Source organism: Pseudomonas sp. PDM05 (genome assembly GCF_014851685.1).
Lineage (GTDB): Bacteria > Pseudomonadota > Gammaproteobacteria > Pseudomonadales > Pseudomonadaceae > Aquipseudomonas.
Map to the genome: position 1 here is coordinate 1 of NZ_JACVAC010000010.1, position 57,671 is coordinate 57,671.

Here is a 57,671-nt window from a genome sequence, read left to right on the forward strand (position 1 = left end):
TCAACTTCCTCAGCGCTTCGATGAACTGAAGCAACCTGCTGCCGAAAACTGCGTAACTCATTGTTTACCAAAGAGTTTTCCGTTTCGACTGCGCCGGAAGTGGGGCGAATTATAGACAGTTACAATTCGCCGTCAACACTTAATTACAGGTTTATTCGGATTTGAGCGTAATACGCGCAAATGCCTTCTTCCCAGCCTGGCAGACATGGGTAGCGCCCAGCTCGTATATAAAGGTGCGATCAACAACTTCACCATCTATACGCACGCCGCCCGAACCCAACAGATCACGCGCAACCGCCGAGTTCTTCACCAAGCCCGCCTTATTAAGTACGGCCGCAATCGGCATGGCCTGCGCAGCAGACAGCTCAACTTCCGGCAGATCATCCGGCAGCTCGCCATCCTTCATGCGGTTGCCAGCGCCACGATGAGCGCTGGCCGCAGCCTCCTCACCATGGAAGCGCGCAACAATCTCTTCCGCCAGCTTGATCTTCACATCACGCGGGTTGGCACCTGCCTCGACATCAGCACGCAACGCATTGATCTCATCCATCGAACGGAAGCTCAACAGCTCGAAGTAACGCCACATCAGGGCATCCGGAATCGAAACAAGCTTGCCGTACATCACGCCCGGCGCTTCCTGGATACCGACATAGTTACCCAGCGACTTGGACATCTTCTTGACGCCATCCAAGCCCTCCAGCAACGGCATGGTCAGAATGCACTGAGCTTCCTGCCCATAGGCACGCTGCAGCTCACGCCCCATCAGCAGGTTGAACTTCTGATCCGTGCCACCCAACTCAACGTCCGCACGCAACGCCACCGAGTCATAGCCCTGAACCAGCGGATAGAGGAACTCATGAATAGCGATTGGCTGATTGGTTGAATAGCGCTTATCGAAGTCGTCACGCTCAAGCATGCGTGCCACGGTGTACTGGGAAGTCAGGCGAATAAAATCCGCCGGCCCCATTTGATCCATCCACGTGGAGTTGAACGCCACTTCAGTCTTGGCCGGATCAAGAATCTTGAACACCTGAGTCTTGTAGGTCTCGGCATTGTCGAGCACTTGCTCGCGAGTCAACGGTGGACGCGTCGCGCTCTTGCCGCTCGGATCACCGATCATCCCGGTGAAGTCACCTATAAGGAAGATCACCTGGTGCCCCAGCTCCTGGAACTGGCGCAGCTTATTAATAAGCACGGTGTGACCCAGGTGCAGATCCGGCGCAGTCGGATCAAAGCCGGCTTTAATACGCAGGGGCTGGCCACGCTTGAGCTTTTCAATCAGCTCAGCCTCAACCAACAGTTCTTCCGCACCACGTTTTATCAGCGCTAGCTGCTCTTCAACCGACTTCATAACAGACCCGCAAGGCTCAGATTCAAAAGGGAACCAACCATACAAGATCAGGGACTAATTACAAGTTTTGCCCTGCGCACGGACACCGTTCAGCAAGCCCAGCGTTCGCGAGCTTGCGCCACAGATGATTTGGTTATATTTTATACAGTTATTTCATCTTCATCATGTCATTCATCTTTTCCATTTCATCTTCAAAGTCAAAATTACTTATGACCACTGAACCGTCTAAAGCGCCTCCGCTTTACCCGAAGACCCACCTGCTCGCAGCAAGTGGTATCGCCGCCCTTCTCAGCCTGGCACTCCTGGTATTCCCTTCCAGTGACGTAGAAGCCAAACGAACATCCCTGAGCCTTGACCTGGAAAGCCCAGTTGAACAACTGACACAAGATCAAGACGCTTCCGACGCACAACAAGCCACAAATGCGCCAAGCGAATCGCCGTTCGCCCAGATAGAAAGCGCTCCAGAAGACACCCAGCAAGCCGCCCAGGGTCAACCCGCGCCTGCTGCAGCCACCGCCAAGAACCCTCAGCACCGCGAAGTGATCGTGGCCAAGGGCGACACGCTATCTACGCTGTTCGAGAAGGTCGGCCTGCCTGCTGCCACGGTAAATGACGTGCTCGCCAGCGATAAGCAAGCCAAGCAGTTCACCCAACTCAAGCACGGACAAAAACTGGAGTTCGAACTCACGCCCGACGGCCAGTTGAACAACCTGCACAGCAGCGTCAGCGACCTCGAAAGCATTACCCTGACCAAGGGCGCCAAAGGCTTCGCCTTCAACCGCATCACGACCAAACCGATAATGCGTTCGGCCTACGCACACGGCGTGATCAACAGTTCCTTGTCGCAATCGGCCGCCCGCGCCGGTCTGTCCCACAGCATGACCATGGACATGGCCAGCGTGTTTGGCTATGACATTGACTTCGCACAGGACATCCGCCAAGGCGACGAATTCGACGTCATTTACGAACAAAAGGTCGCCAACGGCAAAGTGGTAGGCACCGGCAGCATCCTCTCCGCACGCTTCACCAACCGCGGCAAGACTTACACCGCCGTGCGCTACACCAACAAACAAGGCAACAGCAGCTACTACACCGCCGACGGCAACAGCATGCGCAAGGCCTTCATCCGCACACCCGTGGACTTCGCTCGCATTAGCTCGCGTTTCTCCATGGGCCGCAAGCATCCAATTCTGAACAAAATCCGCGCCCACAAAGGCGTCGACTACGCCGCCCCTCGCGGCACACCGATCAAGGCAGCGGGTGACGGCAAAGTGCTGCTGGCCGGGCGTCGTGGCGGTTATGGCAACACCGTGATCATTCAGCACGGCAACACCTACCGTACGCTCTACGGTCACATGCAGGGCTTTGCCAAAGGCGTGCAGACCGGCGGCACCGTGAAACAAGGCCAGGTCATTGGCTACATCGGCACCACTGGCCTGTCTACCGGCCCGCACTTGCACTATGAATTCCAGGTCAACGGCGTACACGTCGACCCGCTGGGCCAGAAGCTGCCGATGGCCGATCCGATCGCCAAGGCTGAGCGCGCGCGCTTCATGCAGCAAAGCCAGCCGCTGATGGCGCGCATGGACCAGGAGCGCTCCACGCTACTGGCTTCGGCGAAGCGCTAAGGTATGTCGCTCTATATAGGAGTGATGTCCGGAACCAGCCTCGACGGCCTGGACATAGCCCTCATCAAACAAGACTCGGCGATCGCACTGGTCGCCAGCCACTACATCCCCATGCCCGACGCCCTGCGCACCGAGCTGCTCGGACTGTGCGCCAGCGGCCCGGACGAGATCGCACGCTCGGCCATTGCCCAGCAACACTGGGTTACGCTTGCCGCTCAAGGCATTCACGCCTTGCTCGACCAGCAAAACCTCAAGCCCCAGGATATTCGCGCGATTGGCAGCCACGGCCAGACCATCCGCCACGAGCCTGCACGGGGCTTTACGGTGCAGATCGGCAACCCTGCCCTGCTCACCGAGCTGACAGGTATTACCGTGGTCAGCGACTTCCGTAGCCGCGACGTCGCCGCCGGCGGCCAAGGCGCACCGCTGGTTCCAGCCTTTCACGAAGCACTGTTTGGTGAACGCACCGGCAATAACGCGGTGTTGAATGTGGGAGGTTTCAGCAACCTCAGCCTGATCGAAACCGGCAAGCCGGTAGCCGGCTTCGACTGCGGCCCAGGCAATGTGCTGCTCGATGCGTGGATTCATCAACAACGCGGCAAACACTTCGACCTTGATGGCCAATGGGCAGCCAGCGGCAGTATCGTGCCCCAGCTCCTCAACGCCTTGCTCAGCGACCCCTTCTTCTTGACCAAGGGCCCTAAAAGCACCGGCCGCGAAGTGTTCAACCTGGGATGGCTGCAACAACACCTCTCCCGCTTGCCTGTATTCGAGCAGCAGGACGTTCAGGCCACCCTACTGGAACTGACCGCCCTGACCATCGTGGAGTCTCTGCAAACCGCCCAACCCCAGACCGAAACCTTGCTGGTCTGTGGCGGTGGCGCACATAACTCGACATTGATGAATCGTCTGGCGACGCTACTGCCCTCCACTCAGGTCAGCAGTACAGCCACCCACGGCGTAGACCCTGACTGGGTAGAAGCGATGGCCTTCGCCTGGCTGGCCCACTGCTGCCTGGAGGGAATCGCCGCCAACCGCCCCAGCGTTACCGGAGCACGCGGGCTTCGCGTATTGGGCGCGATCTATCCAGCCTGAACCCCGCACAGCAAAACGCCGCTTGGCCGATTAAAGCCAAGCGGCGTTTTTGTATCCGCTATCGATCAGATCGAGAACGAAGACCCGCAACCACAGGTAGTCGTGGCATTAGGGTTCTTGATCACAAAACGCGAACCCTCCAGACCTTCCTGATAATCCACCTCGGCGCCTGCCAGGTACTGGAAGCTCATCGGGTCCACGACCAGGCTCACGCCCTCGCGTTCGACGATGGTGTCGTCATCGGCTACATCTTCATCGAAGGTAAAACCGTACTGAAACCCTGAACAACCGCCGCCCGTAACAAACACGCGCAGCTTCAAGCGATCATTACCCTCTTCATCGACCAGGCTCTTCACCTTGTGCGCAGCACCGTGGGTGAATTGCAAAGCCGTGGGGGTGAAGGATTCGACGCTCATGCTGATAATCTCCCGGCGTACCGCCGCCATATGCGTAATGGCGGGCATTATCCGCTTCTCCTAGAAAAGCGGTCAACTATTGTTACGGTATATCAATCTGCGCTGGCGCCATTAAAAACACAAAAGGCCCGATCAACGGGCCTTTTGCACATCCAGTCAGCGGCCTTAAGGCAGCATGCCTGCGTGGGACAAGCCCAACTTCTCATCCAGGCCGAAGAGGATGTTCATGTTCTGCACCGCCTGGCCCGACGCGCCCTTGACCAGGTTATCGATCACCGACAGCACCACGACCAGGTCGCCATCCTGCGGACGATGCACGGCGATACGGCACACGTTGGCGCCACGCACACTGCGGGTTTCCGGGTGGCTGCCGGCAGGCATCACATCGACGAACGGTTCGTTGGCATAACGTATTTCAAACAGTGCCTGCAGATCTACCGAACGATCGACCACGGTCGCGTACAACGTGGAGTGAATGCCACGGATCATCGGCGTCAGGTGCGGCACAAACGTCAGGCCCACCTCCTTGCCGGCGGCGCGACGCAGCCCCTGGCGGATTTCCGGCAAGTGACGATGCCCTTTTACCGCATAGGCCTTCATGCTTTCCGACGTCTCGGAGTACAGCGAGCCTACGGCAGCACCACGACCGGCACCGCTGACGCCCGACTTGCAGTCCGCGATCAAACGCGATGCATCCGCCAGCCCGGCTTCCAGCAATGGCAGGAAACCCAGTTGTGTCGCGGTCGGATAGCAACCGGGCACGGCAATCAGGCGGGCTTGCTTGATCTGCTCACGATTGACTTCCGGCAGACCGTAGACAGCCTCCTCAAGCAACTCCGGCGCACCGTGCGGCTGGCCGTACCACTTGGCCCACTCATCGGCATCTTGCAGGCGGAAGTCCGCAGACAGGTCGATCACCTTGGTGCCGGCCGCCAGCAGCTCACCGGCCAGCGCATGAGCAACACCGTGCGGGGTCGCGAAGAACACCACATCGCAGGCGCCCAGGGTCTTGATGTCCGGCACGCTGAACGCCAGGCCATCGTAGTGGCCTCGCAGGTTCGGGTACATATCGGCCACGGCCAGCCCAGCCTCGGATCGGGAAGTGATGACCACCACCTCTGCTTGCGGATGCTGAGCCAACAGACGCAGCAATTCGACACCGGTGTAACCCGTGCCGCCGACGATACCGACCTTGACCATAAACCTGCCCTCAACGAACCCACTGGAAAGCCGACGATAATAGGGGCCGTATCGTCCTGCGACAACCGCCAACGTGACGTACGGGCGCATCAGCCACTACTATCTTCGCTACCGTGAACCTGGGAATAACTAAAAATGCTTTATCTATGGGTCAAAGCCTTCCACATCATCAGCATCGTCTGCTGGTTTGCCGGGCTGTTCTACCTGCCACGCCTGTTCGTGTACCACGCCCAAAGCGAAGACACCGTCAGCCAGGAACGCTTCAGCCTCATGGAGCGCAAGCTGTATCGCGGCATCATGGGCCCGGCGATGCTTGCCGCGCTGATTTTCGGCGGCTGGCTGATCTACCTGAACCCGAGCATCTTTCACTCGGGCGGCTGGATCCACGCCAAGCTGACCCTTGTCGTGCTGCTTATCGGCTACCACCACATGTGCGGCGCGCAGGTGAAACGCTTTGCCCGTGGCGAAAACACCCGCAGCCATGTCTTTTATCGCTGGTTCAATGAAGTCCCGGTTCTGCTATTGCTGGCTATCGTAATTTTGGTCGTGGTCAAACCGTTCTAACTTCAATCACACGGGGTCAATCCAATGTCGCTGCCCGCTCTGCTTGAACAACGTCTGCGCCTGCCGGTGGTGGTCGCGCCGATGTTTCTGATTTCCAACCCGCAACTGGTGCTGGCCTGCTGCCGTAATGGTGTCGTCGGGAGTTTCCCGGCACTCAACCAGCGCGAAAGCAGTGGTTTCAAAGCCTGGCTGGAAGAAATCGAAGCGGGCCTGGCGCAGTTGGACAACCCCGCGCCATATGCCGTGAACCTGATCGTGCACAACAGCAACCCGCGACTGGAGGCCGACCTGGCGATCTGCGTCGAGCACAAGGTGCCAATCGTCATCACCAGCCTTGGCGCGGTGAAGGAACTGGTCGACGCCGTGCACAGCTATGGCGGCCTGGTGTTCCACGACGTCACCACCCGGCGCCATGCCGAGAAAGCCGCTGAAGCCGGTGTGGATGGCCTGATCGCCGTGGCCGCAGGCGCCGGCGGCCATGCCGGTACCTGGAGCCCGTTCGCGCTGATCGCCGAGATTCGTCAGTTCTTCGACAAGACCCTGCTGCTGGCCGGCTGCCTCAACCACGGGCACGAGATCCTCGCGGCCCAGTTACTGGGGGCTGACCTGGCGTATTTCGGCACCCGCTTTATCGGCACCACCGAAAGCCACGCCCCGGATGCTTATAAAGAGATGCTGCTCACATCGCGCGCCGCCGACATCGTGCACACTCCTGCAGTCTCCGGCGTGCCCGCCAGCTTTATGCGCCAGAGCCTGGAAAACGCCGGTTTCGACCTCGCTGCGCTGCAAGGCAAGGGTGAAGTCAACTTCGGCTCCAAGCTCAAGCCGTTGAGCGACGAAGCCAAGGCCTGGAAGACCGTATGGTCGGCCGGCCAAGGCGTTGGTGAGATCAAAGATTTACCCAGCGTCGATGAACTGGTTGCGCGCCTGGATGCCGAATACCGCAAGGCGCACGAACAGGCGGTACAATTGCGCTGGCCACGCTGAACCAACCGCAAGGCCTGCCGCTTGGGCAGGCCTGCATTACCTCACAGATAAAGTGACAAGGAAGCCCGCATGAGCGACAACCGTTTCAAGATTGTGTTTGATGGAGCCTTGCTCCCGGGGGTCGAAAGCGCCACTGCCAAACTCAACCTGGCCGAGCTGTTCAAGAGTGAAGTCGACGCCATCGAAAAACTCTTCACCGGCCGCCCGGTCGCGCTGAAACGCGACCTGTCCCGCCCCGATGCCGAAACCTACCTCAATGCGCTGAAAAACGCCGGGGTCGACGCACGCATCGAAACCGAGCAACCCATAGCGTTCAACCTTGCCGAAACACACGAAACCGGTTCCGGCCCCTCCGCCGCCGCATCCCCTTACGCGCCGCCCCGCGCCGCTGTGGGTGACGACTTGCCGGAATTCTCCACCCTGAAGGTGTTCACCATCCACGGGCGTATCGGTCGCCTGCGCTACCTGGCATGGACGCTGGTGTTGACCGTCGCGATGCTGGTCGCCTCGGGCATCATCGCCACTGCCGGCTTTGCCGTGGCAACCGCCTCGCCGACGGCAGGCATGATTCTCGGCATCCTGCTGGGTTTTGCGTTGTTCGTCGCACTGCTGTGGGTCAGCGTGCAAATCGCCGTGCAGCGCCTGCATGACCTGGGCTGGTCCGGTTGGTTGTGGTTCCTCAACCTGGTGCCGCTGGTGAACAGCGTCTTCCCGATCCTGCTGCTGGTATTGCCAGGCAATGCAGGCGCCAACCAATACGGCGCGCCACCACCGCGCAACTCCACCGCGGTAAAGGTCCTGGCCACCCTATGGCTGGCGTTTATCCCGGTAATGCTGGCGATTGTGGTGACCCTGGGTATGAACGGTTACCTGAACCAACTTGAAGCCAACGTCGACAGCAGCTACGAAAACAGCTCCATCACCTCCGATGCCGACACCGACCAGAGCGTGATCGTTGATGAAGACGAAGCGCAAAGTGCTGACGAAGCGGCCGAACCTGTAGACTCTCCAGAACAGTGAAGAAACGCCCGCCGCCTGTGATGCCTCTGTCACAGGCTCGGCGGCGTTGCGATGGAGAAAGGCATGACCCGTTACGCTCTGATCACCGGTGCTTCCAGCGGCATCGGCCTGGCTTTGGCCGAAGCCTTGGCCCGTCGCGGCCGCAGCTTGATTCTGGTGGCCCGCCAGCGTGATCAGTTGGAAAGCATTGCACTGGAATTGACCCAACGTTTCGGTGTGGAGGTGCTGTTTCGAGCCTGCGACCTGGGCGAACCGCTGCGTTTGTCCGGGTTCCTGCTGGAGCTGGAAGAAGGCGAACGGCAGATCGACCTGCTGGTCAACTGCGCCGGCATCGGTACCAGCGGCCCCTTCCTGGCCCAGGACTGGATGACCGAACAGGACCTGATCGAAGTCAACATCCTCGCCCTCACCCGTATGTGTCACGCCCTTGGCAACGCCATGGCGCTGCACGGCGGCGGGCAGATTCTCAACGTTGCCTCGGTGGCCGCGTTTCAGCCCGGCCCATGGATGAGCAGCTACTACGCCAGCAAGGCCTACGTGCTGCACTTCTCAGAAGGTTTGCGTGAAGAGTTGAAGACCTGCGGCATCAAGGTCTCGGTACTCTGCCCCGGCCCGACGCGCACCGCGTTCTTCGGCACTGCGCAAATGGATACCGCCAAGCTCGACCGCAGCGAAAAACTGATGAGCCCGGAAGAAGTGGCACTCTTCACCGTACGTGCCCTCGACAAGAACAAAGCCATCATCATTCCCGGCCGACGCAACCGCTGGCTCGCCTTCAGCCCGCGTTTCAGCCCACGCTGGCTGACTCGCAAGATTGCCGGCGCGATCAACAAGGCCTATTGCCCGCGTTGATTGCCTGAGTACACTCACCCTGCCTACTCATAATGGAGAAACAGCTGTGGATACTCTGTTCACCAAGATCATCAACAGAGAAATACCGGCCGACATCATCTACGAAGATGACCAGGTCCTGGCCTTCAAGGACATCCACCCGGCAGCACCCGTGCACTTCCTGGTCATCCCGAAGAAGCACATCGCGACCCTCAACGACCTGACCGAAGAAGACAAGGCCCTGGCCGGCCATATCTTGTTCACCGCCCAGCGCCTGGCACTGGAGCAGGGCTGCGAGGAAGGTTTCCGCGTGGTGATGAACTGCAACCCGAAAGGCGGGCAGACCGTTTATCACATCCATATGCATGTGCTCGGTCAACGCCAGATGAACTGGCCGCCGGGCTGATCAGCCCCTCAGCAACGGTCGTGCGCCCCAGGCCGCGACCCCATGGGCTTGACGCAGCGCAAACGCTTCCCCCTCTCTTGCGGTAAACTGGCCGCCGAGATTCTTCCCGGAGGTCAGCATGACTACCCAACGTCACTACTCGCCGATTGACCGTCTGTTGTTGCAAGCCGACATGGCCATGCGCACGCTGTTGCCGTTCAGCGGCCAGCCGTATCGCCCCTCGCCTGCCATCGTGCAGCCCGACGCACAGATGAGCGAGACCGACACCCGCCACGTCGCGGGCCTGATGCGCATCAATCATACCGGCGAAGTCTGTGCCCAAGCGCTGTACCAGGGCCAGGCGCTGACCGCCAAGCTGCCGCAAGTACGCGCGGCCATGGAACATGCGGCCGAGGAAGAAATCGACCACCTGGCCTGGTGCGAGCAGCGCATTCGGCAGTTGGGCAGCCACCCGAGCGTGCTCAACCCGCTGTTCTACGGTTTGTCATTCGGCATCGGCGCCGCCGCCGGCCTGATCAGCGACAAGGTAAGCCTGGGTTTTGTCGCCGCCACCGAACATCAAGTGTGCAAACACCTGGACGAGCACCTTGAGCAATTGCCGGCCGAGGACGAAAAGTCCCGGGCGATTCTCGAGCAAATGCGCATCGACGAGGAACACCACGCAGAAAGCGCACTGGACGCCGGCGGTTTCCGCTTCCCGGCGCCGGTACGATTTGGCATGAGCCTACTGGCCAAGGTCATGACCAAAAGCACGTACCGAATCTGAATACATCAAATCCAATCCACAAAAAAGGGCGCTTTCTAAGCGCCCTTTCTTTTTGCCGGAACGTGCGATCAACCCAGCTCGATAATCTCGTAGTCATGGGTGATGGCCACACCGGCCGCGCCGAGCATGATCGACGCCGAGCAGTACTTCTCGGCCGACAGCTCGATGGCACGCTTGACCTGGGCTTCCTTCAACGCCCGCCCCTTCACCACAAAATGCATGTGGATCTTGGTAAACACCTTGGGATCTTCAGTGGCGCGCTCGGCTTCCAGGAAGGCTTCGCAGCTTTCCACGGCCTGCCGGGACTTCTTCAGGATGCTGACCACGTCGAAATTACTGCAACCGCCTACACCAAGCAGGAGCATTTCCATCGGGCGTACGCCCAGGTTACGGCCACCGGCTTCCGGCGGGCCGTCCATGACCACGACATGGCCACTGCCCGACTCACCGAGGAACATGGCTTCGCCCGCCCATTGGATGCGTGCCTTCATCGCCCAGACTCCACTGCTAAAAAAGGGTCGCCAGCTTAGCACAGGGCCCGCCGCCGACTGCGTTTCGCATCAAAGCGATCAATAGCAGGGTTTGCCGAGAAAATTGGCTAATCGAGTCAGAATGTGTCTGGTAAGCTGGCGCCAAATGGATGGCGTATTGCTAGTATTTATACAACGTGTATCAATGCCGATACCCACACAAATACAAAAACTCCGACCCCTTGCGCTGTCTTTTCGGGATACAAACATGGTTGCTCTTACGCCCATACCCAAGATCAAGAATCTCGACAAGCTACTGATGCACTGCCAACGTCGGCGTTATCCGGCCAAACACAACATTATCTGCGCCGGCGAACGTTCCGAGACACTGTTCTTCATCATCAAGGGCTCGGTCACCATCCTGATCGAAGACGAAGACGGCCGCGAGATGATCATCGCCTACCTCAACACCGGCGATTTCTTTGGTGAGCTGGGGCTGTTCGAGCAAGCAGGCAAGGAACAGGAACGCAGTGCGTGGGTGCGCGCCAAGGTCGAGTGCGAAGTGGCCGAGATCAGCTACGCCAAGTTTCGCGAGTTGGCCCAGCAAGACCCGGACATTCTCTACGCCCTGAGTGGCCAGATCGCCCAGCGCCTGCGGGACACGACACGCAAGGTCGGCGACCTCGCCTTCTTTGATGTGACCGGCCGCGTAGCCCGCTGCCTGCTGGAGTTGTGCAAGCAGCCCGACGCCATGACCCACCCCGATGGCATGCAGATCAAGATCACACGCCAGGAAATCGGGCGCATTGTCGGTTGTTCACGGGAGATGGTCGGCCGCGTGCTCAAGGATCTCGAAGAACGCAACCTGGTGCACGTCAAAGGCAAGACGATGGTGGTGTTCGGTACACGTTAAAGCGCCAGGAAGCCTGCCAGCATCTGACGATACAACGTGTCCAGGCGGCTGATTGCATCCGGCGCAGGGAAAGCTTCGTGCAAGGCGATATGACTCTCGGCGCGAACCCGCTGTTCCAGCCCGCATGCCGCATTGAAGCGGTTGACCGCCGCGATCAGCTCTTCGCGATCGCCGTCCAGCAACAACGCACCGTGCACCAACCCCACCGGGCGCCCACCGCTTTGGCGCCAGCGTTGGGCCGTGCCGACCATTTTGCGGCCGTTGAGATTGACGTTGTAGCGACCGTCGCAGAACGCGCCATCGATTTCGCCGACAGACGCATCGCCACCCAGCTCGATCAGCAAATCGCAGATTGGCTGGCACAACCGCAAATAGCCGGTTTCGATGCGATTCTGATCGCCTTCACTGCGCGGTGGCGCATAGACCAGGGCGATGTTGACCGTGGCGCTCGACTGCGGCACCGGCTCGCCACCGGTTTCGCGCAGCAACACCGGCCAATCGGCGGCGGCCGAGACCTGGCTGGCGGTTTCGAATGCAGGCAAACGACTCAGCCGACGCGGCATTACCAAGGCTTGATCGCTGGGCTGCCAGAACAGCAGGCCGTATTCCTGGTCGCCTGCGCAAACAGCCGCCAAAAGGTCCTGCTCGGCGGCAAGGCCAGCCTCAACAGTCATCGAAACTGGCTTAACCATCAAACACCTATCTTTCTGAACAAACACAAAACCCAATGTGGGAGCGGGCTTGCCCGCGAAGACGGTGTGTCAGTCACCTATCCATCGACTGACCAATCGCTATCGCAGGCAAGCCCGCTCCCACACAAGCCCGCTGCCACAGTTTGATCGCATTTCAAATCAGTCGAGGGTCGAACCACTGACCGCCACGCCACGCTCCGGGAAGAACAGGCGCTGCAACTCCGCGCCCGGGTTCTCGGCACGCATGAACGTCTCGCCGACCAGGAACGAATACACCCCACTGATTTCCATCAGTTCCACATCGGCACGGTTGACGATGCCACTCTCGGTAATCACCAGGCGGTCACGCGGGATCCGCGGCAACAGGTCGAGGGTGTTTTCCAGGCTCACTTCGAAGGTGTGCAGGTTGCGGTTGTTGACGCCAACCAGCGGTGTATCCAGGGTTTTCAGTGCGCGCTCCAGCTCATCGCCGTCGTGCACTTCCACCAGCACATCCAGGCCGACACTTTTGGCCACGGCCGCCAACTCGGCCATCTTCACGTCATCCAGGGCGGAGACGATCAGCAGCACACAATCGGCGCCCAGGGCACGGGCTTCAACGATCTGGTACGGGTCGACCATGAAATCCTTGCGGATCACCGGCAACTTGCACGCGGCGCGGGCTTGTTGCAAGAACAGGTCGGAACCCTGGAAATAGTCGATATCAGTCAGGACGGACAGGCACGTCGCGCCGCCCTTCTCATAACTGACGGCAATTTCCGACGGCACAAAATTCTCGCGGATCACGCCTTTGCTTGGCGAGGCTTTCTTGACCTCGGCGATCACCGCCGGCTGCTTGAGCTTGGCCTGGGCGATCAAGGCGTTGGCGAAACCACGCGGGGCATCGGCAAGCCTGGCCTGGCTTTCCAGCTCGGCAAGGCTGACGCGGGCGCGGCGCTCGGCGACTTCTTCGGCTTTGCGGGCGAGGATCTTTTCCAGAACGGTTGGCACACTCATCCTTCATTCTCCATCTTGAATACCGCGGTGAATGCTCCCAGCTCTTCGAGCTTTTCGCGAGCCAGACCGGTGTGCAGCGCATCGTGGGCCAAGGCGACACCTTCCTTAAGACTATAGGCGTGGTCGGCTGCATAAAGTGCCGCGCCAGCATTCAGAACAATCATCTCCGCAGCTTTTTGCCCGTTCTCGGTCTTGCGCCGCCCCAGGGCATCACGAATCAATTCCAGGGACGCCGCCGGGCTTTCCACCGCCAGGCCGTGCAGGCTCTGGCTCTTCATGCCCAGGTCTTCAGGTTCGACCCAATACTCCGTGATCTGGTCGTTCTTCAGCTCCGCGACAAAGGTCGGTGCCGCCAGGCTGAATTCGTCCAGGCCATCCTTGGAGTGCACCACCAGCACATGTTTGCTGCCCAGGCGCTGCAACACTTCGGCCAAAGGCCGGCACAGCGCCTGGCTGAACACGCCAACCACCTGGTGTTTCACACCGGCCGGATTCGTAAGCGGGCCGAGCATGTTGAACAGGGTACGCAGGCCGAGGTCTTTGCGCGGGCCGGCGGCGTGTTTCATTGCGCTGTGGTGGGTCTGGGCAAACATGAAGCCGATGCCGACGTTATCGATGCAACGCGCCACTTGCACCGGCGTCAGGTTCAGGTAGATCCCGGCCGCTTCCAGCAGATCGGCGCTGCCGCTCTTGCCGGACACCGCACGGTTACCGTGTTTGGCCACTGTGCAACCCGCCGCGGCGACCACAAAAGAAGATGCCGTCGACACGTTGAAGATGTTCGCACCGTCACCGCCAGTGCCGACCACATCCACCACGCCATCCAGGGTCTTGAGCTCAACCTTGTCCGCCAGCTCGCGCATCACCGACACGGCGCCGACGATCTCGTCGATGCTCTCGCTCTTCATGCGCATCGCCATCATGAACGCGCCGATCTGCGCATCGGTGCATTGACCGGTCATGATCTCGCGCATCACATCGCTCATTTCAGCGGTGCTCAGGTCCAGGTGGCCGACGATACGGCTCAGGGCAGTCTTGATATCCATGGAAAGTCCTTAGCGCGTGCCGCCGCTCTGCTTGAGAAAATTGGCGAACAGCTCGTAGCCCTGCTCGGTCAGGATCGATTCAGGGTGAAATTGCACCCCTTCGACATTCAGTGTCTTGTGACGCAGGCCCATGATCTCGTCGACCGAGCCGTCTTCCAACTGGGTCCAGGCGGTCAGTTCCAGGCATTCGGGCAAGGTTTCGCGCTTGACCACCAGGGAGTGGTAACGGGTCACCGTCACCGGCAGATTCAGGCCGTGGAACACGCCCACATTGTTGTGGAACACCGGGCTGGTCTTGCCGTGCATGACCTGGCGCGCGCGCACCACGTCACCGCCAAAGGCCTGGCCGATGGACTGGTGGCCCAGGCACACGCCCAGGATCGGCAATTTACCGGCGAAGTACTTGATCGCTTCGAGGGAGATGCCCGCTTCGGTCGGCGTGCACGGCCCTGGCGAGACCACAATGCGCTCTGGGTTCAGCGCGGCGATTTCGGCCACAGTCATTTCATCGTTGCGCACCACCTTGACCTCGGCACCGAGTTCGCCCAGGTACTGCACAACGTTGTAGGTAAAGGAGTCGTAGTTATCAATCATCAGCAACATGGGGGAAACCTCAGGAATTGGGGGTCTGTTCAGCCAGCGCAACGGCGCGGAACATCGCGCGGCGCTTGTTCAGGGTTTCTTCCCATTCGAGGGCCGGCACCGAGTCGGCGACAATCCCGCCACCGGCCTGCACGTGCAGCTCCCCGTCCTTGATCACCGCAGTGCGGATTGCAATCGCAGTGTCCATGTTACCGTTCCAGGCGAAATAACCCACGGCACCGCCGTAGACACCACGCTTGACCGGCTCCAGCTCGTCGATGATTTCCATCGCACGGATCTTCGGCGCGCCCGACAAGGTGCCCGCCGGCAGAATCGCACGCAGTGCGTCCATCGCGGTCAGGCCGGCCTTCAGCTCGCCGGTGACGTTGGACACGATGTGCATCACGTTGGAATACCGCTCGATGACCATCTTCTCGGTGAGCTTCACCGAACCGATTTCCGAGACGCGCCCGGTATCGTTGCGGCCCAGGTCGATCAGCATCAGGTGCTCGGCGATTTCCTTGTCGTCGCTGAGCAGGTCTTGTTCCAGCGCCACATCCTCTTCTTCGGTCGCGCCACGTGGGCGGGTGCCGGCAATCGGGCGCACGGTGATCAGGTTGTCTTCGACGCGCACCAGCACTTCCGGCGAGCTGCCCACCACGTGGAAGTCGCCAAAATTGAAGAAGTACATGTACGGCGTCGGGTTGAAGCAGCGCAGCGCGCGGTACAGATCGATCGGCGCGGCCTTGAAGTCGATGGACATGCGCTGCGACGGCACAACCTGCATGCAGTCACCGGCGAGGATGTATTCCTTGATGGTATCGACGGCGCGCTCGTAGTCATCCTGGGTAAAGCTGGAGCGGAACACCGGGTCGGCCGCCGGCGGACGGCTGAGGTCCAGGCCGCGACGCGGAGTGATCGGCTGGCGCAGTTTTTCCAGCAAGGCTTCGAGGCTGGCCTGGCCTTGTTCGAATGCGTCCGCCTGGGACGGATCGGCGAGCACGATTGCGTGCATCTTGCCGGCCAGGTTGTCGAACACGACGACCGCGTCGGAAACCATCAGCAGAATGTCCGGCACGCCCAGCGGGTCCGGGTTCGGGCATTTGCCCAAGCGCTTTTCCACATAACGCACGCAGTCATAACCGAAGTAACCCACCAGGCCGCCGTTGAAACGCGGCAGCCCCGGGATGGTCGGCACGTTGTAGCGCGCCTTGAAGGTTTCGACGAAGGCCAACGGGTCTTCTACGTCGTGGCTTTCGATCTCGACGCCATCATGGGTGATGCTCACGTGATGATCGTGAACACGCATGACGGTGCGGCACGGCAGGCCGATGATCGAATAACGGCCCCATTTCTCGCCGCCCTGCACCGATTCCAGCAGATAGGAATTGGGCTCGTCGGCCAGTTTCAGGTAGATCGACAGCGGCGTGTCGAAGTCGGCCAGGGTTTCGCAGGCCAGGGGGATACGGTTATAGCCGGCAGCGGCCAAACGCAGGAATTCTTCGCGGATCATGTGTGCCTCGTGGCGTGAGGGTCTAACGGTCAGGTATGCAAACGTGCCGCGTAGCGCGGCCGGGATCAGTCAGGCGCGCCAACGCCAGCGGGCCAGGGCCTTGATGACTTTCATCCAGAGTTTGCGAGTGACCACCACGATGGGATTTCCAGAAGGGGACGGATCGGTGTCGGGCAACGTTATCTCAGCGCCCGCTCCCAAGCAACCGGGGATTAGCAGTCGCAGGTCATCAATCACCAGCGACGGCGACTCTTCGGCGATGGGGCGGCCGTGGTTATAGCCGTAGCTCAAGGCCACGCACTGCACGCCAGCGGCCTTTGCGGCCAGCACGTCACTGCGCGAGTCACCGACAAACAGCGACTGCGAGGCAGGAATATTGGCCATTTTCATCACGAAAAACAGCGCCGCCGGGTCGGGTTTCTTCTGCGGCAAGGTATCGCCGCCGATGATCCAGCGGAAATAGCGGCCGATTTTCATCTGGTCCAACAGCGGCGCGACGAACCGCTCCGGTTTGTTGGTGATCAGGGCCATTTCCACGCCCTGCTTGCTCAACCACTTGAGGGTGTCACGTACGCCGGGGTAGACCACGGTCAGTTCGTGGCCGTCTTCATAGGCGGTGTTGAACAGTTCCAGCGCGTGCTCGGCCTCGACCTCATCGACCCCCTCGGCATCGATGTTATTGGCCAAGGCCCGGCGTACCAGCATCTGCACGCCGTTACCGACCCACATGCGTACCGCCTCGATCCCCGCCGGCTTGCGCCCCAGTTTGAGCAGCATGTTGTCCACCGCCGCCGCCAGGTCTGGCACCGAGTCGATCAGGGTGCCGTCCAGATCAAACATCACCAGCCGGGGCAGTTTGCCGGGAAACAGCTGCTCAAAGCCGCTCATGGACGCGCCAGCGCCAGTTCGGCGCGCATCTTGTCGATGACGTCCTGATAGTTCGGCGCGTTGAAGATCGCCGAGCCGGCCACAAAGGTGTCGGCGCCGGCGGCGGCGATTTCGCGGATGTTGTTGACGTTGACCCCACCGTCGATTTCCAGGCGGATGTCACGGCCGGACGCGTCGATCAGCGCGCGGGCTTCGCGCAGCTTGTCGAGGGTGCCGGGGATGAACTTCTGCCCGCCGAAGCCTGGGTTGACGCTCATCAGCAAGACCATGTCGACCTTGTCCATCACGTACTTGAGCACGTCCAGCGGCGTCGCCGGGTTGAACACCAGGCCCGCCTTGCAGCCGCCCTCGCGGATCAGCTGCAGGCTGCGGTCGACGTGTTGCGTGGCTTCCGGGTGGAAGGTGATGTAGGTCGCACCGGCTTCGATGAAGTCGCCGACGATGCGGTCCACCGGGCTGACCATCAGGTGCGCGTCGATCGGCGCAGTGACGCCGTACTTGCGCAGCGCCGCGCAGACCATCGGACCGATGGTCAGGTTGGGCACGTAGTGGTTGTCCATGACATCGAAGTGCACGAAGTCGGCACCGGCGGCCAGCACGTTGTCCACTTCCTCACCCAGGCGGGCGAAATCGGCGGAGAGAATCGATGGAGCAATTACGAAGGGCTGCATGACGCACCTTTTCTGAGCTAAATCACGATGGCGCGCATTGTATACCGCATGCTTTGCCACGCGCACCGTGACCTGTCTCAACGGCTAGTAGGCAGCCCGGTAGATTTTCTCGATGTCGGCCGCGCTGAGCTTGCGCGGATTGTTGCGCATCAGCCGCTCAATGCCCGCCGCTTCGGTGGCCATGGCCGGGATGGCGTCCTCGGGCACCCCGAAGCTGCGCAGGCCCGCCGGGATCTCGACTGCGGCACACAGTCGCGTCATCGCCTCGACAGCGCTATCGGCCGCATCGACGGCGCTCAGCCCCGTGACATTCACGCCCATGGCCTGGGCAATCTCCTGCATGCGCTCCACGCATGCCAGCTTGTTCCAGTGCATCACATACGGCAGCAACAGCGCATTGCTCACCCCATGGGCAATATTGAACCGCCCGCCCAACGGGTACGCCAGCGCATGCACCGCGCCCACGCCGGCATTACCAAAGGCCATGCCGGCCATCAGGCTGGCGGTGGCCATGTCATCCCGGGCCTGCAAGTTGGCCGGGTTGGCGTAAGCCTTGGGCAACGCGTTGGCGATCAGCTTGATTGCGCCAATCGCCAGCGCATCGGTGATCGGCGAGGCATTCAGCGACAGGTACGACTCGATGGCATGCACCAGCGCATCCACGCCACTGGCGGCAGTCACGCTACGCGGGCAGGTGAGGGTCATTTGCGGGCTGATCAGCGCGACATCCGGCAACAGATAGTCGCTGACGATGCCTTTTTTCAGTTGCGCGACCTTGTCGGAAAGGATCGCCACGTTGGTCACTTCCGAACCAGTGCCGGCCGTGGTCGGAATCGCGATCAGCGGCGGCCCCTTGCGCGGCACCTGGTCGACACCGAACAAATCCGCCAGCGCGCCGTGGTAACCGGCATAGGCGGCTACGCTTTTGGCAATGTCGATGGCACTGCCGCCGCCCAGGCCGATCAGCCCGTCATGCCCGCCTTCGCGGTAGGCGCGCATGCAGTCTTCGACGATGGCGATTTCCGGGTCGGGCAGTACGCGGTCGAATATTTCGTAACTGCGCTCGCCCAGGTGTTCGAGCGCCAGCGCCACGGTGCCGGACTTGACCAACGCAGCGTCGGTGACAATCAGCGGGTTATCCACATCCAGGCGCGTGAGTTCAAACGCCAGTTGTTCGATGGCGCCAGCGCCGGTGAGCAGTTTGTGGGCGATCTTGAATGAGGAAGTACTCATGTGCGCGGCCTCTTATTCGGAAATGGGCTGGCACAAGCGTAGCTGAGGGAAATAGGTTGTCAGCCATTCAGCAACTGAATGCAGAGGTAATTCAAAGTGGGCACGGTCGATGTGGGAGCTGGCTTGCCTGCGATAGCGGTGTGTCAGCAGCAGATAAGCAAGCTGGCCCACCGCTATCGCAGGCAAGCCAGCTCCCACAGTTGATCCGGTTTCGGTAAGTTAGACCTGTGCGGTACGCAGTTTTTCGCTGCGGCCGCGCAGCCATTCCAATGTCAGCAACAGCAGTACCGAGAAGGCAATCAACAACGTCGCGGCAGCAGCAATCGTCGGGCTGAGGTTCTCGCGGATACCGCTGAACATCTGGCGCGGCAACGTCGCCTGCTCAGGCCCGGCCAGAAACAGCGTCACCACCACCTCATCAAACGACGTCGCAAAGGCAAACAACGCCCCGGAAATCACCCCCGGTGCAATCAGCGGCAAGGTCACCCGACGGAACGCGGTCAAAGGCGAAGCGCCCAGGCTCGCCGCCGCCCGCACCAGGTTATGGTTGAAGCCCTGCAACGTCGCCGACACGGTGATGATCACAAACGGCACGCCCAGTACCGCATGCACCACGATCAGCGAGAAAAAGCTGTTACCCAGGCCCAGCGGCGCAAAGAACAGGTAACTGGCCACGCCGATGATCACCACTGGCACCACCATCGGCGAAATCACCAGGGCCATCACCAGCGCCTTGCCGGGGAAATTGCCACGGGTCAGGCCAATCGCAGCCAGGGTACCGAACACCATCGCCAACACCGTGGCCGCTGGGGCGACGATGATGCTGTTTTTCAGCGCACGCATCCATTCGGCCGAGCCGAAGAAGTCCTGATACCAATGCAGCGAAAACCCCTGCAACGGATACACCAGGAAACTGCCGCTGTTGAACGACAGCGGGATGATCACCAATACCGGCAATATCAGGAACAACAGGATCAAGCCGCAGAGGATCCGCAAGCTGTAGAACCAAACCCGCTCAACGGGCGACATATAAGGGCTCAGCATCACAAGGTCTCCTTAGCTCAGGCGCAGGCGGCTGGCGCCCACCAGCCGGTTGTAGATCAGGTACAGCAACACGGTGGCCAGCAGCAGCAAGCCGCCCAGTGCCGTGGCCATGCCCCAGTTGATGCTGGTGTTGGTGTAGAAGGCCACGAAGTAGCTGACCATCTGGTCGTTCGGGCTGCCCAGCAGTGCCGGGGTGATGTAGTAACCAATCGCCAGGATGAACACCAACAGGCAACCGGCGCCCACACCGGCGTAGGTCTGCGGGAAGTACACGCGCCAGAAACTGGTGAACGGGTGGCAGCCCAGGGAGATCGCCGCACGCATGTAGGTGGGCGAGATGCCCTTCATCACGCTGTAGATCGGCAGGATCATGAACGGCAGCAGGATGTGCACCATGGAGATGTAGACCCCGGTGCGGTTGAAGACCAGCTCCAGCGGTTTATCGATCAGGCCCATGCTCATCAGTGCGCTGTTGATCAGGCCACCGGATTGCAGCAACACGATCCACGCCGCCACCCGCACCAGGATCGAGGTCCAGAACGGCAGCAGCACCAGGATCATCAACAGGTTGCTTTTACGCGCCGGCAGGTTGGCCAGCAGGTAGGCCAGGGGATAGGCCAGCAGCAGGCAGATGGCGGTGATCACCAGGCCCATCCAGAAGGTACGGGCGAAGATGTCCAGGTAGATCGCCTGGTCCGGTGTGGCCGGGGCGATTTCACCGAGGTCGTCGATACGGTGATCGACGGCCGCCAGCAGGTAGAACGGCGTCAGGCTGCTGGTGTTGCGCCGGATCGCCTGCCAGTACGCCGGGTCGCCCCAGCGTTCATCGAGGCTTTCCAGCGCTTGCTTATAAGAGGCCGGCGCTTCGGTAAACGGCAGCGCACGGGCGGTTTTGGTCAGCAGGCTGCGATAGCCGGCCAGTTCCATGTTCAAGCGCTTGGACAGGTCGCCCAAGGTCTGGTTTTTGCGGGCTTCGCCCAGGTCCTCACTGAGGGCCTGATACACCGGCTCGCCCGGCAGGCCACGCCCGTCCCAGGCCGTCACAGCCACCACGGTACGCGGCAAGCCGCCCACCACTTCCGGGTTGCCGACGCTCTTGAACAGCAGCGCAACGATTGGCACCAGGAACACCAGCAGCAAAAACAGCACCAGCGGCGCAATCAAGGCCTGGGCCTTCCAGCGATTGACCCGCTCGGCATGCGCCAGACGCTGCTTGAGGGTGGGGCTGTTGACCTCGTTAGAGGGAACGGCGATGGCCATGGCTAACTCCGGAAAATCTGAAAATGAATGCAATCTACTGAACACAGCAGATCCCATGTGGGAGCGGGCTTGCTCGCGAAGGCGGTGGATCAGCTTGCACATGTGGCGGCTGATCTACCGCCTTCGCGAGCAAGCCCGCTCCCACACAAGCCCACTACACATGGATTTAGCGGTGTTGCTGATTACTTGGCAGCCCACGAGTTGAAACGCTGCTCCAACTGCTCGCCGTTATCCGCCCAGAAGCTCACATCGATCTGCACCTGGTTGGCGATGTTTTCCGGGGTGGTCGGCATGTCCTTGAGGATGTCCTTGGCCAGCAACGGTACGGCTTGGGTGTTGGCGGGGCCGTAGGCGATGTTTTCCGAGTAGGTCTTCTGCTGCTGCGGCTGTACCGAGAAGGCGATGAATTTCTTCGCCGCTTCGGCACGGTCCTTGGCCAGGCCTTTAGGAATGGCCCATGCGTCGAAATCGTAGATACCGCCGTTCCATACCACTTTCAGGTTGCTTTCTTTCTGCACGGCGGCGATGCGGCCGTTGTAGGCCGAGCTCATCACCACGTCACCCGAGGCGAGGTACTGCGGCGGTTGCGCGCCAGCTTCCCACCACTGGATCGACGGCTTGAGTTCGTCGAGTTTCTTGAACGCGCGGTCCTGGCCATCTTTGCCGGCCAGTACTTTGTAGACGTCCTTCGGCGCAACGCCATCGGCCATCAGCGCGAATTCCAGGGTGTACTTGGCGCCCTTGCGCAGGCCGCGCTTGCCCGGGAATTTCTTCACGTCCCAGAAATCCGCCCAGCTGGTAGGCGCGCTGGCCAGTTTGTCGGCGTTGTAGGCCAACACCGTGGACCACACGAAGAAGCCCACTCCGCATGGCTGGATCGCGCCTTTAACGTAATCGGCAGTGTTGCCGAACAGTTTCTGGTCCAACGGCTCGAACATGTCTTCGTCACAGCCACGGGACAGCTCCGGCGACTCCACTTCCACCAGGTCCCAGGACACGCTCTTGGTGTCGACCATGGCCTTGACCTTGGCCATTTCACCGTTGTACTCGCCAGCGACGATCTTGCCGTTGCCCGCGCTTTCCCACGGGGCATAGAAGGCCTTGACCTGGGCGGCCTTGTTCGCGCCACCGAAGGACACGACAGTCAGGTCCGGGCCGGCCATGGCCTGGGTCGCACCGATCAGGCCCAGGGCCAGGGCGGAAAATTTCAGGGTTCTCAACATTGTTGTTCTCTCCACGTGCAGGGTTGGTGAAGCCATGGGGGCGATTAATTCGCCTCTAGAAGTGGGTCGAGTGCGCGAACGTGCTCGACTTGCCAGCCAATCGGAACCACGTCGCCGACTGCCAGGGCCGGGTCCAGCTCGGCAATCGGTTGTTTCACAAAAAAATCGGCCTTGCCGCAGACTTCCAGGCGCACACGCACGTGGTCGCCCAGGTAGATGAATTCCGCCACCCGCCCCGAGAAGCGGTTGACGCAACTTTCGCTGGAACCATTGAGGCTGACGCGCTCCGGGCGCACCGACAGGGTCACCGGGCCACCGACCTGGCCGACGTTGACCGCCAGTGCCTCGACCTTCTCACCGCGCGCCAGCTCGACCACGCAGCGCTCGCCGGAGTGGCTGTGCAGGCGGCCATTGAGGCGGTTGTTTTCGCCGATGAAGTTGGCGACGAAGGTGTTCTTCGGCTCTTCATAAAGTGTGCGCGGTGGGGCGATCTGCTGGATCTCGCCCTGGTGGAACACCGCCACACGGTCGGACATGGTCAAGGCTTCGCCCTGGTCATGGGTCACGTACACCACGGTCACGCCGAGGCGCTGGTGCAGGTGCTTGATCTCCATCTGCATGTGTTCGCGCAGTTGCTTGTCGAGGGCGCCGAGGGGTTCATCCATCAGCACCAATTGCGGTTCGAACACCAAGGCGCGGGCCAGGGCCACACGCTGCTGCTGGCCGCCGGACAATTGCGCCGGGTAGCGCTGGGCGAAGGCGTCGAGCTGGACCATGCTCAGCACACGTTTGACCCGCTCGCTGATGTCGGTCTTGCTCAGGCCGCGCACCGACAGCGGGAACGCCAGGTTCTCGGCGACGGTCATGTGCGGGAACAGCGCGTAGTTCTGGAACACCATGCCGATGTCGCGCTTGTGCGGCGGCACATTGTTGATGGCGCGCCCGGCCAGCTGGATTTCGCCGGCGGTCGGCGTTTCAAAGCCGGCAAGCATCATCAGGCTGGTGGTCTTGCCCGAACCGGAAGGCCCGAGCAGGGTGAGGAACTCGCCCTTGCGAATCTCCAGGTTGAGGTCTTTGACGATCAGGTTCTCGCCGTCGTAGCTCTTCTGCACGCCACGAAAGCTGACCAGGACCTCATTTGAATCCACCTCGCTCATACCCGCACCTTTGTATTTTGGACTGCTGTGGCACAAGCGTAGTCCAGGCGCGAGGCCCCGGAAATCGGGGGCCGGGAGAGAATTGCATCAGCCGGATGGAAGGTTGGGGGTAGGGATTGCCCTACACGGATGGCGCGCACGGGACAGTGCCGGCGCAAGGGGTGAGCCGCAAGCGGCAAGAATAGGTGCGCCGAGATTTTTGGGGTGTCGTTATTGGGTATGTCGTCAGAGGAGCTTGTGTTCCATGGCGTACTTCACCAGTTCGGCCAGGGAGGTGATATTGAGTTTTTGCATCAAGCGCGCCTTGTGGGTGCTGATGGTCTTGCTGCTCAACGCCAGTTGCTGGGCGATGTCGTTGACGTTGGCGCCCTGGGCCAGGCGTTCGAACACCGAGAACTCGCGCTCCGACAGCAACGAATGCAGCGGCCGCGCATCGGTCAGGCCGACCTCGAAGACCATGCGGTCGGCCAGGTCCGGGTCGATATAACGCCCGCCTGCCGCGACCTTGCGAATTGCCGTGAGCAACAGCGCCGGATCGCTGTCCTTGGTGGCGTAACCGGCGGCACCGACCTTCAACGCACGGGCGGCCATTTGCGCCTCATCGTGCATCGACAACACCAGGATCGCCGGCGGGTTGTTCAATGCACGGATCCGCGCAATCGCCTCCAGGCCGTTGACGCCGGGCATCGAGATGTCCAAGAGCACTACCTCGCACGCCACATGGCGCAAGGTCTCCAGCAACTGCTCGCCATTGCTCGCCTCGCCGACCACCAGCAGGTCTTTGGCCAGGCCGATCAATTGCTTGATGCCTTCTCGAACGATGGTGTGGTCTTCGGCTACCAGTACGCGGATCACAGGGACTTCCTCTTGGTGTTATGCATCCAACGGCACCGTGACACTCAGGGTGGTGCCCTCCCCCAACTCGCTGTCCAGGCTCAACTGCCCGCCCATGATCAACACGCGCTCGCGCATGCCGACCAGGCCAAACGATACCGGGCGGCCCTGGGCCTGGACAAAACCGACGCCGTCATCGCTGATGGTCAGCCGCAAGTCCGAATCCTCCACAGCCAGGGTCAGTTCGACAGTATGCGCCTGGGCATGGCGCATCACATTGGTCAGCGCCTCCTGCAGGATGCGGAACAGGCCGATGGCCTTGGCATCGCTCAAGGCGGGCAGATTATCCGGGACCTGCACCAGGCAGGGAATCTGCGTACGCGCTTCGAAGCGCCGCGCCTGCCATTCGATGGCCGAGGCGATCCCGGCGTCGAGAATCGGCGGGCGCAACGCGGTGGCCACATCGCGCACCAATTGGAACAGTTGGGCGATCAGGCGCTTCATGCTGTTCAGGCGCTCCTGCAGGCCGGGGTCGAGTTGCGCGTAGGCCAACTCGCACATGGAGGTTTCCAGCTTGAGCACGGTGAGCATCTGTCCCAGTTCGTCGTGCACTTCGCGGGCGATGCGCGCTTTTTCTTCTTCACGCACGGTTTCCAAGTGCGCGGACAGTTCGCGCAGTTGCGCCTCGCTCTGCAGCAACGCGGCCACGTAGCGACGGCGTTCGGTGACGTCATTGAGGTAGACCACCAGGTATTCGCCGTCGGCAAAGCGCAGGAAGCTCAACGACACATCGGCCGGCAGGATGCTGCCATCGGCGCGCAGGCAGTCGGTGGCGAAGTTCTGCGGGGCGTCGTCGCTGGCGCGGGCGCGTTTCCACAGGTTGAGCCAACGGTCCATGTCCAGGGTCGGATCAAAATCGATCAGCGGCCGCTCGATCAAGGCTCCGGGCGCGTAGCCAAGCATGCTTTCCGCCGCACGGTTGGCGTAGCGCACATGGCTGTCCCAGTTGACCCACAGAATGCCGACGGTGCTTTGATCGATGGAAAACTGCGTCAACCGCAACGCCTCAGCGCCCGCCGCACGCGCGGCGCTTTCTTCCCGCGCGCCGAGCAAGCTGTGCTCCAGGCCGCGCAACTGGCGCCGCTGCCAGAACAGCGCCGCCAGGCCGGCCAGCAGCAACAGGCCGAGCAGCAGGCTGAGGTTTTGCCACAGCCCTGGCGACTCCGACAACCGCGGGTATTTGGGTTGCAGCCAGCGGGTGTGTAGTTGGTCCAGATCCCGGGCGGGGATCGCACGCAGCGCACTTTGCATGATCCCGGCCAGTTCCGGCCATTCGCGACGCGTGGCCACCCGCAGCAATTGCGGCAGGCCGATGTCCCCCACCACCGCCAGCCCGGCGAATTCCGCCTCACCCGACAGCCGGCTCAATTGCGCCTCATCCACCACGGCATAGCGCGCTTGCTGGCTGAGCAGCAATTGCAAGGCCTGGCGCTCCATGGGCACGCCTTGCAGGTTCAGTTTGGGATAGGTACTGCGCAGGTAGTCGGCCACGGCACTGGGCATACGCACGGCGATGCGTGAGAGTTCGTCGAGTTTTTCCAACTCGACGGCGCCGCCACCTTCGCGGGTCCCGACGATATGTTGGGGCACCCGCATATACGGATCGGTGAACAACCACAGGCGCAAACCGGCCGGGGTTTGTTGCAGGCCGGGGGCGATGTCGACCTCACCGTCGCGCAACGCCTCTTCCAGTTGCTCCTGGGTGGGAAAGTTGCGCCAGCTCAGTTCGATGTTCAACGCCTTGGCCAGCCACTGCATCAACTCGACATTGGCCCCCGACAAGCGCTGCAAGCGCCGGTCGTACTGCGCGTAGGGCGCCTGCAGCACCAGGCCGACGCGCAGCTGCGGGTGCGCGGCCAACCATTCCCGTTGCCCGGCGTCCAGCTGCGCTTGCGGCGCCGCAGAGACAGGCGTGGCTCCCGCCATCAAGGGAAACCACAAACAGCCGATAACCAGCAGACAGCGAAAACCCATGATCCACGTCTCACATCACTGACAAATACTGACCAACCCATTAGGCTGCTGGAATCACTTACGGCCGGAAACCAACGATGCCACCTCGAAACCGCTCGGCACTGCCAGCATTGTGCCTGTCGCTGCTCTTTACCAGCGGCTTTTCTGCGCAGGCCGCCGATGCGCCTGCCCCCGCCGCCGAAACACCTGCCGTGCGCCAACCCCTGCCGGAGCGTAGCCAGGAAGATGCCAGCGCCCTGGAACGCCAGGTTCCGCGTGAGGAACAGCAACAACTGCAGGCCGCCAGCGATACCTTCCTGGCCTTGTGGAAACCGGCCAACAGCGCCGAACCCGAAGGCGTGGTGATTATCGTACCGGGCGCCGGCGAAAGTGCTGACTGGCCGCAAGCAATTGCACCGCTGCGGCGCAAACTGCCCAATGCCAATTGGGGCACCCTCAGCCTCTCGCTGCCCGACATCAACATCGACACCTTGCCACCTCGGGTGATCGAAGCGCCGAAGGCAGCGGTCGACACCAGCAGCAAAGACGGCAGCACCGCCGCCAAGCCCATCGAACAAGCGGCCAGCGCCGAAGCCGAAGGCACCGATCCGGCGGTGGTGCCAGGTGCGGACGAGAGCGACAAAACCGACGCCAAGCGCATCTTCGAGCGCATCGACGCCGCCGTCGCCTTCGCCCAGACCCAGGGTGCGCGCAGTGTGGTGCTGCTCGGCCACGGCACCGGCGCCTGGTGGGCGGCGCGTTATCTCAGCGAGAAACAACCGGCCCAGGTGCAGAAACTGGTGATGGTCGCCGGCAAAACGCCCGCAGGTCGCCAGCCGAATTTGCAACAACTGGCTCCGGAGCTGAAGGTGCCCACGGCGGATGTGTTCTATCAAGACGCCGCCCAGGATCGCAAGGCAGCTCTGGAGCGCGTCCAGGCCGCCAAGCGATCGAAAAATGACGGTTATAAGCAGGTGTCACTTAAAACCGTGCCGGGCAATAGCGCCGCGGAGCAGGAGCAGCTGTATCGGCGGATTCGTGGCTGGCTGAGCCCGCAGGCAACTGCCGACTGACCGCAGACTCAAAGAACACCGCCGATCCCCTTGTGGGAGCGGGCTTGCTCGCGAAGACGGAGTATCAGTCACAGATGTTGTGACTGAACCACCGCATTCGCGAGCAAGCCCGCTCCCACATTGGAATGGGTTATCAAATCAAGACTGGCGACGACTAGCGGAAATCCCGGCGCTCGCGAATCAATGCAAACGCGCTGTGCAGCTCGCGGGTACGCTCGGTGGCCTCAAGCACTTGCGCGGGGCTTGCGCCAGTGCCAGCAATCTTGTCCGGATGGTGGCGGCTGAGCAGGCGCCGATAGGCACGTTTGATCACCGCAGGTTCAGTGGTGGCCGTCACGGCGAGCAGGCGCAACGCGTCCTGATAGGACATCCCCCGGCTCACCAGCGGCTTGCGTTCCGGCTTGTAGTCAGTCGCCAATGCCTGCAACTGTTGCGGCGTCCAGCCCAGCCATTTACCCCATTGCTCGATCAGATCGCGCTCGGCGTCATCCGCCTTGCCGTCCGCCCAGACCATGCGCCAACAGGCACGCAGCACACCTTCCGCGGCATGGGGCTGGGCCTTGAGCACGCGCAAGTAGCTGCGCACGCGGTCGGTGCCGGACTTGCCGCGGTTGAACGCGGCAATCGCCCGGCGCTGGGCAGGCTCGGACATATCCAGCGCGCGCATTTCCTGGCGCGCCTGCTGGATATGCCCGTCGACGATCCGGCCATTGCTTTTGGCCAGGCGACCCAGCAGCACAAACAACAACTCGTCGTTGCGCAACGCCGGCCGCCCGCCGAGGCGCTCGCGCAGTTGCGCCCAGTTTTGCAGGTGCAACCGCCGATCCAGCGCCTGCCCCAACAGCGCACCCAACATGGCCCCCGGAATACTGGCAATGGCAAAGCCAGCCCCGGCGCCGATCAGCGTCCCTGGCCACAGCATGTTACTGCCCCGCTGTCAGCAGGGTTTCGACTTGCGCCAGGCGCTCCAGCGTACCGACATCAATCCAGCGTCCCGCCATGTGCTCCCCCGTTACCAAATCCTTGGCCATCGCCGCCCGCAACAGCGGCGCCAGCTTGAAGGCACCGGCGCTGCAACCCGCGAACAGCTGCGGGTCGAGCACAGAAATGCCACTGAAGGTCAGGTTATCGGCACCGGGCGCAGCATCATGAAGCAAACCTTGATCGAGGTAGAAATCACCGCCCGAGGGGTGATGTGCCGGGTTATCGACCATCACCAGATGGGCCAGGCCCTGGAGCGGCTGGCGCAGTCGGCTGAAATCGTAGTCGGTCCAGATGTCGCCGTTGACTACCAGAAATGGCTCATCCCCCAGCAACGGCAAGGCCTGGAAGATCCCGCCGCCAGTCTCCAGCGGCTCGCCCTCCGGCGAGTACTGGATACGCAAGCCGAACTGCGCGCCGTCGCCCAGGTAACTTTCGATCTGCTGGCCGAGCCAGGCATGGTTGATCACGATTTCAGTGAAACCGGCCTTGGCCAGCGCCTCCAGGTGATACTCGATAAGGCGCTTGCCGCCGGCCTGCACCAGCGGCTTGGGCGTGTGCAGGGTAAGCGGACGCATCCGCTCACCTTTGCCGGCGGCCAGGATCATGGCCTTCATACCGTCGCCTCGGCGGGCTGGCGCAGGCTGGTCAGCAGTTCGGCCAACTCGCCCAGCTCAGGGCGATCCGCCAGCACCGCTTCTATATAAGCAAAGAAGCGCGGTACATCGGCCAGGTAGCGGGGTTTGCCGTCGCGATGGCAGATCCGCGCAAAAATGCCGATGACCTTGAGGTGACGCTGCACGCCCATCAGGTCGCTGGCGCGCAGGAAGTCATCAAATTGCGCCTGCACAGGAATTCCGGCCTGCACAGCGCACTCCCAGTAGCCGCGCTGCCATTCACGCACACGAGCCTGGGGCCAGCTGAGGAACGCATCCTTGAACAGGCAGGTGATGTCATAGGTCACCGGGCCGTAGACCGCGTCCTGGAAGTCCAGTACGCCGGGGTTAGGCGTACTGATCATCAGGTTGCGCGGCATGTAGTCGCGGTGCACCAGCACTTTCGGCTGGGCCAGGGCGCTGTCGATCAGCAGGTCGCTGGCGCGTTGCCACAGCGCTTGCTGGTGGGTATCCAGTTCACGACCCAGGTGGCGACGCACGTACCACTCGGGAAACAATTCCAGCTCGCGGCGCAGCAAAGCCACGTCATAGCTGGGCAGTGGCGCGTCCATCGGCAATTGCTGGAAGGCCAGCAGGGCGTTGATGGCATCGGCGAACAATGGGTCGGCGTTTTGCTCGTCGATCACGTCCAGATAGGTTTTTGTGCCCAGGTCATTGAGCAAAAGAAAGCCGCGCGGCAAATCTTCTGCATAAATTTTTGGCACATTTATTCCCGATTTCGCCAGCAGATGCGCGATATCGACGAAAGGTTTGCAGTTTTCCTGGGGGGGTGGGGCGTCCATCACGACGAACGTGCGACCACCGCCTTCCCAGCGGAAGTAACGCCTGAAACTCGCGTCGCTGCTGGCTGCGGTCAATGTTGCCGGGGGTACGGCACCCCAGCCTTGAGCATTGAAAAGGATCGGTAACTGCTCTTCCAGCCAGACTTCCAGCTGTTGTAAACGTAGATCTTGGTCGGGCATTACAAGGGTCTCCGACGGCCCTAGCCGTCAAGCGGGTCATGCTTTATTATCACGCATCTTTTTCAGACCATCGAGAGTCGTGCGGCCCACACCGCGGGCAGATGGCACGCAGGAAGCCCGGACTAATAAGATGGCATTGAAATCCCCCGCGTTTCGTAGAAAATTTCCGTTGCTGGTAACCGGCAGTCTGCTGGCCATGCAACCTTTCGCCACCTCATTCGTGGTCGCCGCGGAACAGTATGACTGCTCAGTCTCTGCTTCGGGTGCCTGGGATTGCGCGCCGAAAACCGCCGCAGCCCCATTGCCACCGCGTCCGGTGCACGACGGTGCCGCCGCTGGCTCGACCGCCGTTGCGTCGCAAGGCGAAACCGGCGGCAGCGCCGACGCCGCGCCGCAGACCGCACTGGTCACCGAATCCAAGGGCCGTGGCCTGCGTTCGCGCAGCGCCGACTACAGCCACCTGGACTGGGTACCCCGCGAGAAGCTGACCGCTGCCCAACTGGCCGAAACCGGCCCGTATTGCGGCGGTGCGTATATCGAGCCGACTCGTCCTGGCATGAACGACAAGACGAAACAGAGCGATGCGCCGACCTTCATCGGTGCCAAGGCCTCTCGTTACGAGCAGGAACAACAGGTCGCGACCCTGGCCGGTGACGTCGTCATGCGTCAGGGCAGCATGCAGATGGAATCCGATGAGGCCAGCCTGTATCAGGCCGAGAACCGTGGCGAGCTGAACGGCAAGGTCCGTCTGCGCGACAACGGCGCGCTGATCGTCGGCGACCATGCCGAAGTCCAGCTGGATACCGGTGCGGCACAGATCGACAACGCCGAATACGTGATGCACAAGTCGCGTATCCGCGGCAGCGCGCTGTACGCCAAGCGTGCCGAAAACGCGATCATCCGTCTCAAGGACGGTACGTACACCACCTGCGAGCCGGACAGCAACGCCTGGCAGCTCAAGGGCAACAACATCACGTTGAACCCGGCGACCGGTTTCGGTACGGCCACCAACGCGACGTTGCGGATCAAGAACATTCCGATCCTGTACACCCCTTACATCTATTTCCCGATCGACGACCGTCGTCAGTCCGGCTTCCTGCCGCCGAGCTTCAGCACCGGCAGCGAAACCGGCTTTACCCTGGTCACGCCGTACTACTTCAACCTGGCGCCCAACTACGACGCCACGTTGTACCCGCAATACATGACCAAGCGCGGCATGTTGATGGAAGGCGAATTCCGCTACCTCACCAAGTCCAGCGAAGGTCAGTTCGGTGGGGCGTACCTGAATGACGATAGCGACGAGCGTAAGAAGCAGACCGATTACGAAAAAACCCGCTATATGCTCAATTGGCAGCACAGGGGTGGGCTGGATTCGCGCCTGACGACTCAGGTCGACTACACCAAGATCAGCGATCCGTACTACTTCCAGGACCTCAAGGCCTACCAGGAAGGTGTGGAAAGCCGCGACTTCCTGAACCAGCAAGGTTCGGTGGCTTACCGTGGCGACTCCTATCAGGCGCGCCTGAATGTGCAGGCTTACCAGCTGGCGACGATTTCCCAGATCACGCCGTATGACCGTTTGCCGCAGATCACCTTTAACGGTGCACTGCCTTACCATCCGGGCGGCCTGGATTTCACTTACGAGACCGAAGCAGTTCGGTTTGAGCGAAATCTTCTAAGTGGCGACTTTGTTTCTCAGGACGGGGTAACAGTCACCCCTCGACTGGACACCAATGTCAGAGGCCTGACCCGTGCAAACGGTACTCGCCTGAACGCTGCCCCGGCTGTCTCGTACCCGATGGAGTCGACCTACGGTTTCATTACGCCGAAGCTCAAGTACGTCTACACCAAGTACGATCTGGACCTGGACAATGTAGGCAAGACCTACATGGCCGCAAATGGCCAGAAGTTCAAGAGTTCACAAGACCGTGCCGTGCCAGTCGCCAGTGTCGACAGCGGCCTGTACTTCGACCGCGACACCAACTGGTTCGGCAAAGACTATCGCCAGACTCTTGAACCGCGCGCCTTCTACTTGTACGTACCGAACAAGGACCAGAGCGACATCCCGGTATTCGACACCAGTGAGTACTCGTTCAACTACGCCTCGCTGTTCCGTGACAACCGCTTCAGCGGCTCCGACCGGATCGGCGACGAGAACAAGCTCTCCCTGGGTGTGACCAGCCGCTGGATCGAAGAGAACGGCTTCGAACGTCAGCGCGTCGCCGTCGGCCAGGCGGTGTATTTCAAGGATCGCGAAGTCCAACTGCCAGGTGTACTCGCCGCAGACCGTGCCGACGCACAGTCCAACGTATCGCCAATCGCCCTGGACTACGAGTTCCGCTTCAACCGCGACTGGCGCGCCACGGCCGACTACAACTGGGACACCGAGAACCACAGTCCTCGTTCCGGCAGCGCGATGTTCCACTACCAGCCGGAAGACAACCCGAACAAGGTCGTCAACCTTGGCTACCGCTATCGCAACGATCAGGTGGTGTACAACCAGCTGACCGGCAAATGGCAGTTCGGTGGTGACTATGGCAAGGAAGGCGACGCGAACTTCGTGAAGGATTACTACAAAATCCAGCAACACGACTTCTCGATGATGTGGCCGATTGTTCCACAATGGAACCTGATCACCCGCTGGCAGTATGACTATGCCCGCAACCGTACCCTGGAAGCCTTCGGTGGTTTCGAGTACGACAACTGCTGCTGGAAACTGCGTGTCATCAACCGTTACTGGGTTGCCAACGACGAATACAGCCAGATCGCCCCTCTTAACGAAAAGGGTGACCACGGGCTCTTCCTGCAGATCGTCCTCAAAGGACTCGGCGGCCTGACCGGCGCCAAGGTAGAGAGCTTCCTCGACAAAGGCATTGAAGGTTATCGTGAACGTGAAGACCAAGCTTTCTGATTGTCTGCGCCCGCTCGTACTGGGCGCGCTGTTCCTGGGTACCGCATCGGCACACGCTGCGGTTCAACAGCTGGATAAAGTGGTGGCCATCGTCGATAACGACGTGATCATGCAGAGCCAGCTGGACCAACGCGTCAAGGAAGTCCAGCAAACCATCGCCAAGCGTGGCGGTGGCGTGCCACCGACCAGCGTGCTGGACCAACAGGTGCTGGAACGCCTGATCGTCGAGAACCTGCAACTGCAGATCGGCGAGCGTTCCGGTATCCGTATTTCGGACGAAGAACTGAACCAGGCGGTTGGCACCATCGCTCAACGCAACAACATGAGCATCGACCAGTTCCGTGCCGCCCTGGCCCACGACGGCTTGTCCTATGAGGACGCCCGTGACCAGATCCGTCGCGAGATGATCATCAGCCGTGTACGTCAGCGTCGCGTAGCTGAGCGGGTTCAGGTGTCGGAACAGGAAGTGAAGAACTTCCTGGCTTCCGATCTGGGCAAGATGCAGCTCTCCGAAGAGTTGCACCTGGCCAACATCCTGATCGCTACACCCGACAGCGCCAACTCCGAGCAGCTCAATGCCGCCGCCGCCAAGACCCAGGCGGTGTATAACCGCCTGAAAGCCGGTGCCGACTTTGCCCAGACGGCGATTGCCGTATCCAACAGCGACAACGCCTTGGACGGCGGTGACATGGGCTGGCGTAAAGCCGCTCAATTGCCACCTCCATTCGATCGTGAGCTGAGCGCCATGCAGCCGGGTGAAATCACTCAGCCCGCACGTACGCCGGGCGGCTTCATCATCCTGAAGTTGCTGGAGAAACGCGGCGGCGAGACCTCGCTGAAAGACGAAGTGCACGTTCGTCATATCCTGGTCAAACCTAGCGAAATCCGCACCGAAGCCCAGACCAAGGAACTGGCCCAGAAGATCTATGACCGTATCGAAAACGGTGAAGACTTCGCCACCCTGGCCAAGAGCTTCTCGGAAGACCCGGGTTCCGCCCTCAACGGCGGCGACCTGAACTGGATCGACCCGAAAGCCCTGGTGCCAGAGTTCCAGGACGTCATGGCCAAGACCCCGCAAGGCGTATTGTCCAAGCCGTTCAAGACCCAATATGGCTGGCACGTGCTGGAAGTCCTTGGCCGTCGCGCCACCGACAACACCAGCCAGGCCCGCGAGCAACAAGCCCTGTCCGTACTGCGTAACCGCAAATACGACGAAGAGCTGCAAACCTGGTTGCGTCAGATCCGTGACGAAGCCTACGTAGAAAACAAGCTGCCAGGCGCCGAGCAAACAGGCACCGACCAGGCAACCCAGTGAAACCCCAGCGTTTCGCGGTAACACCCGGCGAGCCGGCCGGCATTGGTCCAGACCTGTGCCTGCTGCTCGCCTCGCACCCCCAGCCACACCCCCTGATTGCCATTACCAGCCGTGACCTGCTCCTTGAGCGGGCCGCGCAGCTGGGTGTGGTTGTCAGTTTGCTGGACGTGGCGCCAGGCAACTGGCCCGACCTGCCCGCCCCCGCCGGCAGCCTGTATGTGTGGGACACCCCGCTGCAGGCCAAGGTAATTGCCGGCCAACTGGACAAAGCCAACGCCGCGTTTGTGCTGCAAACCCTCACCCGTGCCGGCCAAGGCTGCATCGACGGCGACTTCGCCGGGATGATCACCGCCCCGGTGCACAAGGGCGTGATCAACGAATCCGGGATCGCCTTTTCCGGGCATACCGAATTCCTTGCCGAACTGACCCACACCGAACAAGTCGTGATGATGCTGGCCACCCGCGGCCTGCGCGTCGCCCTGGTGACCACGCACCTGCCGCTGCGTGAAATTGCCGACGCCATCACCGTCGAGCGGGTTGAGCGCGTCACGCGCATCCTGCACGCCGACCTGCAACAGAAATTCGGCATCGCCCAACCGCGCATCCTGGTCTGTGGGCTCAACCCCCACGCCGGTGAAGGCGGCCACTTGGGCCATGAAGAAATTGACATCATCGAACCCACCCTGGAGCGTCTGCGCCAAGAAGGCATGGACCTGCGCGGCCCACTGCCTGCAGACACTCTGTTTACCCCCAAATATCTGGAGCACTGCGACGCAGTGCTGGCGATGTACCATGACCAGGGGCTGCCGGTGCTTAAATACAAAGGCTTCGGCGCCGCCGTCAACGTGACACTGGGCCTGCCGATCATCCGCACCTCCGTCGACCATGGCACTGCCCTGGACCTGGCGGGCAGCGGCAAGATCGATACCGGCAGCCTGCACGTGGCCCTGGAAACCGCCTATCAGATGGCCGAGACCCGTATATGACCGAGCATTACCAACACCGGGCGCGCAAGCGCTTCGGGCAAAACTTCCTGCACGACGCTGGCGTGATCGACCGCATCCTGCGCTCCATCCATGCCAAACCCGAAGACCGTCTGCTGGAAATCGGCCCGGGCCAGGGCGCACTGACCCAAGGCCTGCTGGCCAGCGGTGGGCAGCTGGACGTAGTGGAACTGGACAAGGACTTGATCCCGATCCTCAACCAGCAGTTTGCCAACAAGCCCAACTTCAACCTGCACCAGGGCGATGCGCTGAAGTTCGACTTCAACAGCCTCAACGCCGCGCCGAACAGCCTGCGCGTGGTGGGCAACCTGCCGTACAACATCTCTACGCCGCTGATTTTCCACTTGCTGAATAACGCAGGGATCATCCGTGACATGCACTTCATGCTGCAAAAGGAAGTGGTAGAGCGCCTAGCCGCAGGGCCTGGCGGCGGTGATTGGGGCCGCTTGTCGATCATGGTCCAGTACCACTGCCGCGTCGAACACCTGTTCAATGTCGGCCCGGGCGCATTCAACCCGCCGCCGAAGGTCGATTCGGCCATCGTGCGCCTGGTGCCACACGCTGTGCTGCCGCATCCGGCCAAGGATCACAAGCTGCTCGAACGCGTGGTACGCGAGGCCTTCAACCAGCGTCGCAAGACCCTGCGCAACACGCTCAAGGCTTTGCTGAGCAATGCTGAAATCGAAGCCGCTGGCGTCGACGGCAGCTTGCGCCCCGAGCAGCTGGACCTGGCTGCATTCGTGCGCCTGGCCGACCAGCTTGCCATCCAGCCAGCGCCCGCCGCGGACTGAAGCCTGCCGAGCACAGGCCAGACGGCATGTCTGGCCTAGTGCCCGCCTCTTGGCCTAGACTGATCCGCATCTGCTGTCCTCCGCTTTTGCTTTTAAGGCCTTTCGCATGTCCGATCCTCGCTATCAGATCGACGTCAGCGTCGTCACCCGCTTCCTCGCGGACCAATCGCAACCTGAACAGAACCGCTTCGCCTTTGCCTACACCATCACGGTGAAAAACAACGGGCTGGTGCCGGCCAAGTTGCTATCACGCCACTGGGTGATCACCGATGGTGACGGTCAGGTCGAGGAAGTACGCGGTGCCGGCGTCGTCGGCCAGCAACCGTTGATCGACTGCGGCGCCAGCCACACCTACAGCAGCGGCACGGTGATGACCTCCAAGGTCGGTACCATGCAAGGTTCCTATCAGATGAAAGCAACGGACGGCCAGCTGTTCGACGCCGTCATCGCACCCTTCCGCCTCGCCGTGCCAGGAGCCCTGCACTGATGGCGACGTACGCGGTCGGCGACCTGCAAGGCTGCCTGGAACCCCTCAAATGCTTACTTGAGCGCGTGGCCTTCGACCCGAAAAGCGACCGCCTGTGGCTGGTCGGTGATCTGGTCAACCGCGGCCCCGAATCCCTGGAGACCCTGCGCTACTTATATAGCCTGCGCGATTCCCTGGTCTGCGTGCTGGGCAACCACGACCTGCACTTGCTGGCGGCGGATAAAAACGTCGAACGCCTGAAAAAAAGCGACACCCTGCGGGAGATCCTCGACGCACCCGACCGGGCCGATTTGCTCGATTGGCTGCGCCGACAAAAGCTCATGCACTATGACGAGGCCCGCAACATGGCCCTCGTGCATGCCGGCATCCCGCCGCAATGGACGCTGAAGAAAGCCCTCAAGTGCGCTGCCGAAGTCGAGGCGGCCCTGGCCGATGACAACCTGTACACCGCCTACCTCGACGGCATGTACGGCAACGATCCGGTGAAATGGGACAACGACCTGACCGGCGTTGCCCGCCTGCGGGTGATCACCAACTACTTCACGCGCATGCGTTTCTGCACCGCCGAAGGCAAGCTGGACCTCAAGAGCAAGGAAGGCGCCGACACCGCGCTGCCCGGCTACAAACCCTGGTTCGCCCACAAGGACCGCAAGGCCGCCGGCACAAAGATCATCTTTGGCCACTGGGCAGCCCTCGAAGGCAAGTGCACCGAGCCCGGTATATTTGCCCTCGACACCGGCTGCGTGTGGGGCGGTGCCATGACCCTGATGAACATCGACACCGGCGAGCGCCACAGCTGCCAGTGCGAATCGCCCCTTTCCGTTACACTGCCGGCCGCCAAGCCCTAGGAGCCCCCATGAGCGAATTCAAACGCATCTCTCCCGAACAAGCCCAGGCCCTGCGCGAGAAAGGCGCAGTGGTTGTCGACATCCGCGACCAACCGACTTTTGCCGCTGCACACATCAGCGGCGCCCAGCACCTGGACAACCACAACATCGCCGACTTCATCCGCGCCGCCGACCTCGACGCACCGGTGATCGTGGGTTGCTACCACGGCAATTCCAGCCAGAGCGCAGCGGCCTACCTGATCAGCCAGGGCTTCTCCGACGTCTACAGCCTGGACGGTGGCTTTGAGCTGTGGCGTACGACCTTTCCTGCGGAAATTTCCTCAGGCGACTCGCAATAATTTTTTTCACACCCCGCTACCCCGCGTGACGCTTGGGCTCGCGCCGTTTCTGACGAACGGCGCAGCCAAACTAATTACGCATCGCGCCTTGACCTCCCTGATTCCGAACTATCCTTAAGCGCAGGCCATCCGAATCAGGGGAGAGCCGGTACACCGGCGTGCGGGTCATCGGTAGCGTTTCAGGGTGTTCTGGGGGGAAAACGGCCATTGGCGTCTGCCAATGACTGCCAGCATCGACTGATTGATCCGGCGTCGGCTCCACGTATCGAGCGAGGTGACGACGTCATGAGTATTTTTAGCCACTTCAAAAACCGCTTCGAATCCACACAGCAGGAGGAACTCACGCTGCAAGAGTACCTCGAGCTGTGCAAACAGGATCGCAGCACCTACGCGTCTGCCGCCGAACGTCTGCTGCTGGCGATAGGCGAGCCGCAATTGATAGACACCTCGAACAATTCGCGGCTGTCGCGAATATTCTCCAACAAGGTGATCCGTCGCTATCCGGCCTTTGAAGACTTCCATGGCATGGAAGAATGCATCGACCAGATCGTCTCCTACTTCCGCCACGCGGCCCAGGGCCTGGAAGAGAAGAAACAGATCCTCTACCTGCTCGGCCCCGTCGGTGGCGGTAAATCGTCCCTGGCCGAAAAACTCAAACAACTGATCGAAAAAGTGCCCTTCTACGCCATCAAGGGCTCGCCGGTGTTCGAGTCGCCCCTGGGCCTGTTCAACGCCACCGAAGATGGCGCGATCCTCGAAGAGGATTTCGGCATTCCACGCCGCTACCTCAACACCATCATGTCGCCCTGGGCCACCAAGCGCCTGGCCGAGTTCGGCGGTGACATCAGCCAGTTCCGCGTGGTCAAGCTCTACCCCTCGATCCTTAACCAGATCGGCGTGGCCAAGACCGAACCGGGCGACGAGAACAACCAGGACATCTCGGCGCTGGTGGGCAAAGTCGATATTCGCAAACTGGAAGAGTTCCCACAGAACGACGCCGACGCCTACAGCTACTCGGGCGCGCTGTGCCGGGCCAACCAGGGCCTGATGGAGTTCGTGGAGATGTTCAAGGCACCGATCAAGGTGCTGCACCCACTGCTCACCGCCACCCAGGAAGGCAACTACAACAGTACCGAAGGCCTCGGCGCGATTCCGTTCACCGGCATCCTGCTGGCCCACTCCAACGAATCGGAGTGGCACACCTTCCGCAACAACAAGAACAACGAAGCCTTCATCGACCGGATCTATATCGTCAAGGTGCCGTACTGCCTGCGGGTCAGCGATGAGATCAAGATCTACGACAAACTGCTGTTCAACAGCTCCCTGGCCAAGGCCCATTGCGCGCCCGACACCCTGAAGATGCTCGCCCAGTTCACCGTGCTGTCGCGCCTCAAGGAGCCGGAGAACTCGAATATCTACTCGAAGATGCGCGTGTACGACGGCGAGAACCTCAAGGACACCGATCCAAAGGCCAAATCGATCCAGGAATACCGCGACACCGCGGGTGTGGACGAGGGCATGAACGGCCTGTCGACACGCTTTGCGTTCAAGATCCTGTCCAAGGTCTTCAACTTCGACCCCCACGAGATCGCCGCCAACCCGGTGCACCTGCTCTACGTGCTGGAACAGCAGATCGAACAGGAACAATTCCAGGCCGAAACCCGCGAGCGCTACCTGCGGTTCCTCAAGGAATACCTGGCACCGCGCTACATCGAGTTCATCGGCAAGGAAATCCAGACCGCGTACCTGGAGTCCTACAGCGAGTACGGCCAGAACATCTTCGACCGCTACGTGCTGTACGCCGATTTCTGGATCCAGGACCAGGAATACCGCGACCCGGAAACCGGCGAGATCCTCAACCGCGTAGCCCTCAACGAGGAACTGGAAAAGATCGAAAAACCGGCCGGCATCAGCAACCCGAAAGATTTCCGCAACGAAATCGTCAACTTCGTGCTGCGTGCCCGGGCCAACAACAACGGCAAGAACCCCACCTGGCTCAGCTACGAGAAGCTGCGGGTGGTCATCGAGAAGAAAATGTTCTCCAACACCGAGGACCTGCTGCCGGTCATCAGCTTCAATGCCAAGGCCAGCAAGGAGGATCAGCAAAAACACAACGACTTCGTCACACGCATGGTCGAACGTGGCTACACCGACAAACAGGTACGGCTTCTGTCGGAATGGTACCTACGGGTCCGGAAATCGCAGTAAGAGAAGCAGCTGCAAGCTTCTAGCTACAAGCTGCAAGTAAAAGCCGATCCGCTTTTACTTGTCGCTTGCAGCTTACGACTTGAAGCTCCCGGAGGGCCCCATGAGCTATGTGATCGACCGACGCCTCAATGGCAAGAACAAGAGCACGGTAAACCGCCAGCGTTTCCTGCGGCGTTACCGTGACCATATCAAAAAGGCCGTTGAAGAGGCCGTGAGCCGCCGCTCCATCACCGACATGGAGCATGGCGAACAAATCAGCATTCCCGGCCGGGACATCGACGAACCGGTGCTGCACCACGGCCGGGGCGGCAAACAGACTGTCGTGCACCCCGGCAACAAGGAGTTCACCACCGGCGAACACATCCAGCGCCCCCAAGGCGGTGGCGGTGGCAAAGGCCCGGGCAAGGCCGGCAACTCCGGCGAGGGCATGGACGAGTTCGTGTTCCAGATCACCCAGGAAGAGTTCCTCGAATTCATGTTCGAAGACCTGGAACTGCCCAACCTGGTCAAGCGCAACCTGACCGGCACCGATACCTTCAAGACTGTGCGTGCCGGGATCAGCAACGAGGGCAATCCGTCTCGCATCAATATCATCCGCACCCTGCGCTCGGCCCATGCGCGGCGTATCGCCCTGTCCGGCAGCAGCCGCGCCAAGCTCAAGGAAGCCAAGGAAGAGTTGGCGCGTCTAAAACGCGAAGAGCCGGACAACTTCGGCGATATTCAGGAAATCGAGGCAGAAATCGAGAAACTCAGCGCGCGCATTCACCGCGTGCCGTTCCTCGACACCTTCGACCTGAAGTACAACCTGCTGGTCAAGCAGCCCAACCCCAGTTCCAAGGCCGTGATGTTCTGCCTGATGGACGTCTCCGGCTCCATGACTCAAGCCACCAAGGACATCGCCAAGCGCTTCTTCATCCTGCTGTACCTGTTCCTGAAACGGAACTACGACAAGATCGACGTGGTGTTTATCCGCCATCACACCAGCGCCCGGGAAGTGGACGAAGAAGAGTTCTTCTACTCACGGGAAACCGGCGGCACCATCGTCTCCAGCGCACTGAAGCTGATGCAGGAGATCATGGCCGAACGTTACCCGGCCAACGAATGGAACATCTACGCCGCCCAGGCCTCGGACGGCGACAACTGGAACGACGATTCGCCCATCTGCCGCGACATCCTGATCAACCAGATCATGCCGTTCGTGCAGTACTACACTTATGTTGAGATTACCCCCCGTGAGCACCAGGCCCTGTGGTTCGAATACGAGCGCATCGGCGAAGCCTTTGCCGACACGTTCGCCCAGCAGCAACTGGTCTCGGCCGGCGACATCTACCCGGTCTTCCGTGAACTCTTCCAGCGCAGGTTAGTGACATGACCGCCAAAAAAGAGCAAAAGCGCCAACCGATTTCCACGGGGTCCGAGTGGACCTTTGAACTGATCCAGGCCTACGACCGGGAAATCAGCCGTATTGCGGCGGGTTATGCCCTGGACACCTACCCCAACCAGATCGAAGTGATCACTGCCGAACAGATGATGGACGCCTATGCCTCCGTGGGCATGCCCTTGGGTTATCACCATTGGTCCTACGGCAAGCACTTCCTCAGCACCGAGAAGTCCTACAGCCGCGGCCAGATGGGCCTGGCCTACGAGATCGTGATCAACTCCGACCCGTGCATCGCCTATTTGATGGAAGAAAACACCATCTGCATGCAGGCATTGGTAGTGGCGCATGCCTGCTACGGTCACAACAGCTTCTTCAAGGGCAATTACCTGTTTCGTACCTGGACCGACGCCAGCTCGATCATCGACTATCTGGTATTCGCCAAGCAGTACATCATGCAGTGCGAGGAGCGCCACGGCATCGATGCGGTGGAAGACCTGCTCGACTCCTGCCATGCGCTGATGAACTACGGCGTCGATCGCTACAAACGCCCGTACCCGATTTCCGCCGAGGAAGAACGCCTGCGCCAGAAGGAGCGCGAGGAGCATCTGCAGAAACAGATCAACGACCTATGGCGCACCATTCCGAAAAAGACCGGCAAAAACAGCGACAAGGACAATGCGCGCTTCCCCGCCGAACCCCAGGAAAACATCCTGTACTTCCTGGAAAAACACGCGCCGCTGCTGGAGCCGTGGCAACGGGAAATCGTGCGCATCGTGCGCAAGATCGCCCAGTACTTTTATCCACAGCGCCAGACCCAGGTGATGAACGAAGGCTGGGCGACGTTCTGGCACTACACGCTGATGAACGACCTGTACGACGAAGGCCTGGTCACCGACGGTTTCATGATGGAGTTCCTCACATCCCACACCAGCGTGGTATTCCAGCCCGGCTTCGACAGCCCGTATTACAGCGGCATCAACCCCTATGCGCTGGGCTTTGCCATGTACCGCGACATCCGGCGCATGTGCGAACACCCCACCGAGGAGGACCGCCGCTGGTTCCCGGAAATCGCCGGCAGCGATTGGTTGTCGACCATCAAGTTCGCCATGAGCAGCTTCAAGGATGAGAGTTTCATCCTGCAATACCTGTCCCCCCAGGTGATTCGCGACCTCAAGCTATTCAGCATCCTCGACGACGATCTCAAGGACGACCTGGTGGTACCGGCCATCCACGACGAACCCGGCTACCGCATCATCCGTGAAACCCTGGCGGCGCAGTACAACCTGGGCAACCGCGAACCCAACGTGCAGATCTACAGCATCGACGTGCGCGGCGACCGTTCGCTGACCCTGCGCCACCAGCAACACGACCGCAAACCCTTGGGCGAGTCCACCGAGGAAGTGCTCAAGCACCTGCATCGGCTCTGGGGCTTCGACATCCACCTGGAAACCCTGCAGGGCGATCAGGTGATGAAAACCCACCACGTGCCCCCGCGCACCGATCACAACGACAACGACTACGGCCGCCTGGACCTTGCCGTCGTCCACCTCTGAAGCGGCAAAGCCTCCATTGGCAGGGCACAGGCGGTATCCTGTGCGGCTAATGGAGGCTTTTTCATGAAAATCTACAAAGTCGGCGGTGCGGTACGGGATCGCCTGCTGGGCATCCCGGTCACCGACATCGACCGCGTTGTCGTGGGTGCCACGGCAGAAGAGATGCTCGCCAAGGGCTACAAGCCGGTGGGCTCGGACTTCCCAGTGTTCCTCGACCCGAAAAACGGTGACGAATACGCCCTCGCCCGCACCGAGCGCAAGAGCGGCCGGGGTTACGGTGGCTTTGTGTTCCACGCCAGCCCTGACGTCACGCTGGAAGAAGACCTGGTCCGCCGCGACCTGACCATCAATGCCATGGCAGAGGATGACGACGGCAACCTGACCGATCCTTATAACGGGCAGCGCGATCTCAAAGCGCGCATTTTACGTCACGTTTCCCCCGCATTTGCCGAAGATCCCCTTCGAGTCCTGCGTGTTGCCCGCTTCGCCGCGCGCTACGCGCCCTTGGGTTTTCGCGTCGCACCGGAAACCCTGGAGCTGATGCGTCAACTCAGTGCATCCGGCGAACTGGAAGCCCTGACCCCGGAGCGCAGCTGGAAGGAAATCTCCCGCGCACTGATGGAAGATCAGCCACAGGTATTTATCCAAGTGCTGCGCGACTGCGCCGCCCTGAAAACCTTGATGCCAGAAGTGGATGCCCTCTTCGGCGTGCCGCAACCCGCCGCGCACCACCCCGAGATCGACACGGGCGTGCATACCTTGAGCGTGCTGGAACAGGCCGCCCTACACACACAGCCACTGACTGTGCGCTGGGCCTGCCTGCTGCATGACCTGGGCAAGGGCCTGACGCCTGTGGATAAGTTGCCACAGCACATTGCGCACGAATACACCGGCCTCAAACTGATCAAGGCGGTCAACGAACGCTTCAAGGTGCCGCGAGATTGCCAGGAACTGGCACTGTTGGTGGGCCAATATCACACCCACGGCCACCGGGCACTGGAGCTGAAGGCCTCGACTTTACTGGAGTTACTGCAGAGTTTTGACGTGTACCGTCGACCACAGCGCTTCGAAGAGTTTGTGGTCGCCTGCGAAATGGATGCCCGAGGCCGCAAGGGTTTCGAGCAGCGTAGTTATCCACAGGCGGATTATCTACGCGGCGCTGCCAAGGCCGCGCGGGAGGTGGCGGTGGCGCCATTGCTGGAGAAGGGCTTCAAAGGCCCGGAACTGGGCGAGGCGCTAAAGCGCGAACGGCTCAAGGCGCTGAAAACCTACAAAGAGCAACACAACCTGTAGACGCCAATCCACCGTGGCGCGGGGGCGCCGCGCACCCCAGCGCTCGCCACAGGCCTACAGAAGCTCATCGGGCGTGAGTTGCTGGCCTTGCCATTCAAACCCGACAGGCGCCAGCACCTGGTCGATCTGCGCATCGCGCCACAGGTCGCCAAGGGTCCTGCCCACCTCAGGATGCACACGCTGCGGCGCCATCAGTGACAGCGGCCACAGCACGAAGGCGTTCTTGAGGATCTCTGCTCGCGGCAGGATCAAACCATCGAAATCGCCCACCAGGTCACCATACAGCAGTACGTCGATGTCCAGCGGCAAGCCTTTGCGGTCCGGCGCATAGCGACCGTTATCGGCCTCGATGGATTTCAAGCGACGATCCAGTTCCATCAATGACAGGTCGGTATAGGCCGACACCACCAGATTAAAGAACGGACCGCTCTTGATGCCCACTGGCTGGCTTTCGAACACAGCCGAGCAACGTATTTGCGTCAGAAAGCTCGCCAATGCATCAAGACCGGCGCGCAGGTGGGTCTCGCGATCAATATTGCTGCCAAGGCCAAGGTAAATCTGAGTTAGCGACATCCGCGCTCGATCTCCACGCCCACGCCCTTGGCGGCCGGCACAGCCCCAGGCTTGGTCAACTTGAGGTGCAGCCAGGGAATCTGGAACTCGCTCATCAACACTTCGGCCAGACGCTCGGCGAAGGTTTCCACAAGCTGGTACTGGGATTGCTCGGCAAACGCCTGGATGCGCGCGCTAACGCTGGCGTAATCCAGGGCCAGGGTCAGGTCGTCACCGGCCGCAGCCGGACGGTTGTCCCAGGCGAAGCTCAGGTCCAGGCGCAGGCATTGGCGGATTCCGCGCTCCCAGTCGTAGGCCCCGATCACGGTGTCGACTTCCAGGCCTTCGATAAACACTCTGTCCAAGCACTCTTCTCCGCAGCACGACAAGGGCGCGATGCCCCGTTAGAATCAGGGCGTCCTCGCCCGGAATAGTTAGCATGTTTTGGTCACTGGCGATTTTCGCCTACCTGCTCGGCTCGCTGTCCTTCGCCATTTTGCTCAGCCGCCTGACGGGAAATCCCGATCCGCGAATGAGTGGTTCAGGCAATGCCGGCGCCACCAATATGTTGCGCCTGGCGGGCAAGAAGCTCGCCGTGCTGACGCTGCTGGGCGATCTGTGCAAGGGCCTGTTGCCCGTGCTGATCGCCAGCCTCGCCGGTCTTACCCTGCAACAGCAGGCCTGGGTCGGCGTGTGTGCCGTCCTCGGCCATCTGTTCCCACTGTACTTCCGCTTTCGCGGTGGCAAAGGTGTCGCCACGGCGGCCGGCATGTTGCTGGGGATCTACCCGCCAGCAGCGTTGCTGGCCGTTATCGCCTGGCTGCTGACGTTCTACCTGACCCGCACCAGCTCACTCGCCGCACTGATCGCCACCCCGCTGACCCTGCCGCTGCTGGCCTGGCAGGAGCCGGCGGCACTGTTGCCGATGAGCGTGCTGACATTGCTGATCGTCTGGCGCCACCGCGGCAATTTACGCGACCTGTTTGCCGGGCGCGAACGGCATTTTTAAATACCCGCTCACGTTGCCCCATGCAAAGGCTTACAACGCAGACAACTGCTCCATCGGCCAGCGCGCCTGCACGCTGATCGCCAGACTCTCATGCTGCCCGGCCTGCAGGCGCTGGCAGCCGGCGTAGGCGATCATCGCGCCATTGTCGGTGCAGAACTCGGGGCGCGCGTAGAACACGTCGCCCTTCATGTCGCCGAGCATTTTTTCCAACGACGTGCGCAAGGCCTTGTTGGCGCTGACGCCACCGGCAATCACCAGGCGCTTCATGCCCGCCTGTTTCAGCGCACGCTTGCACTTGATGGTCAAAGTCTCCACCACGGCCTGCTGGAACGCCAGCGCGATGTCGCAACGGGCTTGCTGGCTGTCGTCTCCGGCGCTGACGCTGTGCTGCCAGGTATTCAACGCGGAGGTCTTCAAGCCGCTGAAGCTGAACATCAAACCCGGGCGATCGCACATCGGACGCGGGAAGGTGTAGCGACCGGCGACGCCTTTTTCGGCAAGCCGTGCGATTTCCGGACCGCCTGGATAGTTGAGGCCCATCATCTTCGCGGTTTTATCGAAGGCTTCGCCGGCGGCGTCGTCCAGGGATTCACCCAGCAGCGTGTATTGGCCGATGCCATCCACCTGAACCAGCTGCGTATGGCCGCCGGAAACCAACAAAGCGACGAACGGGAACTCTGGCGGCGTTTTTTCCAGCATTGGAGCCAATAAATGGCCTTCCATATGGTGCACGCCAAGGGCCGGAATGCCCCAGGCGAAGGCCAGTGCCTGGGCGCAAGAGGCCCCAACCAGCAGGGCTCCGACCAATCCTGGACCAGCCGTGTAGGCAATCGCATCGATCTCGGTCGGCACGCAACCGGCCTCGTCCAGCACCTGGCGAATCAACGGCAGCATGCGTTTGACGTGATCTCGGCTGGCAAGCTCCGGCACCACGCCGCCATAGGCGCGGTGCAGGTCGATCTGACTGAACAGTGCATCGGCCAAAAGCCCGCGTTCACTGTCGTAAAGTGCGACACCGGTTTCGTCGCAGGAGGTTTCAAGTCCCAGTACTAGCATGGGTTTGCGCCTTGTAGAGGCTGAATTCGAAGGCGCGCATAATAGTCGCCACTCCCCCTCCCGACTAGCGGTTTTCGATCAGAGGCTTTGCATTCCGGCCAATGAGGGGTTAACATCCGCAACCCTTAAAAACCGACGACCTCAGCCGCGAATTGTTTGCGACGAGAACGTTGATCCCGGTAATGAAAGAAGGTAGCTCTGGATGCCAGCCGTCAAAGTTAAAGAGAACGAACCCTTCGACGTAGCTCTGCGTCGTTTCAAGCGCTCCTGCGAAAAAGCCGGTGTACTGGCTGAAGTTCGTAGCCGCGAATTTTACGAGAAGCCAACTTCTGAGCGTAAGCGCAAAGCAGCAGCCGCTGTTAAGCGTCACGCCAAGAAAGTTCAGCGCGAACAGCGCCGCGCCGTTCGTCTGTACTAATACACAGACGTTCGTAGCAAGCTTCTGCCAAGCCCGGCCCTCAGCCGGGCTAATGGCATTTGCGGACAACGCTTGATGCTTCACTGTTGACGCCGCACATGCGACTGAAACAACTGCTTCACACGTCAGGACTGGCTCTTCTGCCAGCGGTGCACGTCTCTTCTGACGAGTCTAACAAGGCTACTGACGAGCACACTTATTCTGTAAACAGACGATCAACAGGTCGGCTGTGCCCAACAAAGCGATTCCGAGGCCCATTAACGGCCAAGACCGGACGCCCGGGCAACATTTCCACGCCAAAGACTGATCAGAAATTAACGTCAGTGAATGTTCGGCAGATACACTTCCATGCAGCCCCAGCACACAATCGATGAACGAGCCACGCCTTACGTGCGCTTGAGCACATCATGGGCCCTCATTTACACGCAGTGATGACGAGAACGCCATGGCCGGGCTAATTCCCCAGAGCTTTATTGACGACCTTCTGAACCGCACCGACATCGTCGATGTCGTCAGCTCGCGCGTGCAACTGAAAAAAGCCGGCAAGAACTACACCGCCTGCTGCCCGTTCCACAAAGAGAAAACCCCGTCATTTAGCGTCAGCCCCGACAAGCAGTTCTACTACTGTTTCGGCTGCGGCGCTGGCGGCAATGCCCTCGGCTTCCTCATGGACCACGACAACCTGGACTTCCCCCAGGCCATCGAGGACCTGGCGAAAGCCGCCGGCATGGAAGTCCCTCGCGAAGAAAGTGGTCGCCCACACAAACCGCGCCAGCCCACCGACTCGCCGCTGTACCCACTGCTGACGGCCGCTGCCGACTTTTATCGTCAGGCGCTTAAAAGCCACCCGCAGCGCAAGGCCGCCATCGACTACCTGAAAGGTCGTGGCCTCACCGGCGAAATCGCCCGTGACTTCGGCCTGGGTTTCGCTCCGCCTGGCTGGGACAACCTGTACAAGCACCTGAGCAGCGACACCCTGCAGCAAAAAGCCATGATCGACGCCGGCCTACTGGTGGAAAACGCCGAGACCGGCAAACGTTACGACCGCTTCCGCGACCGCGTGATGTTTCCGATCCGCGACAGCCGCGGCCGCATCATCGCCTTCGGTGGCCGCGTGCTGGGGGACGACAAGCCCAAGTACCTGAACTCCCCGGAAACCCCGGTATTCCACAAGGGCCAGGAACTCTACGGCCTGTTTGAAGCGCGCAAGAACAACCGCAACCTCGATGAAATCATCGTGGTCGAAGGCTATATGGACGTGATCGCCCTCGCCCAGCAAGGCCTGCGCAATGCCGTGGCGACCCTGGGTACGGCGACCAGCGAAGAACATTTGAAGCGCCTGTTTCGCGTAGTGCCCAGTGTGCTTTTCTGCTTCGACGGCGACCAGGCCGGCCGCAATGCCGCCTGGCGCGCCCTCGAAGCCACGCTGTCGAGCCTGCAGGATGGGCGCCGCGCGCGCTTTTTGTTCCTGCCCGAAGGCGAAGACCCGGACACCCTGGTCCGCTCCGAAGGCACCGACGCATTCCGCGCCCGCATCAACCAACACGCGCAACCGCTGGCAGATTACTTCTTCCAGCAACTGACCGAAGAAGCCGACCCGCGCTCACTCGAAGGCAAGGCCCACATGGCCACCCTCGCGGCGCCGCTGATCGACAAGGTGCCGGGCGCCAACCTGCGCACGCTTATGCGCCAACGCCTACAAGAGATCACCGGCCTGAGCGGCGAAGCCGTCAGCCAGCTGGCGCACAGCGCGCCGCAGGATGCACCGCCACCGGCCTACGACCCAGGCATGGACTACGACGCCATGCCGGATTACGCCGACTTCCACCAGCCGCAGGAGGCCTACGCGCCCCAGCAGGAGTGGACACCGAAAAAGCCCGGCGCCGGCGGCAAGAAATGGGACAAGAAGCCTTGGAGCAAGAACGGCAAGCGCGGTGACCGCGATGAAGCCTATGCCCCGCGCACCCCGGTCGCCGTAGAAGCGCCGACGCTGATTGCCCTGCGCACGCTCATCCACCACCCGCAACTGGCGGGCAAGGTTGAAAGTGCCGATCATTTTGCCAACGCGAGCAACACTTACGCCCAGGTGCTGATTGCCCTGATCGAAGCCGTGCAGAAAAATCCTAAGCTAAACTCTATTCAGCTGATGGCTCGCTGGCATGGCACCGAACAAGGCCGATTACTCAAGGCGCTCGCGGAAAAGGAGTGGCTAATTGACGGCGATAACCTTGAACAACAGTTTTTAGACACCATTACTAGGTTATCCGCGGGCCAGCACACGCAGACCCTCGATGAACTGATCAAGAGAGCAAGACAGCCGGGATTGTCGGCTGAAGAGCAAATTCAGATAGCAAAACAGATGCGCGACCTCTTAAAACAGAATGTTTCCGCATCAAACCCGACCTCAGCTGGCGTGTGAGGTCATAGCTCGGGTATAATCCTCGGCTTGTTTTTTGCCCGCCAAGACCTTCAGTGGATAGGGTGTTATGTCCGGAAAAGCGCAACAGCAGTCTCGTATCAAAGAGTTGATCACCCTTGGTCGTGAGCAGAAGTATCTGACTTACGCAGAGGTCAACGACCACCTGCCTGAGGATATTTCAGATCCTGAGCAGGTGGAAGACATCATCCGCATGATTAACGACATGGGGATCCCCGTACACGAGAGTGCTCCGGATGCGGACGCCCTTATGTTGGCCGACGCCGATACCGACGAGGCAGCCGCTGAAGAAGCCGCTGCCGCGCTGGCTGCGGTGGAGACCGACATCGGTCGCACGACTGACCCTGTGCGCATGTATATGCGTGAAATGGGTACCGTCGAGTTGCTGACACGCGAAGGCGAAATCGAAATCGCCAAGCGTATTGAAGAGGGTATCCGTGAAGTGATGGGCGCAATCGCGCACTTCCCTGGCACGGTTGACCACATTCTCTCCGAGTACACTCGCGTCACCACCGAAGGTGGTCGCCTGTCCGACGTCTTGAGCGGTTACATCGACCCGGACGACGGCATTGCGCCGCCTGCCGCCGAAATACCGCCGCCTGTCGATGCAAAAGCGGCGAAAGCTGACGACGATTCCGAAGACGACGATGCTGAAGCCAGCAGCGACGACGAAGAAGAAGTCGAAAGCGGCCCGGACCCGATCGTCGCTGCCCAGCGTTTCGGGGCGGTTTCCGATCAAATGGAAATCACCCGCAAGGCATTGAAGAAGCACGGTCGCACCAACAAGCAGGCCATTGCCGAACTGTTGGCCCTGGCCGAGCTGTTCATGCCGATCAAGCTGGTGCCGAAGCAATTCGAAGGCCTGGTTGAACGCGTTCGTAGCGCCCTTGAGCGTCTGCGTGCACAAGAGCGTGCGATCATGCAGCTCTGTGTCCGTGATGCGCGCATGCCGCGTACCGACTTCCTGCGCCAGTTCCCGGGCAACGAAGTTGACGAAAGCTGGTCCGACGCACTGGCCAAAGGCAAGGCGAAGTACGCTGAAGCCATTGGTCGCCTGCAACCGGACATCATCCGCTGCCAGCAGAAGCTGACCGCGCTTGAAACCGAGACCGGCCTGACAATTGCCGAGATCAAGGACATCAACCGTCGCATGTCGATCGGTGAGGCCAAGGCCCGCCGCGCGAAGAAAGAGATGGTTGAAGCGAACTTGCGTCTGGTGATCTCCATCGCCAAGAAGTACACCAACCGTGGCTTGCAATTCCTCGACCTGATCCAGGAAGGCAACATCGGCTTGATGAAGGCTGTGGACAAGTTCGAATACCGTCGCGGCTACAAGTTCTCGACTTATGCCACCTGGTGGATCCGTCAGGCGATCACTCGCTCGATCGCCGACCAGGCCCGCACCATCCGTATTCCGGTGCACATGATCGAGACCATCAACAAGCTCAACCGCATTTCCCGGCAGATGTTGCAGGAAATGGGTCGCGAACCGACCCCGGAAGAGTTGGGCGAACGCATGGAAATGCCTGAGGATAAAATCCGCAAGGTATTGAAGATCGCTAAAGAGCCGATCTCCATGGAAACCCCGATCGGTGATGACGAAGACTCCCATCTGGGTGACTTCATCGAAGACTCGACCATGCAGTCGCCAATCGATGTCGCCACCGTTGAGAGCCTCAAGGAAGCGACTCGCGACGTACTGTCCGGCCTCACTGCCCGTGAAGCCAAGGTACTGCGCATGCGTTTCGGCATCGACATGAATACCGACCACACCCTTGAGGAAGTCGGTAAGCAGTTTGACGTGACCCGCGAGCGGATCCGTCAGATCGAAGCCAAGGCGTTGCGCAAGTTGCGCCACCCGACGCGAAGCGAGCACCTGCGCTCCTTCCTCGACGAGTGATACCAGAACCCCCGGCCCAGGCCGGGGGTTTTGTTTTCTACAGCAAAAAATCCCGCGCAACCCCCCTCCCCCGCAATGCCCGTCTACACTCGAACCATTCCCCGTGCCATAACGAGACCGTTATGCCCAGATTGCCGACCGTGTTACTGCTGTCGCTGCTGACCTGGACCGCAACGGCTGGCGCGTTGACTCTTAGCGATGATGAGCGTGGCTGGCTAGCGGACCATCAGGAACTGCGGCTGGGGGTGGATGCGTCATGGCCACCCTTCGAATACCGTGATGAAAATAGCCACTACCAGGGCCTGGCCGCCGACTATGTGCGCCTGATCCAGGACCGCCTGGGCGTCAGGATCAAATTGATCGAACCCGCAAGCTGGAGCGCGGTGCTCGAGCAGGCCCGAAACAACCAGCTCGACCTGCTGCCCGGTGTCATGTCCACGCCTGAACGCCAGAGCTACATGGCCTTCACGCGCCCGTACCTGGACTTCCCCATCGTGATCCTGGCCCATGAGGGTGGCGCCCAGCCGCGCAACCTCAAGGATCTCTACGGGCTGAAGATTGCCGTGGTGGAAAATTACGCCCCCCACGAACTGCTCCGCACCCACCACCCCGACCTGAATCTGGTGGCCATGCCCAACGTCAGCTCGACGCTACAAGCGCTGGCCACCGACGAAGTGGATGCCGTGGTCGGCGACCTCGCATCCAGCGTCTGGAGCCTGCGCCAGCTGAAACTCGACGGTCTGTACGTCAGCGGCGAAACGCCCTACCGCTACCAACTGGCGATGGGCGTGCCGCGTGACAACAAGATGCTGGTCGGCATCCTCGATAAAGTCCTGGCCGACCTCAGCCCGGACGAAACCGATGCCATCCAGCAACACTGGGTCGGCAGCATTACCGATCACCGCGCATTCTGGACTGACCTGCTGACCTACGGCCTGCCCGCAGTGCTGCTGCTGAGCACCGTTTTGGCCATCGTGATTCGGATCAATCGCCGGCTCAGTTCGGAAATTTCCCGCCGCGTGGCGCTCGAACAAGAACTGCGCAGCAGCGAATACCACTACCGCGGCCTGGTAGAGAGCCTGTCGGCTATCGCCTGGGAAGCCAGCATCATCGATTTCACCTACAGCTACGTCTCCCCCCACGCCGAAGAACTGCTGGGGTACCCGCGTGCCCATTGGCTGATCCCGGGCTTCTGGCGCAACATCATCCACCCTGCCGACCTGACACGCGCCGAAACCTATTGCCATCGCGAAACCAGCGCCAACCGCGACCACAGCGTCGATTACCGCGTCATCACCGCCGACGGCCGCTGCCTGTGGGTGCGCGACATCGTCAGCCTCATAGAGCATGGCCACGAGCCCGTGTTGCGCGGCCTGATGATCGACATCAGCGAAGCCAAACGCACTGAAGAAGCGCTGCAACTGTCCGAGCAAAAGTTTGCCTCGGTGTTCCAGCAATGCCCGGACATACTCGTGATCGCCCGTCTGTCCGACGGCTGCCTGCTGGAGGTGAACAAGGCCTTCGAGGATCAGGTCGGCCTGAGCGCCGAGGAAGTAGTGGGTAAAACCGGCACGGCGTTGAACATCTGGGGCTACGAGGGCGCCGGCCCGGATCTGCTGAAACGGGTGCAGACCTCCAGCATCCGCAACCTGGAGATGCCCTTTCGGCGCAGCAACGGCCAAGTCTTCACCGGCCTGATTTCCGCCGAGCCGTTCCAGCTCGACACCATCGAAGCCATCGTCGTGGTCGTGCGCGATATTTCCCAGCTCAAGGAAACCCAGCAGCAGTTGCAAACCTCGGAAGAGAAGTTCGCCAAGGCATTCCATGCCTCCCCCGACGGTTTGCTGCTGAGCCGTCAACGCGATGGCCTGCTGATCGAAGTGAACGATGGTTTCAGCCGCATTACCGGCTTCGCCAGCGCCACCTCCATCGATAAGTCCGCCTTGGACCTGGGCATCTGGGTCGACCTCAACGAACGCAAAAACATGCTGGAGATGATGCAGCGCGACGGCTTTGTCCGCGATTTCATCTGCCATATCCGCCGCAGTGATGGGCAAGTCCGCCTCTGTGAATTGTCCAGCCGCCCACTGCCAATCGGCGACGACGACTGCATGCTCACCATTGCCCGCGACATTACCGAACGCCAGCTGATGCAGGAAAAACTGCAACAAGCCGCAACGGTCTTCGAAAGCACTGCCGAGGGCGTGCTGATCACCGACACGCAGCAGAACATCAGCGCCGTCAACCGCGCCTTCAGCGAGATCACCGGTTACAGCGAAGCCGAAGCCTTGGGCCAGACACCACGCATGCTCGCCTCGGGCCTGCACGACAGCGCCTTCTATGCCGCGATGTGGCATCAGTTGACCGCCCACGGGCATTGGCAAGGCGAGATCTCCAACCGCCGCAAGAATGGCGAGCCGTACCCCAGCTGGCTGACCATCAGCGCCGTACGCAACCGCGACCAGTTGATCACGCACTTCGTCGCCGTGTTTGCCGACATTTCCAGCCTCAAACTGGCCCAGGCCCGCCTCGACTACCAGGCACACCACGACCCGCTGACCGGCCTGCCAAACCGCACGCTGTTTGAAAACCGACTGCAGGCCGCCCTCAACGGCCATCAGGAAACCGGCAAACAGGGCGCCGTGCTGTTTCTCGACCTGGACCGTTTCAAGCACATCAACGACAGCCTCGGCCACCCCGTTGGCGACCTGCTGCTCAAGGACATTGCCGTACGCCTCAAGGAACAACTGCGTGACATCGACACCGTCGCCCGCCTCGGTGGCGATGAATTCATCATCCTGCTGCCGGGCCTGCAACATGCCAGCGACGCCGAACACCTCGCAAACAAGCTGCTGGCGTGCTTCACCCTACCGTTCCAGGCCGGCGAACATGAGTTCTTCATCAGCGCCAGCATCGGCACCAGCCTGTATCCCCAGGACGGCACCGACGTCGCCACTCTGGTCAAGAACGCCGACGCCGCGATGTACCGCTCCAAGGCCAAGGGCCGCAACCGGGTAGAGAGCTACACCCGCGACCTCACCGCCCAGGCCAACGAGCGCGTGGCCCTGGAACACGAACTGCGCCGCGCCATCGAACGCGACGAACTGAGCCTGTGCTACCAACCCAAGCGCAGCCTGGCGACACAAGAACTGATCGGCGCCGAAGCACTGATCCGCTGGCGTCACCCGACCTTCGGCGAAGTGCCGCCCGAACACTTCATCGCCCTCGCCGAAGAGAACGGCATGATCCTGCAGATCGGCGACTGGGTACTGGAACAGGCCTGCCGCCAAATGCACGCCTGGCAAGGCACCTTCGATGACTTCGGTACACTCTCGGTCAACCTCGCCGGCGCGCAACTGCGTCACCCCAACCTGCTGTCACGCATCGAACAACTGTTGCACGACTACCACCTCACACCCGGCTGCCTGCAACTGGAGATCACCGAAAACTTCATCATGAGCCAGGCTGAAGAAGCGCTGGAGGTCCTGCACCAACTCAAGCACCTGGGCGTGCAGCTGGCGATCGACGACTTCGGCACAGGTTATTCATCCCTCAGCTACCTCAAGCGGCTGCCGCTGGACTTCCTGAAAATCGACCAATCCTTCGTCCGCGGCCTGCCCGACGACCCCCACGACGCTGCAATCGTGCGCGCCATCATCGCCCTGGGCCACAGCATGCAATTCACCATCATCGCCGAGGGCGTGGAAAACTCCGCGCAACAGGCATTCCTTGCCGCCGAGGGCTGCGAACAGATGCAAGGCTACATCGTCAGCCTGCCCCTGCCGCCCGAACTGTTCGCAGCTACATTCCTTCGTATGAGGGCTGAGGATTTTTCGGATAGCACAGTGGAGAAACCGTCGTTATAATCCGCGACCTGTTTAGGGCCTATAGCTCAGTTGGTCAGAGCAGAGGACTCATAATCCTTTGGTCCACGGTTCAAGTCCGTGTGGGCCCACCAACTCCAAAGCCGCGCATTGCGCGGCTTTTGTGTGTCTGGCCGAGTGGTTTGCCAGCCAGCCCAGGCGAATAAATCGACGAAAGTGTGTAAAAAGCGTCCACACTCCATCGCTCACCTACTGGAGCCTCCCCTTGCCTGCCCTAGACGAAATCGACCGCCAACTGATCGCCGCCCTGCAAATCAACGCGCGCGAAAGCGTGGCCATGCTGGCCCGCCAGTTGGGGATCGCGCGCACCACGGTGACGTCGCGCCTGGCGCGCCTGGAAAAGACCCAGGTGATCACAGGTTACGGTGTACGCCTCGGCCAACGGGTGGCGGGCGGTGGTTTGCAGGCTTATGTGGGGATCACCGTCCAGCCGCGCTCCGGCAAGGAAGTGCTGCGCCGACTGAGTGCGATGGCCCAGGTCCAGCAGTTGTGCGCCGTGAGCGGCGAGTTCGATTACGTGGCCTGGCTGCGCACCGACTCGCCGGAGCAGCTCGACCAGTTGCTCGACCAGATCGGCAGCGTCGATGGCGTCGAGAAGACCACTACTTCGATCATCCTCAGTAACAAATTGGATCGCGGCCAGCCAGTCTGACCACCCGCTTCGTCACTCTGACTAAAAACAATTCATTCCGACGACACTTTGCGTCTTATTAACGAACGCTACGCTCCCTAAACTGGCTGCCATCTTTTCCTATACTCAGCGGGACGTGCCCCGCCGAGTCGCCAGCCAGGTCAGCCATGAACACATTCAACAAAAACAATCGCCACCCTGCAGACGGTAAAAAACCCATCACCATCTTTGGCCCGGACTTTCCGTTCGCCTTCGATGACTGGATCGAACACCCCGCCGGCCTGGGCAGCATTCCCGCCGCCAACCATGGCGCCGAAGTAGCGATTGTCGGCGCGGGCATCGCCGGTCTGGTGGCCGCTTACGAACTGATGAAGCTGGGCCTCAAGCCGGTGGTGTACGAAGCCTCGAAAATGGGCGGGCGCTTGCGCTCCCAGGCGTTTGAAGGCGCCGAAGGCATCATCGCCGAGCTGGGCGGCATGCGCTTCCCGGTGTCGTCCACCGCGTTCTACCACTACGTCGACAAGCTCGGCCTGGAAACCAAACCCTTCCCCAACCCGTTGACGCCAGCGTCCGGCAGCACGGTGATCGACCTCGAAGGCCAGACCCATTACGCACAAAAGCTGTCGGACTTGCCGGCGTTGTTCCAGGAAGTTGCCGACGCCTGGGCCGATGCCCTGGAGGCCGGCTCGCAGTTCGGTGACATCCAGCAAGCCATCCGCGACCGTGACGTACCACGCCTCAAGGCGCTGTGGAACAAGCTCGTACCGTTGTGGGACGACCGCACGTTCTACGACTTCGTCGCCACCTCCAAGGCGTTCGCCAAGTTGTCGTTCCTGCACCGTGAAGTCTTCGGCCAGGTCGGTTTCGGCACAGGTGGCTGGGACTCGGACTTCCCCAACTCGATGCTGGAAATCTTCCGCGTGGTGATGACTAACTGCGATGACCACCAGCACCTCGTGGTCGGTGGCGTGGCCCAAGTGCCCATGGGCATCTGGCGCCATGTACCGGAGCGCTGCGCCCATTGGCCGGCGGGCACCAGCCTCAGTTCGCTGCACCGCGGCGCGCCACGGGCCGGGGTCAAGCGCATTGCCCACGCCGACGGTGGCCGCTTCGCCGTCACCGACAACTACGGCGACACCCGCGAATACGCCGCCGTCCTGACC

At 60.9% G+C, this 57,671-nt stretch carries 52 protein-coding genes and 1 tRNA gene (1 of these 53 running past the window's edge); 29 read left to right on the plus strand and 24 right to left on the minus strand.

The window, feature by feature from the left end:
• Positions 1–151: 151 nt before the first annotated feature.
• Positions 152–1,351, minus strand: a complete 1,200-nt coding sequence (tyrS, locus tag IB241_RS19065; RefSeq protein WP_192299773.1) for a tyrosine--tRNA ligase — start codon at positions 1,349–1,351, stop codon at positions 152–154.
• A 209-nt stretch (positions 1,352–1,560) separates the two neighbouring features.
• Here tyrS and IB241_RS19070 point away from each other — a divergent pair, with 209 nt between their 5' ends.
• Together IB241_RS19070 and IB241_RS19075 are read left to right on the plus strand one after the other, a co-directional pair.
• On the plus strand, positions 1,561–2,979 hold the full coding sequence (locus IB241_RS19070; protein WP_192299774.1) for a peptidoglycan DD-metalloendopeptidase family protein: 1,419 nt from the start codon (positions 1,561–1,563) through the stop codon (positions 2,977–2,979).
• 3 nt (positions 2,980–2,982) lie between these two features.
• Positions 2,983–4,074, plus strand: coding sequence for an anhydro-N-acetylmuramic acid kinase (locus IB241_RS19075; RefSeq protein WP_192299775.1), 1,092 nt, complete (start codon positions 2,983–2,985; stop codon positions 4,072–4,074).
• A gap of 65 nt (positions 4,075–4,139) precedes the next feature.
• On the opposite strand, the gene erpA is transcribed toward IB241_RS19075, so the two are convergent.
• On the minus strand, positions 4,140–4,490 hold the full coding sequence (gene erpA, locus IB241_RS19080; protein WP_003176443.1) for an iron-sulfur cluster insertion protein ErpA: 351 nt from the start codon (positions 4,488–4,490) through the stop codon (positions 4,140–4,142).
• 165 nt (positions 4,491–4,655) lie between these two features.
• Positions 4,656–5,690 (minus strand): N-acetyl-gamma-glutamyl-phosphate reductase, encoded by a 1,035-nt coding sequence (argC, locus tag IB241_RS19085; protein WP_192299776.1) that lies wholly within the window; start codon positions 5,688–5,690, stop codon positions 4,656–4,658.
• A 135-nt stretch (positions 5,691–5,825) separates the two neighbouring features.
• Here argC and hemJ point away from each other — a divergent pair, with 135 nt between their 5' ends.
• The 6 genes from hemJ to coq7 all read left to right on the plus strand — a co-directional run bounded on the left by hemJ (position 5,826) and on the right by coq7 (position 10,264).
• On the plus strand, positions 5,826–6,254 hold the full coding sequence (hemJ, locus tag IB241_RS19090) for a protoporphyrinogen oxidase HemJ (protein ID WP_192299777.1): 429 nt from the start codon (positions 5,826–5,828) through the stop codon (positions 6,252–6,254).
• Between the two features lie 24 nt (positions 6,255–6,278).
• The gene (locus IB241_RS19095) at positions 6,279–7,241 is read left to right on the plus strand and encodes an NAD(P)H-dependent flavin oxidoreductase (RefSeq protein ID WP_192299778.1); all 963 of its coding nucleotides are present in this window, start codon (positions 6,279–6,281) and stop codon (positions 7,239–7,241) included.
• 69 nt (positions 7,242–7,310) lie between these two features.
• On the plus strand, positions 7,311–8,261 hold the full coding sequence (locus IB241_RS19100) for a DUF805 domain-containing protein (protein ID WP_192299779.1): 951 nt from the start codon (positions 7,311–7,313) through the stop codon (positions 8,259–8,261).
• A 63-nt stretch (positions 8,262–8,324) separates the two neighbouring features.
• On the plus strand, positions 8,325–9,113 hold the full coding sequence (locus IB241_RS19105) for an SDR family NAD(P)-dependent oxidoreductase (protein ID WP_192299780.1): 789 nt from the start codon (positions 8,325–8,327) through the stop codon (positions 9,111–9,113).
• A 46-nt stretch (positions 9,114–9,159) separates the two neighbouring features.
• Positions 9,160–9,498 (plus strand): histidine triad nucleotide-binding protein, encoded by a 339-nt coding sequence (locus IB241_RS19110; RefSeq protein WP_192299781.1) that lies wholly within the window; start codon positions 9,160–9,162, stop codon positions 9,496–9,498.
• Between the two features lie 118 nt (positions 9,499–9,616).
• Positions 9,617–10,264, plus strand: coding sequence for a 2-polyprenyl-3-methyl-6-methoxy-1,4-benzoquinone monooxygenase (coq7, locus tag IB241_RS19115; protein WP_017739622.1), 648 nt, complete (start codon positions 9,617–9,619; stop codon positions 10,262–10,264).
• 68 nt (positions 10,265–10,332) lie between these two features.
• Here coq7 and IB241_RS19120 read toward each other — a convergent pair whose 3' ends face one another.
• Positions 10,333–10,755, minus strand: coding sequence for an OsmC family protein (locus IB241_RS19120; RefSeq protein ID WP_005792019.1), 423 nt, complete (start codon positions 10,753–10,755; stop codon positions 10,333–10,335).
• A 247-nt stretch (positions 10,756–11,002) separates the two neighbouring features.
• Here IB241_RS19120 and crp point away from each other — a divergent pair, with 247 nt between their 5' ends.
• Entirely contained in the window at positions 11,003–11,647 is a 645-nt protein-coding gene (gene crp, locus IB241_RS19125) for a cAMP-activated global transcriptional regulator CRP (RefSeq protein WP_192299782.1), read from the plus strand.
• Here crp and IB241_RS19130 read toward each other — a convergent pair.
• The 14 genes from IB241_RS19130 to IB241_RS19195 all read right to left on the minus strand — a co-directional run bounded on the left by IB241_RS19130 (position 11,644) and on the right by IB241_RS19195 (position 26,820).
• The gene (locus IB241_RS19130; protein WP_192299783.1) at positions 11,644–12,339 is read right to left on the minus strand and encodes a biotin/lipoate A/B protein ligase family protein; all 696 of its coding nucleotides are present in this window, start codon (positions 12,337–12,339) and stop codon (positions 11,644–11,646) included. The two genes, crp and IB241_RS19130, sit on opposite strands and share 4 nt — an antisense overlap.
• Before the next feature lie 159 nt (positions 12,340–12,498).
• Positions 12,499–13,335 (minus strand): indole-3-glycerol phosphate synthase TrpC, encoded by an 837-nt coding sequence (gene trpC, locus IB241_RS19135; RefSeq protein WP_192299784.1) that lies wholly within the window; start codon positions 13,333–13,335, stop codon positions 12,499–12,501.
• Positions 13,332–14,381, minus strand: a complete 1,050-nt coding sequence (trpD, locus tag IB241_RS19140) for an anthranilate phosphoribosyltransferase (RefSeq protein ID WP_192299785.1) — start codon at positions 14,379–14,381, stop codon at positions 13,332–13,334. The genes trpC and trpD overlap by 4 nt, the downstream gene beginning before the upstream one ends.
• A 9-nt stretch (positions 14,382–14,390) precedes the next feature.
• Positions 14,391–14,984, minus strand: coding sequence for an aminodeoxychorismate/anthranilate synthase component II (locus IB241_RS19145; RefSeq protein WP_192299786.1), 594 nt, complete (start codon positions 14,982–14,984; stop codon positions 14,391–14,393).
• Between the two features lie 10 nt (positions 14,985–14,994).
• Positions 14,995–16,476: an anthranilate synthase component I gene (gene trpE, locus IB241_RS19150; RefSeq protein ID WP_192299787.1), complete on the minus strand. Its 1,482-nt coding sequence runs from the start codon at positions 16,474–16,476 to the stop codon at positions 14,995–14,997.
• A gap of 69 nt (positions 16,477–16,545) precedes the next feature.
• Positions 16,546–17,364: a phosphoglycolate phosphatase gene (locus tag IB241_RS19155; RefSeq protein ID WP_192299788.1), complete on the minus strand. Its 819-nt coding sequence runs from the start codon at positions 17,362–17,364 to the stop codon at positions 16,546–16,548.
• On the minus strand, positions 17,361–18,035 hold the full coding sequence (gene rpe / locus IB241_RS19160) for a ribulose-phosphate 3-epimerase (RefSeq protein WP_192299789.1): 675 nt from the start codon (positions 18,033–18,035) through the stop codon (positions 17,361–17,363). The genes IB241_RS19155 and rpe overlap by 4 nt, the downstream gene beginning before the upstream one ends.
• Positions 18,036–18,119: 84 nt before the next feature.
• Positions 18,120–19,268 (minus strand): iron-containing alcohol dehydrogenase, encoded by a 1,149-nt coding sequence (locus tag IB241_RS19165; RefSeq protein WP_192299790.1) that lies wholly within the window; start codon positions 19,266–19,268, stop codon positions 18,120–18,122.
• A gap of 219 nt (positions 19,269–19,487) precedes the next feature.
• Entirely contained in the window at positions 19,488–20,312 is an 825-nt protein-coding gene (locus IB241_RS19170; protein ID WP_192299791.1) for an ABC transporter permease, read from the minus strand.
• Positions 20,313–20,324: 12 nt separating this feature from the next.
• Positions 20,325–21,572, minus strand: coding sequence for an ABC transporter permease (locus IB241_RS19175; RefSeq protein WP_192299792.1), 1,248 nt, complete (start codon positions 21,570–21,572; stop codon positions 20,325–20,327).
• 182 nt (positions 21,573–21,754) lie between these two features.
• Entirely contained in the window at positions 21,755–22,795 is a 1,041-nt protein-coding gene (locus tag IB241_RS19180) for an ABC transporter substrate-binding protein (protein ID WP_192299793.1), read from the minus strand.
• A gap of 44 nt (positions 22,796–22,839) precedes the next feature.
• On the minus strand, positions 22,840–23,952 hold the full coding sequence (locus IB241_RS19185) for an ABC transporter ATP-binding protein (RefSeq protein ID WP_192299794.1): 1,113 nt from the start codon (positions 23,950–23,952) through the stop codon (positions 22,840–22,842).
• A 225-nt stretch (positions 23,953–24,177) separates the two neighbouring features.
• Positions 24,178–24,807 carry a response regulator transcription factor gene (locus IB241_RS19190; RefSeq protein ID WP_038842984.1) on the minus strand — a complete coding sequence of 210 codons (630 nt, stop codon included), beginning with the start codon at positions 24,805–24,807 and terminating at the stop codon, positions 24,178–24,180.
• 18 nt (positions 24,808–24,825) lie between these two features.
• The gene (locus IB241_RS19195; protein WP_192299795.1) at positions 24,826–26,820 is read right to left on the minus strand and encodes a histidine kinase; all 1,995 of its coding nucleotides are present in this window, start codon (positions 26,818–26,820) and stop codon (positions 24,826–24,828) included.
• A gap of 77 nt (positions 26,821–26,897) precedes the next feature.
• Here IB241_RS19195 and IB241_RS19200 point away from each other — a divergent pair, with 77 nt between their 5' ends.
• A complete protein-coding gene (locus IB241_RS19200) occupies positions 26,898–27,872 on the plus strand; it encodes an alpha/beta hydrolase family protein (protein ID WP_192299796.1) in 975 nt (324 codons plus the stop codon).
• 154 nt (positions 27,873–28,026) lie between these two features.
• On the opposite strand, the gene IB241_RS19205 is transcribed toward IB241_RS19200, so the two are convergent.
• From IB241_RS19205 to IB241_RS19215, 3 genes are read right to left on the minus strand one after another with little or no spacing between them, the layout of a single operon-like run.
• Positions 28,027–28,794 carry a TerB family tellurite resistance protein gene (locus IB241_RS19205; protein ID WP_192299797.1) on the minus strand — a complete coding sequence of 256 codons (768 nt, stop codon included), beginning with the start codon at positions 28,792–28,794 and terminating at the stop codon, positions 28,027–28,029.
• Between the two features lies 1 nt (position 28,795).
• Positions 28,796–29,470, minus strand: coding sequence for an N-acetylmuramate alpha-1-phosphate uridylyltransferase MurU (murU, locus tag IB241_RS19210; RefSeq protein WP_192299798.1), 675 nt, complete (start codon positions 29,468–29,470; stop codon positions 28,796–28,798).
• On the minus strand, positions 29,467–30,492 hold the full coding sequence (locus tag IB241_RS19215) for an aminoglycoside phosphotransferase family protein (protein ID WP_192299799.1): 1,026 nt from the start codon (positions 30,490–30,492) through the stop codon (positions 29,467–29,469). The genes murU and IB241_RS19215 overlap by 4 nt, the downstream gene beginning before the upstream one ends.
• 130 nt (positions 30,493–30,622) lie before the next feature.
• On the opposite strand from IB241_RS19215, the gene IB241_RS19220 reads away from it, so the two are divergent.
• From IB241_RS19220 to IB241_RS19270, 11 genes are all read left to right on the plus strand, one after another.
• On the plus strand, positions 30,623–33,403 hold the full coding sequence (locus IB241_RS19220; protein ID WP_192299800.1) for an LPS-assembly protein LptD: 2,781 nt from the start codon (positions 30,623–30,625) through the stop codon (positions 33,401–33,403).
• On the plus strand, positions 33,384–34,718 hold the full coding sequence (locus IB241_RS19225) for a peptidylprolyl isomerase (protein WP_192299801.1): 1,335 nt from the start codon (positions 33,384–33,386) through the stop codon (positions 34,716–34,718). The genes IB241_RS19220 and IB241_RS19225 overlap by 20 nt, the downstream gene beginning before the upstream one ends.
• Entirely contained in the window at positions 34,715–35,704 is a 990-nt protein-coding gene (gene pdxA, locus IB241_RS19230; protein ID WP_192299802.1) for a 4-hydroxythreonine-4-phosphate dehydrogenase PdxA, read from the plus strand. The genes IB241_RS19225 and pdxA overlap by 4 nt, the downstream gene beginning before the upstream one ends.
• Positions 35,701–36,513: a 16S rRNA (adenine(1518)-N(6)/adenine(1519)-N(6))-dimethyltransferase RsmA gene (rsmA, locus tag IB241_RS19235; protein WP_192299803.1), complete on the plus strand. Its 813-nt coding sequence runs from the start codon at positions 35,701–35,703 to the stop codon at positions 36,511–36,513. The genes pdxA and rsmA overlap by 4 nt, the downstream gene beginning before the upstream one ends.
• Positions 36,514–36,619: 106 nt before the next feature.
• Positions 36,620–37,000, plus strand: coding sequence for a Co2+/Mg2+ efflux protein ApaG (apaG, locus tag IB241_RS19240; RefSeq protein WP_192299804.1), 381 nt, complete (start codon positions 36,620–36,622; stop codon positions 36,998–37,000).
• Positions 37,000–37,848, plus strand: coding sequence for a symmetrical bis(5'-nucleosyl)-tetraphosphatase (locus IB241_RS19245; protein WP_192299805.1), 849 nt, complete (start codon positions 37,000–37,002; stop codon positions 37,846–37,848). Before apaG ends, IB241_RS19245 begins: the two co-directional genes overlap by 1 nt.
• A gap of 8 nt (positions 37,849–37,856) precedes the next feature.
• On the plus strand, positions 37,857–38,186 hold the full coding sequence (gene glpE / locus IB241_RS19250; RefSeq protein WP_192299806.1) for a thiosulfate sulfurtransferase GlpE: 330 nt from the start codon (positions 37,857–37,859) through the stop codon (positions 38,184–38,186).
• Positions 38,187–38,471: 285 nt separating this feature from the next.
• Positions 38,472–40,394: a PrkA family serine protein kinase gene (locus tag IB241_RS19255; protein ID WP_192299807.1), complete on the plus strand. Its 1,923-nt coding sequence runs from the start codon at positions 38,472–38,474 to the stop codon at positions 40,392–40,394.
• A 100-nt stretch (positions 40,395–40,494) separates the two neighbouring features.
• Positions 40,495–41,766 (plus strand): YeaH/YhbH family protein, encoded by a 1,272-nt coding sequence (locus IB241_RS19260; RefSeq protein ID WP_016977872.1) that lies wholly within the window; start codon positions 40,495–40,497, stop codon positions 41,764–41,766.
• Positions 41,763–43,328, plus strand: coding sequence for a SpoVR family protein (locus IB241_RS19265; protein WP_192299808.1), 1,566 nt, complete (start codon positions 41,763–41,765; stop codon positions 43,326–43,328). Before IB241_RS19260 ends, IB241_RS19265 begins: the two co-directional genes overlap by 4 nt.
• A 63-nt stretch (positions 43,329–43,391) precedes the next feature.
• Positions 43,392–44,621, plus strand: a complete 1,230-nt coding sequence (locus IB241_RS19270; RefSeq protein WP_192299809.1) for a multifunctional CCA addition/repair protein — start codon at positions 43,392–43,394, stop codon at positions 44,619–44,621.
• Between the two features lie 54 nt (positions 44,622–44,675).
• Here IB241_RS19270 and folK read toward each other — a convergent pair whose 3' ends face one another.
• Both folK and folB read right to left on the minus strand, forming a co-directional pair.
• Entirely contained in the window at positions 44,676–45,194 is a 519-nt protein-coding gene (gene folK, locus IB241_RS19275) for a 2-amino-4-hydroxy-6-hydroxymethyldihydropteridine diphosphokinase (protein WP_192299810.1), read from the minus strand.
• On the minus strand, positions 45,185–45,538 hold the full coding sequence (folB, locus tag IB241_RS19280; protein ID WP_015886183.1) for a dihydroneopterin aldolase: 354 nt from the start codon (positions 45,536–45,538) through the stop codon (positions 45,185–45,187). Before folB ends, folK begins: the two co-directional genes overlap by 10 nt.
• A 74-nt stretch (positions 45,539–45,612) precedes the next feature.
• Here folB and plsY point away from each other — a divergent pair, with 74 nt between their 5' ends.
• Positions 45,613–46,182, plus strand: coding sequence for a glycerol-3-phosphate 1-O-acyltransferase PlsY (plsY, locus tag IB241_RS19285; protein WP_105524764.1), 570 nt, complete (start codon positions 45,613–45,615; stop codon positions 46,180–46,182).
• A gap of 30 nt (positions 46,183–46,212) precedes the next feature.
• Here plsY and tsaD read toward each other — a convergent pair whose 3' ends face one another.
• On the minus strand, positions 46,213–47,238 hold the full coding sequence (gene tsaD / locus IB241_RS19290) for a tRNA (adenosine(37)-N6)-threonylcarbamoyltransferase complex transferase subunit TsaD (protein WP_192299811.1): 1,026 nt from the start codon (positions 47,236–47,238) through the stop codon (positions 46,213–46,215).
• Between the two features lie 202 nt (positions 47,239–47,440).
• On the opposite strand from tsaD, the gene rpsU reads away from it, so the two are divergent.
• The 7 genes from rpsU to IB241_RS19325 form a co-directional block, all read left to right on the plus strand.
• Positions 47,441–47,656: a 30S ribosomal protein S21 gene (gene rpsU / locus IB241_RS19295; protein ID WP_002551877.1), complete on the plus strand. Its 216-nt coding sequence runs from the start codon at positions 47,441–47,443 to the stop codon at positions 47,654–47,656.
• A 445-nt stretch (positions 47,657–48,101) separates the two neighbouring features.
• Positions 48,102–50,075: a DNA primase gene (gene dnaG / locus IB241_RS19300; RefSeq protein ID WP_192299812.1), complete on the plus strand. Its 1,974-nt coding sequence runs from the start codon at positions 48,102–48,104 to the stop codon at positions 50,073–50,075.
• Positions 50,076–50,142: 67 nt separating this feature from the next.
• Complete coding sequence (rpoD, locus tag IB241_RS19305; protein WP_192299813.1) at positions 50,143–51,993, plus strand: RNA polymerase sigma factor RpoD; 1,851 nt, start codon at positions 50,143–50,145, stop codon at positions 51,991–51,993.
• A 122-nt stretch (positions 51,994–52,115) separates the two neighbouring features.
• Entirely contained in the window at positions 52,116–55,859 is a 3,744-nt protein-coding gene (locus tag IB241_RS19310) for an EAL domain-containing protein (RefSeq protein ID WP_192299814.1), read from the plus strand.
• Between the two features lie 15 nt (positions 55,860–55,874).
• Positions 55,875–55,951 (plus strand) — tRNA-Ile (locus IB241_RS19315).
• Between the two features lie 131 nt (positions 55,952–56,082).
• Positions 56,083–56,529, plus strand: coding sequence for an Lrp/AsnC family transcriptional regulator (locus tag IB241_RS19320; RefSeq protein ID WP_192299815.1), 447 nt, complete (start codon positions 56,083–56,085; stop codon positions 56,527–56,529).
• A gap of 146 nt (positions 56,530–56,675) precedes the next feature.
• Positions 56,676–57,671, plus strand: the 5' portion of a protein-coding gene (locus IB241_RS19325) for a flavin monoamine oxidase family protein (RefSeq protein ID WP_192299816.1). It continues 696 nt past the right edge of the window; the window shows 996 of its 1,692 coding nt (coding positions 1–996); its start codon is at positions 56,676–56,678; the stop codon falls past the right edge of the window.

What these genes read in the sequence shown, in the direction of transcription:
- tyrS (WP_192299773.1), bottom strand. Translation starts at nt 1,351, where the DNA reads ATGAAGTCGGTTGAAGAGCAGCTAGCGCTGATAAAACGTGGTGCGGAA.
- IB241_RS19070 (WP_192299774.1), top strand. Translation starts at nt 1,561, where the DNA reads ATGACCACTGAACCGTCTAAAGCGCCTCCGCTTTACCCGAAGACCCAC.
- IB241_RS19075 (WP_192299775.1), top strand. Translation starts at nt 2,983, where the DNA reads ATGTCGCTCTATATAGGAGTGATGTCCGGAACCAGCCTCGACGGCCTG.
- erpA (WP_003176443.1), bottom strand. Translation starts at nt 4,490, where the DNA reads ATGAGCGTCGAATCCTTCACCCCCACGGCTTTGCAATTCACCCACGGT.
- argC (WP_192299776.1), bottom strand. Translation starts at nt 5,690, where the DNA reads ATGGTCAAGGTCGGTATCGTCGGCGGCACGGGTTACACCGGTGTCGAA.
- hemJ (WP_192299777.1), top strand. Translation starts at nt 5,826, where the DNA reads ATGCTTTATCTATGGGTCAAAGCCTTCCACATCATCAGCATCGTCTGC.
- IB241_RS19095 (WP_192299778.1), top strand. Translation starts at nt 6,279, where the DNA reads ATGTCGCTGCCCGCTCTGCTTGAACAACGTCTGCGCCTGCCGGTGGTG.
- IB241_RS19100 (WP_192299779.1), top strand. Translation starts at nt 7,311, where the DNA reads ATGAGCGACAACCGTTTCAAGATTGTGTTTGATGGAGCCTTGCTCCCG.
- IB241_RS19105 (WP_192299780.1), top strand. Translation starts at nt 8,325, where the DNA reads ATGACCCGTTACGCTCTGATCACCGGTGCTTCCAGCGGCATCGGCCTG.
- coq7 (WP_017739622.1), top strand. Translation starts at nt 9,617, where the DNA reads ATGACTACCCAACGTCACTACTCGCCGATTGACCGTCTGTTGTTGCAA.
- IB241_RS19120 (WP_005792019.1), bottom strand. Translation starts at nt 10,755, where the DNA reads ATGAAGGCACGCATCCAATGGGCGGGCGAAGCCATGTTCCTCGGTGAG.
- crp (WP_192299782.1), top strand. Translation starts at nt 11,003, where the DNA reads ATGGTTGCTCTTACGCCCATACCCAAGATCAAGAATCTCGACAAGCTA.
- IB241_RS19130 (WP_192299783.1), bottom strand. Translation starts at nt 12,339, where the DNA reads ATGGTTAAGCCAGTTTCGATGACTGTTGAGGCTGGCCTTGCCGCCGAG.
- trpC (WP_192299784.1), bottom strand. Translation starts at nt 13,335, where the DNA reads ATGAGTGTGCCAACCGTTCTGGAAAAGATCCTCGCCCGCAAAGCCGAA.
- trpD (WP_192299785.1), bottom strand. Translation starts at nt 14,381, where the DNA reads ATGGATATCAAGACTGCCCTGAGCCGTATCGTCGGCCACCTGGACCTG.
- IB241_RS19145 (WP_192299786.1), bottom strand. Translation starts at nt 14,984, where the DNA reads ATGTTGCTGATGATTGATAACTACGACTCCTTTACCTACAACGTTGTG.
- trpE (WP_192299787.1), bottom strand. Translation starts at nt 16,476, where the DNA reads ATGATCCGCGAAGAATTCCTGCGTTTGGCCGCTGCCGGCTATAACCGT.
- IB241_RS19155 (WP_192299788.1), bottom strand. Translation starts at nt 17,364, where the DNA reads ATGAGCGGCTTTGAGCAGCTGTTTCCCGGCAAACTGCCCCGGCTGGTG.
- rpe (WP_192299789.1), bottom strand. Translation starts at nt 18,035, where the DNA reads ATGCAGCCCTTCGTAATTGCTCCATCGATTCTCTCCGCCGATTTCGCC.
- IB241_RS19165 (WP_192299790.1), bottom strand. Translation starts at nt 19,268, where the DNA reads ATGAGTACTTCCTCATTCAAGATCGCCCACAAACTGCTCACCGGCGCT.
- IB241_RS19170 (WP_192299791.1), bottom strand. Translation starts at nt 20,312, where the DNA reads ATGCTGAGCCCTTATATGTCGCCCGTTGAGCGGGTTTGGTTCTACAGC.
- IB241_RS19175 (WP_192299792.1), bottom strand. Translation starts at nt 21,572, where the DNA reads ATGGCCATCGCCGTTCCCTCTAACGAGGTCAACAGCCCCACCCTCAAG.
- IB241_RS19180 (WP_192299793.1), bottom strand. Translation starts at nt 22,795, where the DNA reads ATGTTGAGAACCCTGAAATTTTCCGCCCTGGCCCTGGGCCTGATCGGT.
- IB241_RS19185 (WP_192299794.1), bottom strand. Translation starts at nt 23,952, where the DNA reads ATGAGCGAGGTGGATTCAAATGAGGTCCTGGTCAGCTTTCGTGGCGTG.
- IB241_RS19195 (WP_192299795.1), bottom strand. Translation starts at nt 26,820, where the DNA reads ATGGGTTTTCGCTGTCTGCTGGTTATCGGCTGTTTGTGGTTTCCCTTG.
- IB241_RS19200 (WP_192299796.1), top strand. Translation starts at nt 26,898, where the DNA reads ATGCCACCTCGAAACCGCTCGGCACTGCCAGCATTGTGCCTGTCGCTG.
- IB241_RS19205 (WP_192299797.1), bottom strand. Translation starts at nt 28,794, where the DNA reads ATGCTGTGGCCAGGGACGCTGATCGGCGCCGGGGCTGGCTTTGCCATT.
- murU (WP_192299798.1), bottom strand. Translation starts at nt 29,470, where the DNA reads ATGAAGGCCATGATCCTGGCCGCCGGCAAAGGTGAGCGGATGCGTCCG.
- IB241_RS19215 (WP_192299799.1), bottom strand. Translation starts at nt 30,492, where the DNA reads ATGCCCGACCAAGATCTACGTTTACAACAGCTGGAAGTCTGGCTGGAA.
- IB241_RS19220 (WP_192299800.1), top strand. Translation starts at nt 30,623, where the DNA reads ATGGCATTGAAATCCCCCGCGTTTCGTAGAAAATTTCCGTTGCTGGTA.
- rsmA (WP_192299803.1), top strand. Translation starts at nt 35,701, where the DNA reads ATGACCGAGCATTACCAACACCGGGCGCGCAAGCGCTTCGGGCAAAAC.
- apaG (WP_192299804.1), top strand. Translation starts at nt 36,620, where the DNA reads ATGTCCGATCCTCGCTATCAGATCGACGTCAGCGTCGTCACCCGCTTC.
- IB241_RS19245 (WP_192299805.1), top strand. Translation starts at nt 37,000, where the DNA reads ATGGCGACGTACGCGGTCGGCGACCTGCAAGGCTGCCTGGAACCCCTC.
- glpE (WP_192299806.1), top strand. Translation starts at nt 37,857, where the DNA reads ATGAGCGAATTCAAACGCATCTCTCCCGAACAAGCCCAGGCCCTGCGC.
- IB241_RS19255 (WP_192299807.1), top strand. Translation starts at nt 38,472, where the DNA reads ATGAGTATTTTTAGCCACTTCAAAAACCGCTTCGAATCCACACAGCAG.
- IB241_RS19260 (WP_016977872.1), top strand. Translation starts at nt 40,495, where the DNA reads ATGAGCTATGTGATCGACCGACGCCTCAATGGCAAGAACAAGAGCACG.
- IB241_RS19265 (WP_192299808.1), top strand. Translation starts at nt 41,763, where the DNA reads ATGACCGCCAAAAAAGAGCAAAAGCGCCAACCGATTTCCACGGGGTCC.
- IB241_RS19270 (WP_192299809.1), top strand. Translation starts at nt 43,392, where the DNA reads ATGAAAATCTACAAAGTCGGCGGTGCGGTACGGGATCGCCTGCTGGGC.
- folK (WP_192299810.1), bottom strand. Translation starts at nt 45,194, where the DNA reads ATGTCGCTAACTCAGATTTACCTTGGCCTTGGCAGCAATATTGATCGC.
- plsY (WP_105524764.1), top strand. Translation starts at nt 45,613, where the DNA reads ATGTTTTGGTCACTGGCGATTTTCGCCTACCTGCTCGGCTCGCTGTCC.
- tsaD (WP_192299811.1), bottom strand. Translation starts at nt 47,238, where the DNA reads ATGCTAGTACTGGGACTTGAAACCTCCTGCGACGAAACCGGTGTCGCA.
- rpsU (WP_002551877.1), top strand. Translation starts at nt 47,441, where the DNA reads ATGCCAGCCGTCAAAGTTAAAGAGAACGAACCCTTCGACGTAGCTCTG.
- dnaG (WP_192299812.1), top strand. Translation starts at nt 48,102, where the DNA reads ATGGCCGGGCTAATTCCCCAGAGCTTTATTGACGACCTTCTGAACCGC.
- rpoD (WP_192299813.1), top strand. Translation starts at nt 50,143, where the DNA reads ATGTCCGGAAAAGCGCAACAGCAGTCTCGTATCAAAGAGTTGATCACC.
- IB241_RS19310 (WP_192299814.1), top strand. Translation starts at nt 52,116, where the DNA reads ATGCCCAGATTGCCGACCGTGTTACTGCTGTCGCTGCTGACCTGGACC.